This window comes from Streptomyces sp. rh34 (genome assembly GCF_002551245.1).
Taxonomy (GTDB): domain Bacteria; phylum Actinomycetota; class Actinomycetes; order Streptomycetales; family Streptomycetaceae; genus Streptomyces.
Genome location: NZ_NTGZ01000012.1, coordinates 1 through 56896, shown reverse-complemented (window position 1 = coordinate 56896; position 56896 = coordinate 1). Strand labels below are relative to the sequence as shown.

Annotated in this window: 50 protein-coding genes, 1 tRNA gene and 3 pseudogenes; 32 read left to right on the top strand and 22 right to left on the bottom strand. The window is 73.6% G+C overall.

What is annotated here, in order from left to right:
* Positions 1-9: 9 nt before the first annotated feature.
* Positions 10-906, top strand: coding sequence for a formyltetrahydrofolate deformylase (gene purU, locus CR470_RS04910; RefSeq protein WP_097866346.1), 897 nt, complete (start codon positions 10-12; stop codon positions 904-906).
* 60 nt (positions 907-966) lie between these two features.
* Here purU and CR470_RS04905 read toward each other — a convergent pair whose 3' ends face one another.
* Positions 967-2472 (bottom strand): zf-HC2 domain-containing protein, encoded by a 1506-nt coding sequence (locus CR470_RS04905; protein ID WP_097866345.1) that lies wholly within the window; start codon positions 2470-2472, stop codon positions 967-969.
* A complete protein-coding gene (locus CR470_RS04900; RefSeq protein ID WP_097866344.1) occupies positions 2469-3062 on the bottom strand; it encodes an RNA polymerase sigma factor in 594 nt (197 codons plus the stop codon). The genes CR470_RS04905 and CR470_RS04900 overlap by 4 nt, the downstream gene beginning before the upstream one ends.
* A 328-nt stretch (positions 3063-3390) precedes the next feature.
* Here CR470_RS04900 and CR470_RS04895 point away from each other — a divergent pair, with 328 nt between their 5' ends.
* Both CR470_RS04895 and CR470_RS04890 read left to right on the top strand, forming a co-directional pair.
* On the top strand, positions 3391-3765 hold the full coding sequence (locus tag CR470_RS04895; RefSeq protein WP_007454150.1) for an STAS domain-containing protein: 375 nt from the start codon (positions 3391-3393) through the stop codon (positions 3763-3765).
* Positions 3766-3849: 84 nt separating this feature from the next.
* Entirely contained in the window at positions 3850-4371 is a 522-nt protein-coding gene (locus CR470_RS04890) for an EF-hand domain-containing protein (protein WP_097866343.1), read from the top strand.
* Positions 4372-4439: 68 nt separating this feature from the next.
* Here the strand turns inward: CR470_RS04890 and CR470_RS04885 are convergent, their stop codons facing one another.
* Positions 4440-6011 (bottom strand): class I adenylate-forming enzyme family protein, encoded by a 1572-nt coding sequence (locus CR470_RS04885; RefSeq protein WP_097866342.1) that lies wholly within the window; start codon positions 6009-6011, stop codon positions 4440-4442.
* Between the two features lie 181 nt (positions 6012-6192).
* On the opposite strand from CR470_RS04885, the gene CR470_RS04880 reads away from it, so the two are divergent.
* The 4 genes from CR470_RS04880 (at position 6193) to CR470_RS04865 (ending at position 10464) form a co-directional block, all read left to right on the top strand.
* Positions 6193-7386 (top strand): amidohydrolase family protein, encoded by a 1194-nt coding sequence (locus CR470_RS04880; RefSeq protein ID WP_097866341.1) that lies wholly within the window; start codon positions 6193-6195, stop codon positions 7384-7386.
* Between the two features lie 12 nt (positions 7387-7398).
* Entirely contained in the window at positions 7399-8556 is a 1158-nt protein-coding gene (locus CR470_RS04875; protein ID WP_097866340.1) for an acyl-CoA dehydrogenase family protein, read from the top strand.
* 7 nt (positions 8557-8563) lie between these two features.
* Positions 8564-9559 carry an acyl-CoA dehydrogenase family protein gene (locus CR470_RS04870; protein WP_097866339.1) on the top strand — a complete coding sequence of 332 codons (996 nt, stop codon included), beginning with the start codon at positions 8564-8566 and terminating at the stop codon, positions 9557-9559.
* A gap of 407 nt (positions 9560-9966) precedes the next feature.
* Positions 9967-10464, top strand: a complete 498-nt coding sequence (locus CR470_RS04865) for an ATP-binding protein (protein WP_097866338.1) — start codon at positions 9967-9969, stop codon at positions 10462-10464.
* A 33-nt stretch (positions 10465-10497) separates the two neighbouring features.
* On the opposite strand, the gene CR470_RS04860 is transcribed toward CR470_RS04865, so the two are convergent.
* The gene (locus tag CR470_RS04860; RefSeq protein ID WP_097866337.1) at positions 10498-11424 is read right to left on the bottom strand and encodes a cyclase family protein; all 927 of its coding nucleotides are present in this window, start codon (positions 11422-11424) and stop codon (positions 10498-10500) included.
* Between the two features lie 84 nt (positions 11425-11508).
* Here CR470_RS04860 and CR470_RS04855 point away from each other — a divergent pair, with 84 nt between their 5' ends.
* From CR470_RS04855 to CR470_RS04845, 3 genes are read left to right on the top strand one after another with little or no spacing between them, the layout of a single operon-like run.
* A complete protein-coding gene (locus CR470_RS04855) occupies positions 11509-12423 on the top strand; it encodes an SDR family oxidoreductase (RefSeq protein WP_097866336.1) in 915 nt (304 codons plus the stop codon).
* 44 nt (positions 12424-12467) lie between these two features.
* On the top strand, positions 12468-13583 hold the full coding sequence (locus tag CR470_RS04850) for an acyl-CoA dehydrogenase family protein (protein WP_097866335.1): 1116 nt from the start codon (positions 12468-12470) through the stop codon (positions 13581-13583).
* Positions 13580-14629 carry a Zn-dependent alcohol dehydrogenase gene (locus CR470_RS04845; RefSeq protein WP_097866334.1) on the top strand — a complete coding sequence of 350 codons (1050 nt, stop codon included), beginning with the start codon at positions 13580-13582 and terminating at the stop codon, positions 14627-14629. Before CR470_RS04850 ends, CR470_RS04845 begins: the two co-directional genes overlap by 4 nt.
* Positions 14630-14684: 55 nt before the next feature.
* On the opposite strand, the gene CR470_RS04840 is transcribed toward CR470_RS04845, so the two are convergent.
* Entirely contained in the window at positions 14685-15713 is a 1029-nt protein-coding gene (locus CR470_RS04840) for a GlxA family transcriptional regulator (protein ID WP_097866351.1), read from the bottom strand.
* A gap of 73 nt (positions 15714-15786) precedes the next feature.
* Here CR470_RS04840 and CR470_RS04835 point away from each other — a divergent pair, with 73 nt between their 5' ends.
* From CR470_RS04835 to CR470_RS04800, 10 genes and pseudogenes are all read left to right on the top strand, one after another.
* Positions 15787-17160, top strand: coding sequence for an MFS transporter (locus tag CR470_RS04835; RefSeq protein WP_097866333.1), 1374 nt, complete (start codon positions 15787-15789; stop codon positions 17158-17160).
* Between the two features lie 83 nt (positions 17161-17243).
* Entirely contained in the window at positions 17244-17615 is a 372-nt protein-coding gene (locus CR470_RS04830) for a ribosomal maturation YjgA family protein (RefSeq protein ID WP_097866350.1), read from the top strand.
* A 13-nt stretch (positions 17616-17628) separates the two neighbouring features.
* Positions 17629-17805, top strand: a pseudogene (locus CR470_RS41450) (IS1380 family transposase); the annotation flags it as partial.
* A gap of 193 nt (positions 17806-17998) precedes the next feature.
* Positions 17999-18109 (top strand): annotated as a pseudogene (gene cutA / locus CR470_RS41095) (divalent cation tolerance protein CutA); the annotation flags it as partial.
* 47 nt (positions 18110-18156) lie between these two features.
* Complete coding sequence (locus CR470_RS39385) at positions 18157-18501, top strand: hypothetical protein (RefSeq protein ID WP_179892139.1); 345 nt, start codon at positions 18157-18159, stop codon at positions 18499-18501.
* 177 nt (positions 18502-18678) lie between these two features.
* Positions 18679-19410 carry a DUF6879 family protein gene (locus CR470_RS04820; protein ID WP_097866332.1) on the top strand — a complete coding sequence of 244 codons (732 nt, stop codon included), beginning with the start codon at positions 18679-18681 and terminating at the stop codon, positions 19408-19410.
* Between the two features lie 9 nt (positions 19411-19419).
* A complete protein-coding gene (locus tag CR470_RS04815) occupies positions 19420-20256 on the top strand; it encodes a helix-turn-helix domain-containing protein (protein ID WP_097866331.1) in 837 nt (278 codons plus the stop codon).
* 677 nt (positions 20257-20933) lie between these two features.
* Entirely contained in the window at positions 20934-21431 is a 498-nt protein-coding gene (locus CR470_RS04810) for a hypothetical protein (protein ID WP_097866330.1), read from the top strand.
* An 87-nt stretch (positions 21432-21518) separates the two neighbouring features.
* The gene (locus CR470_RS04805) at positions 21519-22172 is read left to right on the top strand and encodes a class I SAM-dependent methyltransferase (protein ID WP_097866329.1); all 654 of its coding nucleotides are present in this window, start codon (positions 21519-21521) and stop codon (positions 22170-22172) included.
* A gap of 124 nt (positions 22173-22296) precedes the next feature.
* Positions 22297-23619: an MFS transporter gene (locus CR470_RS04800; RefSeq protein WP_097866328.1), complete on the top strand. Its 1323-nt coding sequence runs from the start codon at positions 22297-22299 to the stop codon at positions 23617-23619.
* Here the strand turns inward: CR470_RS04800 and CR470_RS04795 are convergent.
* Complete coding sequence (locus CR470_RS04795; protein WP_097866349.1) at positions 23609-24220, bottom strand: flavin reductase family protein; 612 nt, start codon at positions 24218-24220, stop codon at positions 23609-23611. The two genes, CR470_RS04800 and CR470_RS04795, sit on opposite strands and share 11 nt — an antisense overlap.
* A 98-nt stretch (positions 24221-24318) precedes the next feature.
* Positions 24319-24900, bottom strand: a complete 582-nt coding sequence (locus CR470_RS04790) for a CGNR zinc finger domain-containing protein (RefSeq protein ID WP_097866327.1) — start codon at positions 24898-24900, stop codon at positions 24319-24321.
* 161 nt (positions 24901-25061) lie between these two features.
* On the opposite strand from CR470_RS04790, the gene CR470_RS04785 reads away from it, so the two are divergent.
* Together CR470_RS04785 and CR470_RS04780 are read left to right on the top strand one after the other, a co-directional pair.
* Complete coding sequence (locus tag CR470_RS04785; protein WP_097866326.1) at positions 25062-25517, top strand: VOC family protein; 456 nt, start codon at positions 25062-25064, stop codon at positions 25515-25517.
* Positions 25518-25653: 136 nt separating this feature from the next.
* Entirely contained in the window at positions 25654-26595 is a 942-nt protein-coding gene (locus CR470_RS04780; protein WP_097866325.1) for a pyridoxamine 5'-phosphate oxidase family protein, read from the top strand.
* On the opposite strand, the gene CR470_RS04775 is transcribed toward CR470_RS04780, so the two are convergent.
* Complete coding sequence (locus CR470_RS04775) at positions 26592-27452, bottom strand: enoyl-CoA hydratase/isomerase family protein (protein ID WP_097866324.1); 861 nt, start codon at positions 27450-27452, stop codon at positions 26592-26594. The two genes, CR470_RS04780 and CR470_RS04775, sit on opposite strands and share 4 nt — an antisense overlap.
* Positions 27443-29671, bottom strand: a complete 2229-nt coding sequence (locus CR470_RS04770; RefSeq protein WP_097866323.1) for an acetate--CoA ligase family protein — start codon at positions 29669-29671, stop codon at positions 27443-27445. Before CR470_RS04770 ends, CR470_RS04775 begins: the two co-directional genes overlap by 10 nt.
* Positions 29672-29873: 202 nt before the next feature.
* Between CR470_RS04770 and CR470_RS04765 the strand changes: the two genes are divergently transcribed.
* Both CR470_RS04765 and CR470_RS04760 read left to right on the top strand, forming a co-directional pair.
* A tRNA-Met gene (locus CR470_RS04765) sits at positions 29874-29947 on the top strand.
* Between the two features lie 153 nt (positions 29948-30100).
* A complete protein-coding gene (locus CR470_RS04760) occupies positions 30101-30967 on the top strand; it encodes an NAD(P)H-binding protein (protein WP_097866322.1) in 867 nt (288 codons plus the stop codon).
* A 152-nt stretch (positions 30968-31119) separates the two neighbouring features.
* Here CR470_RS04760 and CR470_RS04755 read toward each other — a convergent pair whose 3' ends face one another.
* On the bottom strand, positions 31120-32079 hold the full coding sequence (locus CR470_RS04755) for an AraC family transcriptional regulator (protein ID WP_097866321.1): 960 nt from the start codon (positions 32077-32079) through the stop codon (positions 31120-31122).
* Positions 32080-32180: 101 nt separating this feature from the next.
* On the opposite strand from CR470_RS04755, the gene CR470_RS04750 reads away from it, so the two are divergent.
* Positions 32181-33053 (top strand): NAD(P)H-binding protein, encoded by an 873-nt coding sequence (locus CR470_RS04750; RefSeq protein WP_097866320.1) that lies wholly within the window; start codon positions 32181-32183, stop codon positions 33051-33053.
* A gap of 90 nt (positions 33054-33143) precedes the next feature.
* Here CR470_RS04750 and CR470_RS04745 read toward each other — a convergent pair whose 3' ends face one another.
* Entirely contained in the window at positions 33144-33617 is a 474-nt protein-coding gene (locus CR470_RS04745; RefSeq protein ID WP_097866319.1) for a carboxymuconolactone decarboxylase family protein, read from the bottom strand.
* Between the two features lie 145 nt (positions 33618-33762).
* On the bottom strand, positions 33763-36615 hold the full coding sequence (locus tag CR470_RS04740) for a BTAD domain-containing putative transcriptional regulator (RefSeq protein WP_097866318.1): 2853 nt from the start codon (positions 36613-36615) through the stop codon (positions 33763-33765).
* A gap of 99 nt (positions 36616-36714) precedes the next feature.
* Between CR470_RS04740 and CR470_RS04735 the strand changes: the two genes are divergently transcribed.
* Positions 36715-38274 carry an MFS transporter gene (locus CR470_RS04735; RefSeq protein ID WP_097866317.1) on the top strand — a complete coding sequence of 520 codons (1560 nt, stop codon included), beginning with the start codon at positions 36715-36717 and terminating at the stop codon, positions 38272-38274.
* Positions 38275-38350: 76 nt separating this feature from the next.
* Here CR470_RS04735 and CR470_RS04730 read toward each other — a convergent pair whose 3' ends face one another.
* The 4 genes from CR470_RS04730 to CR470_RS04715 form a co-directional block, all read right to left on the bottom strand.
* Complete coding sequence (locus CR470_RS04730) at positions 38351-39544, bottom strand: flavin-containing monooxygenase (RefSeq protein WP_097866316.1); 1194 nt, start codon at positions 39542-39544, stop codon at positions 38351-38353.
* A gap of 130 nt (positions 39545-39674) precedes the next feature.
* The gene (locus tag CR470_RS04725) at positions 39675-41435 is read right to left on the bottom strand and encodes a hypothetical protein (protein WP_097866315.1); all 1761 of its coding nucleotides are present in this window, start codon (positions 41433-41435) and stop codon (positions 39675-39677) included.
* Positions 41436-41575: 140 nt separating this feature from the next.
* The gene (locus tag CR470_RS04720; protein ID WP_257138420.1) at positions 41576-42415 is read right to left on the bottom strand and encodes a class I SAM-dependent methyltransferase; all 840 of its coding nucleotides are present in this window, start codon (positions 42413-42415) and stop codon (positions 41576-41578) included.
* Positions 42412-44280: an NAD(P)/FAD-dependent oxidoreductase gene (locus CR470_RS04715; protein WP_097866314.1), complete on the bottom strand. Its 1869-nt coding sequence runs from the start codon at positions 44278-44280 to the stop codon at positions 42412-42414. The genes CR470_RS04720 and CR470_RS04715 overlap by 4 nt, the downstream gene beginning before the upstream one ends.
* Positions 44281-44608: 328 nt before the next feature.
* Here CR470_RS04715 and CR470_RS04710 point away from each other — a divergent pair, with 328 nt between their 5' ends.
* From CR470_RS04710 to CR470_RS04695, 4 genes are all read left to right on the top strand, one after another.
* Positions 44609-45061, top strand: coding sequence for a DoxX family membrane protein (locus tag CR470_RS04710; RefSeq protein WP_097866313.1), 453 nt, complete (start codon positions 44609-44611; stop codon positions 45059-45061).
* Entirely contained in the window at positions 45058-45492 is a 435-nt protein-coding gene (locus CR470_RS04705; protein ID WP_097866312.1) for a Zn-ribbon domain-containing OB-fold protein, read from the top strand. Before CR470_RS04710 ends, CR470_RS04705 begins: the two co-directional genes overlap by 4 nt.
* Before the next feature lie 131 nt (positions 45493-45623).
* Positions 45624-49175 (top strand): CHAT domain-containing protein, encoded by a 3552-nt coding sequence (locus CR470_RS04700; protein ID WP_097866311.1) that lies wholly within the window; start codon positions 45624-45626, stop codon positions 49173-49175.
* The gene (locus CR470_RS04695) at positions 49172-49843 is read left to right on the top strand and encodes a hypothetical protein (protein WP_097866310.1); all 672 of its coding nucleotides are present in this window, start codon (positions 49172-49174) and stop codon (positions 49841-49843) included. The genes CR470_RS04700 and CR470_RS04695 overlap by 4 nt, the downstream gene beginning before the upstream one ends.
* Positions 49844-49936: 93 nt before the next feature.
* On the opposite strand, the gene CR470_RS04690 is transcribed toward CR470_RS04695, so the two are convergent.
* Positions 49937-50206: a hypothetical protein gene (locus CR470_RS04690; protein WP_257138418.1), complete on the bottom strand. Its 270-nt coding sequence runs from the start codon at positions 50204-50206 to the stop codon at positions 49937-49939.
* 129 nt (positions 50207-50335) lie between these two features.
* On the opposite strand from CR470_RS04690, the pseudogene CR470_RS04685 reads away from it, so the two are divergent.
* Positions 50336-50467: pseudogene (locus CR470_RS04685) on the top strand (DUF397 domain-containing protein); the annotation flags it as partial.
* 33 nt (positions 50468-50500) lie between these two features.
* Here CR470_RS04685 and CR470_RS04680 read toward each other — a convergent pair.
* From CR470_RS04680 to CR470_RS04655, 5 genes are all read right to left on the bottom strand, one after another.
* A complete protein-coding gene (locus tag CR470_RS04680; RefSeq protein ID WP_143663767.1) occupies positions 50501-51754 on the bottom strand; it encodes a cytochrome P450 in 1254 nt (417 codons plus the stop codon).
* A 384-nt stretch (positions 51755-52138) separates the two neighbouring features.
* Positions 52139-52723 carry a PspA-associated protein PspAB gene (gene pspAB / locus CR470_RS04675; protein ID WP_097866308.1) on the bottom strand — a complete coding sequence of 195 codons (585 nt, stop codon included), beginning with the start codon at positions 52721-52723 and terminating at the stop codon, positions 52139-52141.
* A gap of 29 nt (positions 52724-52752) precedes the next feature.
* Positions 52753-53661, bottom strand: coding sequence for a zinc metalloprotease HtpX (gene htpX, locus CR470_RS04670; RefSeq protein WP_097866307.1), 909 nt, complete (start codon positions 53659-53661; stop codon positions 52753-52755).
* A gap of 101 nt (positions 53662-53762) precedes the next feature.
* A complete protein-coding gene (locus CR470_RS04665; protein WP_097866306.1) occupies positions 53763-54443 on the bottom strand; it encodes a pyridoxine/pyridoxamine 5'-phosphate oxidase in 681 nt (226 codons plus the stop codon).
* Positions 54444-54706: 263 nt separating this feature from the next.
* The gene (locus tag CR470_RS04655; protein WP_097866305.1) at positions 54707-55840 is read right to left on the bottom strand and encodes a thiolase C-terminal domain-containing protein; all 1134 of its coding nucleotides are present in this window, start codon (positions 55838-55840) and stop codon (positions 54707-54709) included.
* Positions 55841-56140: 300 nt separating this feature from the next.
* Here CR470_RS04655 and CR470_RS04650 point away from each other — a divergent pair.
* On the top strand, positions 56141-56896 hold a 756-nt coding region (locus tag CR470_RS04650; protein ID WP_179892140.1), incomplete at its 3' end, for an acyl-CoA dehydrogenase family protein.

Genomic DNA, 56896 nt, shown 5'->3' with positions numbered 1-56896 from the left:
CCTACGAGGATGACCGCGCCGCAGCCCGCCCCCTCCGCCGCCTCGGACGCCGCCGCGACCGAGCAGTACGTCCTCACGCTCTCCTGCCCCGACAAACAGGGCATCGTGCACGCCGTGTCGAGCTATCTCTTCATGACCGGCTGCAACATCGAGGACAGTCAGCAGTTCGGGGACCACGACACGGGCCTGTTCTTCATGCGCGTCCACTTCTCGGCGGACGCCACCGTGACGGTGGACAAGCTGCGCGCCAGCTTCGCCGCGATCGGGGAGGCCTTCCGGATGGAGTGGCAGATCCACCGGCCCGCGGAGCGCATGCGGATCGTGCTGATGGTCAGCAAGTTCGGCCACTGCCTCAACGACCTGCTGTTCCGCTCCCGCACCGGGGCGCTGCCGGTCGAGATCGCGGCCGTCGTCTCCAACCACACGGACTTCGCCGAGCTCGTCGCCTCGTACGGCATCCCCTTCCGGCACCTCCCGGTGACGAAGGACAACAAGGCGGAGGCCGAGGCGCGGCTGCTGGAACTGGTCCGCGAGGAGGACGTCGAGCTGGTCGTCCTGGCCCGCTACATGCAGGTCCTCTCCGACGACCTGTGCAAGCAGCTGAGCGGCCGGATCATCAACATCCACCACTCGTTCCTGCCGAGCTTCAAGGGCGCCAAGCCCTACCACCAGGCGCACGCGCGCGGGGTGAAGCTGATCGGCGCGACCGCGCACTACGTCACCGCCGACCTCGACGAGGGCCCGATCATCGAGCAGGAGGTCGAGCGCGTCGGTCACGACGCGACGCCGGACCAGCTGGTCGCCATCGGCCGGGACGTGGAGTGCCGGGCGCTGGCGCGCGCGGTGAAGTGGCACGCGGAGCGGCGCATCCTGCTCAACGGCCGCCGTACGGTGATCTTCGCGTAGGGGCGTGGCCCTGGGACCGGACCGGGCGCCGCCCGGCACGGGGCAGTTGGAGAACCGGTCCTAGAGCCGGCTGAGCGCGGCCGCCGCGAACAGCACGTCGCGGATGGCCTCGCGGTCGCCCTCCTGGCCGGCGGCCGCTTCCACCGGCGAGATGTGGCCCGCGACGAGCCGGCAGAACTCGACCCCGTCCAGCGCGACCTGCGCCACCGCGCGGTCGGGCGAGCCGACGGCGGCCGGGGAGTCCAGCGCGATGTACCAGTCGCCTCCGCCGTGGCCCTCGATCTCCAGATGGACCGAGCGGCCCGGCGCACCGGCCGTGACGAGGTCCTTCGCCGGTCCGGCCAGTCCGGCGCGGCGGCGTCCCGCCACGGCGGCCGGAAGCATCCGGGCCGCCAGGTCGATCATCCGGTGCAGATGGGCCGCCGACGGGGCCCGGTACGGGTAGTCGACGGCGTCGGCGATGTCCCCGCCGTGCACCCAGCACTCGAAGGCGCGGTCCAGAGCTGCGTCCTGGAGCGGCAGGGCGAAGGCCCCGTAGGAGACGGAGGTCTCGGCGACGTTCCGCCCGGCGAAGGACGCCGTACGGATCAGCTCGTGGCTCTGGGCCCGCCAGGGCTCGCGGACGGCCCGGGTGGGCGGCCGGTGCGCCGACGACCAGTACGTCTCGGTGCGCTCGGTGGGGTCCAGCGGCGCCCTGTCGCCGAGCGGGTCGTCGAGGCCGAGCGCGGCGGACAGCAGTCCGTCGACCGCCGTCAGGTGGCCGATCACGCCGGCGACCGTGGTCCTGCGGCTGACCTCGCGCTCCTCCTCGAACCACCGCAGGCGCACCGGCGCGTGCCACTCGGAGTCGCCGATGTCGCGGAGCAGCGCGTCGAGCCGGGCGGTCTCGGCGTCGTACGGGGCGGCCCACTCCGGCACCGGTATCCGGGCCGGGCGGCGGCCCAGGCACCCGTCCATCACCCGGGACCGCAGCGTCGGGTCGAGGTCGAGGGAGCCGTCGGTGTGCAGCAGCCCCACCGCGTCCCGCAGCCGCAGTGCTTCGTCCGCGCACGGGGCGCAGGCGGTGAGGTGGTCCTCCACGGCGGCGGTCTCCTCGGCCGAACAGGCGGACAGGGCCCAGGCGCCGAGAAGGGCCTTGAGGACCCGGTGGGGGAGATCCGGGGCGGAGGTCATGAGCGGCTCCGGGGTGGCCTGTTCCGGTCCGGCCGTCGGATCGGTCCCGAGCTCGGCCGCAGGCCCGGCCACGGGCTCGGTCCCGTGCTCGGCCACAGGCTCGGGTCCGTGCTCGACGGCGTGCTCGGCCGCGGGCCCGGCCTCGGCCACGGACTCGGTCTCCGGGGCCTCGGACGGCTCCGGCTCCGGCACGGACGGCTCCGGCACGGACGGCTCCGGTACGGCCTGTTCCGGTACGGCCTCGTCGGGGGCGGCCGGTCCGGCCGGCGGCAGGGGAGGCAGCGGCACGGACTCCAGGTCGAGGTCGTCCGCCGCCCCGCGCGGGCCCGGTATCCGGCGGGCGCCGCGCACCTCCTCCCCGCCTCCCTCGCTCTCGCGTCCGTCGTCGCTCACCGGACCCGTCCGTAACCGGGTGGCGAGGCCCCTTCGAGCGGGCGTGCGTTCGCCGTGGAGAGCAGCTGGAGCCCCAGCCGGAGCCGCCGGCGCGCCTCGTCCTCGGTGACCCCGAGGTCGGCGGCGGTCTGCCGGTAGTCCCGGCGATGGATGTACGCCAGCTCCAGGGCCTGCCGCAGCGGCGCGGGCATCGAGGAGACGATGTAGTCCGCGCGGGCGGCGGCCGTGGCACTGCGCACCCGCCGCTCCAGCTCCTCCGGGTCGGGCGCCGCGCCCTCGCCGTGCTCCGCCGCGTACGAGGAGGCCGCCGCCCGGCGCAGCCGCTGGACGGACTGGCGGTGGGCGAGGCGGGCCACCCAGGAGCGCATCGAGCCCTGCTTCGGGTCGTACGCCTCGGGGTTCTCCCAGACCTGGGCGAATACCTCGCGGGTCACCAGGTCGGCGGCGTCCTCGTCGTCGAGCATCCGGTGCGCCTGGCTGTGGACGAGGGCCGCGAACCGGTCATAGAGCTCGCCGAGCGCCGCCGCCTCGCCGCGGGCCAGCCTCTGCTGCATCCTGCGGTCCCAGCGGGGTGCTGTCTCCTTCGCCATGAACCCCCCAGCCCCCGGCCTGTCACCCAGCTCCGTGTCTGACCTGTGCCCGTGAGGACCGAATGTAGTCCGCCGGGCGGGCGGCGCACGCGCCTTTGCGGCAACTCTCATCCCGCGGCGCGTGGCCGACGACGCTAGTCGATTTTCGGCCCGGATGCCTCCCTGGCCGTTCTGATCAGCGAAAACAGCCCGAAGTGCTCCTTTCCGCCGGAAACCTCCTGGGCGTCGGTCGGCGCGTCGGTGTTTCATGGGGGTGCGGTGGGGCAGCCGCGAGAAGGAACGGAAACTTCCGGATTGCCGGGAGCCCCGGAACGAGAGGTCCAGTCGCGTGACGCTGAAGGTGGACGAGGCGGAGCAGGGCTCCTGGACCGTGCTGCGCATGAGCGGCGAACTCGATCTGGTGACCTCACCCGTCGTGCGCCAGTCCGTCCACGAGGCGGTGGCGGAGGGGCAGCACGATGTGGTGCTCGATCTGTCCGAGGTGTTCTTCTGCGACTCCAGCGGCGTCGGCGTGCTGATCGCCTCGCGTCGGCTGATGAAGTCCTGCGGCGGCCGGCTGCGGCTGATTCTCCCGGCCCGGGGCGCGGAGGACGGTTCGCACGTCAACAAGGTGCTCGGGGCGCTCGGGGTGCGCCGTCTGTTCGACGTCTACCCGGACGCGCGGTCCGCGACCGACGAGGAGTGCAGGCCGCTGAGCGCCTGAAGCGGCTGCCTCCGATGCGAGGTTGTCACACAGGAGGACCTGCTCGGTGACACGTGAGCGCTCCGGGCGTCGTACGCTCCCCGCATGGACAGCGCAGAGTACGAGCGAAAGATCGCGCACCGCTTCGCCGCCTTCGACCAGGACGGCAACGGCTACATCGACCGTGCCGATTTCAATGCCGCGGCGGCCCGTCTGCTCGCCGAGTTCGGTACGACGGCCCGCTGCGACAAGGGGCAGGCGCTCTACACCGGTGCCGAGGCCTTCTGGCAGGGCATGGCGGGGATCGCCGATGTGGACGGGGACCAGCGGGTCACCCGTGAGGAGTTCGTGGGCGGGGCCGTGAAGCGGCTCCGGGACAATCCCGGGCGGTTCGCCGAGATCGCCCGGCCGTTCCTGCGTGCGGCCATCGCGGTCGCGGACTGCGGGAACGACGGCAGGGCGGCGGTGGCGGACGTGGAGCGGGCGCTCCGGGTCCTCGGCGCCCGTGCCGAGATCGCGAGCATCGGCGCCCAGAGCCTGGACACGGACCGGGACGGGCTGGTGGCGGAGAGCGATGTGGTGGCGGCGTTCGCCGTGTACTTCACGGTGATCGAGCCCGACGCGTAGCAACCCCGGGCGTTACGGGGACGGCGCGTCGCCCCCGTAACGCCTGCCTCGCCCGGCCGACGCCCGCCTCACCCGCCGAACCGTTCCCGCAGCCGGTACTTGAGCACCTTGCGCAGCGTCTCGTTGCGCGGCAGCTCGTCCAGCACCTCCAACTGCTCGGGCACCTTGTGGACGGACAGGCCCGCTTCCCGCAGATGGGCGGAGAGCCCGGCCAGGGTCAGGGGCGGGGTGCCGGGCGGCTGTTCCACCACCGCGCAGACGCGTTCGCCGCGGTCGGCGTCGGGGAGCCCGATGACCGCCGCGTCGGCCACGGCGGGGTGCGTGTGGAGCAGGTCCTCGATCTCCTTGGCGGAGATGTTCTCGCCCTTGCGGATGATGATGTCCTTCAGCCGCCCGGTGAGCGTGAGGTGTCCGCTCTCCCGGAGCCGCCCCAGGTCCCCGGTGATCAGGAACCCCTCGGCGTCGAAGGCCGCGGCGGAGGCCTCCGCGTCCAGATACCCCCGGCAGACCGCCTCCCCGCGCAGCCGCACCTCGCCCTCGGCGCCGTACGGGAGCGGCTCGCCCCGCTCGTCGGTGATCCGGATCTCCATCCCCTCCGGCGGCCGCCCCTCGGTCAGCGCCAGGTGGTCGGGGGTGTCGTCCGGGGAGCCCATGGTGATCATCGGGACCTCGGTCATGCCGTAGCCGTGGGTGAGCTGGACCCCCATCTCCCGCACCACCGCGTGGTAGACCTCCGGCGGCTTCGGCGCCCCGCCGCCCGCCAGCAGACGGAGGGTCGGGATGAGGCGGCTGCCCGGGTCCTTGCGCTGCTCGGCCAGGAACATCGCGTAGAACGCCGTCGACCCGCCCGCCACGGTCACCCCGTGCCGCCGGTACTCCGCCAGCGCGTCCGGCAGCGCGAACTGCTCGAACATCACCGCGGGGAACCCGTACAGCAGGAGCATCACCGTGTAGTCGGGCCCGGCGACATGGGCGTACGGGAACGCCATCGAGCCCACGTCCCGCGCGGAGAGCTTCAGGGCGTGGGCGAGGCAGGAGCCGCCCGCGATCAGGGAGCGGTCGGTGTGCAGGACGCCCTTGGGGTCGGAGGTGGTGCCGGAGGTCCAGTAGATCCAGCGGACCTCCGTGCCGGAGGACGGTCCGGGCGGCGGCGGCAGCACGGCCGGGTCGCCGTCGGGGAGGGCGTCGTACGCCTCGAGGACCCGCGGCGGGTGGTCGAGTTCCCCGGCGATCCGCTCGGCCATCGCCGTGTGGTCGAAGCCGCGCCACACCCCGGGCACGGCGAAGAACGAGGCCCCCGACTCGCGCAGCGCGAACCGCACCTCGCGGTCCCGGTGGAACGGGATGACGGGGCTCTGCACGGCCCCGAGCCGGGTCAGGGCGAAGGAGAGCAGGGCCGTCTCCAGCCGGGTCGGCAGCTGCCAGGCCACCACGCTGCCCGCGCGCACGCCCATCCCGTACAGCCCGGCGGCGACCCGCTCGGCGCGGTCCCGCAACTCGCCGAAGGTCAGACTCCGGTCCTCCTGGAGCAGGACCGGGTCGTGCGGGGTGCGGGCGGCACGGCGTTCGATCAGCTCCCAGAAGGTGCGGGAGGCGCCCAGGGCGTGGGCGGATGCGGTCACGTCGTTCACGGCGGTCACAGCGGTCCCTCCGAACTGACGGCCAGTCAGACAGTGCGGAGAGCGTAGGGCTCCGTGCCTTGTCGGTCCAGGGGTGCGGGGCTAGCCTGAGTGCCGCACATCGATCTGACGGGTCATCAGAAAGCTATCGGAGACTGCCAGCGCCCGGGACCGCGCCGGGTGCGCCGGAGGGGACGACACCATGACGGAACTGCCTCGGATCGTCAGCGTCGACGACCATGTGATCGAGCCCGCGCACCTCTTCTCCACCTGGCTGCCGGCGAAGTACCGCGAGCGCGGGCCGCGGCCGCTCACCGCGGGCATCGGGGAGCTGGCGTACACGGGCGGGAAGTACGTCATCACCATGGACCCGGACGGGCCGCCCACCGACTGGTGGATCTACGAGGACCTGAAGTTCCCGTACAAGCGGAACATCGCCGCCGTCGGCTTCGACCGCGACGACATGACCCTGGAGGGCATCACCCGCGCCGAGATGCGGCCCGGCTGCTGGGACCCGGCCGAACGCCTCAAGGACATGGACCTCAACCACGTCGAGGCCTCCCTCTGCTTCCCGACCTTCCCGCGCTTCTGCGGGCAGACCTTCGCCGAGGCGCACGACAAGGAGGTCGCCCTCGCCTGCGTGCGCGCCTACAACGACTGGATGGTCGAGGAGTGGTGCGGCGACAGCGGCGGCCGGCTGATCCCGCTCTGCATCATCCCGCTCTGGGACATCGGCCTCGCCGTCGCGGAGATCAGGCGCAACGCGGCCCGGGGCGTGCGCGCGGTCACCTTCTCCGAGATCCCCACCCACCTCGGGCTGCCGTCCATCCACACCGGCTACTGGGACCCGTTCTTCGCCGTCTGCCAGGAGACCGGCACGGTCGTCAACATGCACATCGGCTCCAGTTCCCAGATGCCCGCCGCCTCCCCGGACGCGCCCCCGGCCGTGCAGGCCTCGCTCTCCTTCAACAACGCGATGGCCTCGATGATGGACTTCCTCTTCAGCGGGGTCCTGGTGAAGTTCCCGACGCTGAAACTGGCGTACAGCGAGGGCCAGATGGGGTGGATCCCGTACGCCCTGGAGCGCGCCGACGACGTCTGGGAGGAGCACCGGGCCTGGGGCGGGGTGCGCGATCTGATCCCCGAGCCGCCGTCCACGTACTACTACCGGCAGATGTTCTGCTGCTTCTTCCGCGACAAACACGGCATCGCGTCGCTGGACGTCGTCGGCCGCGACAACGCCACCTTCGAGACCGACTACCCGCACGTGGACTCGACCTTCCCGCACACCAAGGAGGTCGCCCTCGACCACGTCAAGGGACTGGACGAGGAGACCATCCACAAACTGATGCGCGGAAACGCGATCCGGATGCTCGGCCTGGACCTGGACACCTAGGCGGCGGGCGTCGTGGATCTCGCGTACACGGAGGCCGAGGAGGAGTTCCGGCGGCGGCTGCGGGAGTGGCTGGCCGGCGCCCTCCCCGGCCTGCCCCCGAAGCCCTCGCCCGACGACTGGCCCGCGCGCCGGGCGTACGACACCACCTGGCAGCGGATGCTGTACGACGCCGGGTACGCGGGCCTGCACTGGCCCGTGGACGCGGGCGGGCGGGGCGCGACCCCGACCCAGCACCTGATCTACCTGGAGGAGACGGAGAAGGCCGGCGCCCCCTACGTCGGGGCGAACTTCGTCGGACTGCTGCACGCCGGGCCGACGATCGCCGCCGAGGGCACGGCCGAACAGCGGGCCCGCTGGCTGCCCCCGGTGCTGCGCGGCGACGAGGTCTGGTGCCAGGGGTTCAGCGAGCCGGACGCGGGCTCCGACCTGGCCGCGCTGCGCACCCGCGCGGTGCGCGACGGCGACGCCTACGTGATCAGCGGAGCCAAGATCTGGACCTCGCACGCCGAGGTCGCCGACTGGTGCGAGCTGCTGGTGCGCACGGATCCGGACGCCTCCCGACACCGGGGGATCACCTGGCTCGCGATGCCGATGGACGCCCCCGGCATCACGGTCCGGCCGCTGCGGACCCTGGCCGGGTCCACGGAGTTCGCGGAGATGTTCCTCGACGAGGTCCGGGTGCCCGTCTCCTGTCGCGTGGGGGCGGAGAACGACGGCTGGCGGGTCACCATGGTCACCCTCTCCTTCGAACGCGGCACGGCCTTCGCCGGCGAGGTCGTCGCCTGCCGCCGCACCCTGGACGCCCTCGCCGACGAGGCCCGGCGCAACGGGCGGTGGGACGACGCGGTGCTGCGCCGGCGCCTCGGCAGGCTCAACGCCGAATTCCGGGCCCTGTGGCGGCTCACCCAGTGGAACGTGGCGGAGTCGGAGCGTACGGGCCCAGTCCCCGGCACCGGCGGCTCCGTCTTCAAACTGCGCTACTCCGTGGCCCGCCAGGAGCTGTACGAGGCGGCGGCGGAGGTGCTGGGGGGCGGCGACGCGTTCGACCTGGACCAGGAATGGGCGCTGGACCGGCTCTCCTCCCTCTCGTACACGATCGCCGCGGGCACCTCCCAGATCCAGCGGAACATCGTCGCCGAGCGCATCCTCGGCCTGCCGAAGGGGCGCTGAGACCACCGTGGACTTCCAGCTCTCGGACGACCAGCGGGCCCTGCGGTCCGGTATGCGCGACCTGCTCGGCGCGGTGTTCGACCGGGACCGGCTGCGGGCGGCGGTGGAGCGGGGCGGGACCCTGGACCGTTCGCTCTGGCGGGAACTGGGCGCGGCCGGCTTCTTCGCGCTCCGGCTGCCGGAGGAGGCGGGCGGGGTGGGTCTCGGACTGCCCGAGGCGGTGCTGCTCTTCGAGGAGGCGGGCCGGGCGCTGCTGCCGGGCCCGCTGGCCGCCACGCACCTGGCGGCGGGCCTGGTGGAGGGGGCCGCCGAGGGCGAGGCGGTGGTGACGGCCGTGGACGGGGACCTGCCGGTGGCCCACCTGGCGGAGGCGGACGCGGTGCTGGTGGGGTCCGACGCACTCGTCGGGGAGCCGCTGCGCGCCTTCGTCGCCGGGGCCCGGCCCGTACGGTCGATGGACCCGCTCACCCCGCTGCACCGGGTGGAGGGGCGTGCGGCAGCGCCAGAGGCGTACCCCGGCGCATTCCTTTACGAGGGGGCGCTTCTCACTGCTGCCGAACAACTCGGCAGCGCCGTCCGGACCACCGAGGCGGCCGTTCAACACGCCGGGGACCGTGAGCAGTTCGGATCGCCCATCGGATCGTTCCAGGCGGTCAAACATCTCTGCGCCGACATGCTCGCCCGCACCGAACCGGCCCGTGCCGCCGTGTACGCGGCCGCCGTGACCGGCGACCCGGTGGAGATCGCGGCGGCGAAACTGCTCGCCGACGAGGCGGCCGTACGCAACGCGCGCGACTGCCTCCAGATCCACGGCGGGATGGGCTTCACCTGGGAGGCAGATGTTCACCTCCACCTGAAACGGGCCTGGCTCCGGTCCGCGAGCCGGCTCACCGGGGCCGCGGCGGAGGAGCTCCTGGCCGCCGGCCTGGGGGCCGCCCGGCCGCGTCCGGGCAGCCCGGCGGCGCCCGGCGGAGGAGGCTCGGGAGCAGGGGGCGGAGGGTGACGCAGCGCAGCCGTGCGATGCCGATGCCGACGTGCGGCCTTTGCGTGATTCGTCACCGGGTGGAGTCGGTGTCCGGCTCGGGTACGCTCCGTGGGATGCGAGTGGTTCTGGAACCGGGCGATCCGGGAGCGGCCTGTGCGGCGGCTCCGGTCCGGGGCGAGGGCTCTCGCCGGAGATGTGCCGGGCCTGCCCGAAGAGCGTTTCTCGCAGTCCCTGCGCGCTCCTGTTCGACTCCCCGCAACGTGCGTCGCACAGTATGCACCACGCGTACTCCTTCGCGCTGGAATATGCCCGAAGCGCTTGTTGCGGTGACTGTACGTCAACCATGCTGTCGCGTAGGGGAATCACGTTCCGTGATCCTGAGGAGGCGCGAGGCGATGTGTCCGCCGGTTCGGATGGTGTGAGCGGTGCAGGTGCTTCAGGTTCAGCTGGAGGTCGGTCCGGATCCCGCGGAGGTGGGGCGGGCCCGCAGGTGGGCGCGGTCGCGTCTGGTCGGTTCCGGGATAGGGGATGACGAGCCGCTCGCCGAGACGCTCATCCTGCTGATCTCGGAGCTGGTCACCAACGCCGTCGTCCACACGGGCTGTCCCGCTGTGCTGCGGATGCTCTTCGGCGGGGCCGGGGCGTCCGGCGCGGCCGGGACCGTCCGGGTCGAGGTCGCGGACGCCAGCGAGTGCCCCCCGCGCCGGCGGCACGCGGAGGGCGACGACACGGGCGGCAGGGGCCTGGAGCTGGTGGACGGCCTCGCGGACCGCTGGGGCTGGCTGCCGGAGGGCGGCGGGAAGCAGATCTGGTGCGAGGTCGACCGGTGCGGCCCGGTGCGGCCCCCGGAGGCGCCCTCGGTCGTCGGCCGGGGCGGCGAGGCGTGCGAACCGCCCTCCTGCCTCTTCACCAACCTGACCTGAGCTTTTGGCCCCTCCCCTCCTCGGGGAGGCCGTTCACAGGACCGCCACCGGGGCGACCGGCGAGCCCGTCGCCCCGGCGAACGGCTCCGGCGACGCGGTGAGCAGGAAGGCGTACCGGCGCTCCTGCGCGCAGGCCTCGGACAGCGCCTCCAGGTTCCAGTTCTGGCCCTGGAGCATGCCCATCTCGACCAGGTGCAGCGCGTGCACCGGCATCCACAGGTCCTCGATCTCCGGCGGGAAGATCTCGAAGGTCAGGGTGTCGTTGGCGACCGCCGCGGCATCCCGGGCGTGGAACCACTCGGGCGTGCGCACCGAAAGCCCGGGCGACGGATAGCCGTACGCCTGCCGGTCCCCGGCCAGCGCCACCCGCACCTGCCCGGTCCGTACGAGCACGACGTCCCCGGCCCGTACGCATACGTCCCCGAAGTCCTCCGCCGCGGCCAGGTCCTCCGGTGTCACGGCGTGGTCGCCGGGCAGCCGGTCCACCCCCCGGGCGCGGGCCACGTCCAGCAGCACCCCGCGCGAGACGAGGTGCCCCACGGTGGCGATCGAGGAGAACCGGGCCCCGCCGTGGGCGGTGATCGTGTCCGCCGGGCGGCCGTTGTAGATCTTCCCGCTGTGCGAGACATGGGGCAGGGCGTCCCAGTGGGTCGAGGCCTGGAGCCCCATCGTGACGGCGTCGTCGCTGGTGGCGACCGTGCCGGGGCCGAAGATCTCCTGGTTGATCTGGACCATCGTGTGCAGCGGATTGACCCGGCCCGGGATGAGCCCGCTCTGCACCCCGTCCTGCTGGAGCGGCAGCGCGAGCGGTATCCGGCGGCCGGTGCGCACGGTGGCCACGGCCTCCCGCACGACGGCGTCGGTGATCAGGTTGAGCGTCCCGGTCTCGTCGGCCTCGCCCCAGCGGCCCCAGTTGTTCACGCGCTTCGCGATCTCGTGGAACTCGGCCGGCAGGGACATGGGGACCTCCTGGGTCTTGTGCCGGGGTATCCGCCTGCCCGTAAAATCTAACGGTCCGTCAGAAACCGCGGGAAGGGGCCGGACATGGGGAACTTCTTGGCAGGCAGGGTGGTCGCCGTGACCGGGGCCGGCCGCGGCATCGGGCGGGCGGTCGCGCTGGCCGCGGCGGCGGAGGGGGCGCGGGTCGTCGTCAACGACTACGGCGTCTCCGTCGAGGGCTCCGAACCGACCAGCGAGATCGCCCGGTCCGTCGTGAAGGAGATCGGGGCGGCGGGCGGCGAGGCGGTCGCGGTCGCCGACGACATCTCCACGATGGCGGGCGGGCAGCGGATCGTGGACACCGCGCTGGCGGAGTACGGCCGGCTCGACGGGGTGGTCTGCGTGGCCGGGATCCTCCGCGAGCGGATGCTGTTCAACATGGCCGAGGAGGAGTGGGACCCGGTCCTGGCCACCCACCTCAAGGGCACGTTCACGGTCTTCCGGGCCGCCTCGGCGGTGATGCGGAAGCAGGAGGGCGGGGGCACGCTGATCGGCTTCACCAGCGGCAACCACCAGGGCAGCGTCTCCCAGGCCAACTACAGCGCGGCGAAGGGCGGGATCATCTCGCTGGTGCGCAGCGCGGCGCTGGGCCTGCACAGGTACGGCGTCACGGCCAACGCGGTCGCACCCGTCGCCCGGACCCGGATGTCGGCCGGGGTGCCGATGGAACTGAAGGAGATCGGGGAGCCGGAGGACGTGGCGGCCCTGGTGGTCTACCTGCTCAGCGAGCGGGCGCGGGCGGAGCGGATCACCGGGCAGGTGTACACGATCGCGGGCCCGAAGATCGCGGTCTGGGCCCAGCCGAGGGAGCTGCGGGCGGCATACGGGGAGGGGCCCTGGACCCCGGAACGGATCGCGGACTTCCTGCCCGGGACGGTGGGGGCGGACCCGATGCCGATGCTGGCGCGGCTGGAGGAGATGGCGGCGGCGGCGAGGGCGGGGGACCGGCCGAACCGGTGACCGCCCTCGGGGGCGGAGCCCCGGGGAGGACGACAGGAGGCAGCATGGACTTCCGTACCGAGGCTCGCAGCTGGCTGGAGAGCCATCTCGCCGACACCCCCGCCCCCGGCCCCCGCGCCTGGGAACGCGAGCTCGGGCGCGCCGGGTGGATCGGGATCGGCTGGCCCGGCGAGAGTTACGGCAACCGCCGCGCCACCCTCACCCAGCAGGTCGTCTGGGCCGAGGAGTACGCCCGCTCCGCGGCCCCCGCCCGGATGGGCCACATCGGGGAGAACCTCCTCGCCCCGACCCTGATCACGTACGGCACCGAGGCACAGAAGCGGCGCCATCTGCCCCCCGTGGCCCGGGGCGAGACGCTGTGGTGCCAGGGGTACAGCGAACCGGGCGCGGGCTCCGACCTCGCCGGGCTGCGCACCGCCGCCGTACCGGACGGGACCGGCGGTTACGCCGTGACCGGGCAGAAGATCTGGACCTCGCTCGCCCTGGACGCCGACTGGTGCTTCGTCCTCGCCCGCACCGACCCCGGCTCCACCCGCCACCACGGGCTGTCGTTCCTGCTGCTGGAGATGGACCAGCCGGGCCGGATCGAGGTGCGGCCGATCCGGCAGCTGACCGGGACCAGCGAGTTCAACGAGGTCTTCCTCGACGGGGCGCGGGCCGCGGAGGCCGTCGGCGGCGAGGGCAACGGCTGGCAGGTCGCCCTGGGCCTCCTCGCCCTGGAGCGTGGGGTGTCCACCCTCGCCCAGCAGATCGGGTTCGCCGAGGAGCTGGACCGGGTGGTCGCCGCCGCCGTGGCGAGCGGGGCCGCCGAGGACCCGGTCATCAGGGCCCGGCTCGTCCGGCAGTGGGCGGAGCTGGACACCATGCGCCGGCACGCCCTGCGCACCCTGGGCTCCACCGGCGACCCGGGCGCGCCCAGTGTGGCGAAGCTGCTGTGGGGCGGCTGGCACCAGCGGCTCGGCGAACTGGCCGTGCAGGTCGCGGGCGAGGCGGGGGCCGTCGGCCCGGAGCCGTGGACGGTGGAGCGGCCGTACGAACTCGACGAGGCACAGCACCTGTTCCTCTTCAGCCGGGCCGACACCATCTACGGCGGCTCCGACGAGATCCAGCGGAACATCATCGCCGAGCGGGTGCTCGGCCTACCGAGGGAGCCGAGATGAGAGGCGTCGTCTTCGACGGCACACGGACCGAGGTCGTGGACGACCTGGAGATACGGGACCCGGGGCCCGGGGAGGTGCTGGTGGCGGTCGCCGCCGCCGGGCTCTGCCACAGCGATCTGTCGGTGATCGACGGCACGATCCCCTTCCCGGTCCCCGTCGTGCTCGGCCACGAGGGGGCGGGCGTGGTGGAAGCGGTCGGGCCGGGGGTCGGCCACGTACGGCCAGGTGATCACGTGGCGCTGTCCACCCTCGCCAACTGCGGGGCCTGCGCCCAGTGCGACCGGGGCAGACCGACCATGTGCCGCAAGGCGATCGGGCGTCCGGGGCGGCCGTTCTCGCGCGGCGGTGAGCCGCTGTTCCAGTTCGCCTCCAACTCCGCTTTCGCGGAACGTACGGTGGTGCGCGCCGTCCAGGCCGTCAAGATCCCCGCCGACCTGCCCCTCACCTCGGCGGCGCTGATCGGCTGCGGGGTCCTGACCGGCGTCGGGGCCGTCCTCAACCGGGCGAAGGTCGACCGGGGCGACACCGTCGTGGTCATCGGCACCGGCGGCATCGGGCTCAACGTGCTCCAGGGGGCCCGGCTGGCCGGCGCGCTCACCGTCGTCGCCGTCGACAGCAACCCGGCGAAGGAGGCGGTGGCCCGGCGGTTCGGCGCCACGCACTTCCTGACGAGCGCGGAGGGCGTGCGCGACATCCTGCCCGACGGGGCCGACCACGCCTTCGAGTGCGTCGGCCGCACCGAGCTGATCCGCCAGGCGGTCGACCTCCTCGACCGGCACGGGCAGGCCGTGCTGCTGGGCGTACCGGCGGCGAGCGCCGAGGCGTCGTTCCTGGTCTCCTCGATGTACCTGGACAAGTCGATCCTCGGCTGCCGCTACGGCTCCTCGCGGCCCCAGCGCGACATCGCCCTGTACGCGGACCTCTACCGGGAGGGCCGGCTGCTGCTGGACGAACTGGTCACCGAGACCTACCCGGTGGAGGACTTCGCCGAGGCGGCCGACGACGCGCACCACGGGCGGGTGGCCCGGGGGGTCCTGGTCTTCTGAACCGCGTCTTCCACGAGCGCCCCCCGGGCCGAGGCGAGAAGGCATCGCGAGGGCCTCAGGACGCGGTGGGCGCCGAGGACCGGAACGTACGCCGGTAGGCCGTCGGCGGCACACCCAGGGCCGCCTGCAGGTGCTGGCGCAGCGAGGTCGCCGTGCCGAAGCCCGCGTCCCGGGCCACCTGGTCGATGGACAGGTCCGTCGACTCCAGCAGATGCCGGGCCCGCTCCACCCGCTGCTGGGTGAGCCACTGGCCGGGGCTGATCCCGACCTCCTCGCGGAAGCGGCGCGTGAACGTCCGTACGCTCATCGCCTCCTGCTCCGCCATGTCCCGCAGCAGGATCGGCCGGTCGAGACGGGCCAGCGCCCAGGCCCGGGCCCCGGTGGTGGTCGCGAACTGCGGCTCGGGGAGGGGTCGGTGGATGTACTGGGCCTGCCCGCCGTCCCGGTGTGGCGGCACGACGGTGCGGCGCGCGATCTCGTTCGCGACGGCCGTCCCGTGGTCGCGCCGCACCAGGTGGAGGCAGAGGTCGATCCCGGCGGCGACCCCGGCGGAGGTGAGGACGTCGCCGTCGTCGATGAACAGGACGTCCGGGTCGACGCGGACCTGCGGGAAGGTCCGCTGGAAGTGGTCGGCCGATGACCAGTGCGTGGTGGCGGGGCGGCCGTCGAGATAGCCGGCCGCCGCCAGGACGTAACTGCCGGTGCAGATGGAGACCATCCGGGTGCCGGGCCGGACCAGGGCGAGCGCGGCGGCCAGCTCCTCGGTCAGCCGGCCCTCCTCGAAGACCGGGCCCAGCTCGTAGGAGGCGGGGATGACCACCGTGTCGGCGGTGGCGAGCGCCTCCGGGCCGTGCTCCACGAGGACGGAGAAGTCCGCGTCGGTCCGGACCGGGCCCGGCGGGCGGACCGAGCAGGTCACCACGTCGTACAGCTTCCCGCCCTTCCTGCTTTTTTCACCCTTTCCGACCTTTCTGTCCTTTCCGCCCGGTTCCGTGCCGAGGCTGCGGCCGAAGATCCGCTGCGGAATGCCCAGTTCGAAGGGGAGCAGCCCGTCGAGGGCCAGGACGACGACGCGGTGCGGCACGACGGCCTCCTCGAAGATCACAGGAAATTCGCGTAGTGGTATAGACCACAAGCTGATACAGGTTAGCGACGTGATGGAGAAGCCGACAGAGCGCGCGTCCATTCCCGACGCCGCGCGCGACACCCGAACGACCGCCACCCCGACGTCGGACCCGTTCCCGGCCCTGCCCCCGCTCGATCCCGGCGGGCCGGGCGGCCCCGCCGGAACGGGTCGGGGCGCAGGGTCCTCCTTCGGTTCCGCCCCCGGCCCCGCGCGGCTCTGGAACCGTAACTTCCGCTACTTCTTCGTGGCCCGTACGGTCGCGCTCTTCGGCGACGGCATGATCCCGGTGGCCCTGACCGCCGGGCTGCTGGGCGCGGGGCGGCCCGCGTCCTCGGTCGGCTTCGCGCTCGCCGCCTGGATGGGGCCGCTGGCGGTGTTCGTCCTGTTCGGCGGGGTGCTCGCCGACCGGTTCACCCCGCGCCGCATGATGATCATCGCCGACGCCCTGCGGCTGATCGGCGCCTCCGTGCTGGCCGTGACCTTCGCGACGGGCAACCCGCCGCTGTGGGCGGTGTACGTCCTCAGCTCGGTGGCCGGCGTCGGCGCGGCGCTCTTCCAGCCCGGGGTCGCCTCGACCGTGCCGCGCGTCTCCACCGACGTCCAACGCGCCAACGCCGTCCTGCGGGTCGCCGAGGCGCTGATGACCATGGCCGGGCCCGCCTTCGCCGGGGCTCTCGTCGGCCTCGCCAGCGCCGGGGCCGTCTACGCGGCGAACGCGGCGACCTTCGCGGTCTCCGGGGTCTGCCTCTTCCTGATGCGGCTGGCCCCGGCCCCGCACGACGACACGGCGCGCGGCACCTTCGCCGCCGAACTGGTCGGCGGGTGGCGGGAGTTCCGGGCACGGTCCTGGCTGTGGGGCGTGATCGCGGTCTGGACGGTGTACGGCTTCGCGGTCCTCGGCCCGATGCTCCCGCTGACCGCCGTCCTGGTCACCGAGGCGCACGGTTCGGGGGCGTACGGGATGCTGATGGCGGTGAACGGGGCGGGCAGCGTCGTCGGCGGTCTCCTGGCCCTGCGGCTGCGCCCGTCGCATCCGCTGGCGGCGGGGGCGGTGGCGCTGCCGCTGGTGGCGGTGAGCCTGCTGGTGCTGGCGCTCGGGATGCCGGTGCCGGTGCTGGCGGCGGGACAGCTGCTGGCGGGCGGATCGGCCGCGTTCTGGCTGGTGATGTGGTCCACGACGGTCCAGACGCACGTCCCGCCGGAGGCCCTGAACCGGCTGCACGCCTACGATGTGGCGGGCTCGCTCCTGATGGTCGCGGCGGGCCGCGCCCTGGCGGGCCCGGTGGCCGAGGCGGTCGGGGCGCCGGAGCTGCTGGTGGCGGCGGCCGTGGTCAACCTGGGAGTGGTGGCGGTGCTGTTGGCGGTCCGGCCGATTCGGCAGCTCAAGAGGATCGGGCTCGCATGAGGGCCCCGGCCCGGCCCTCGCGGCCCACCGGCGACTCCACGACCCGCGGGCCCGGGGCCCGTCCGCTCACGGCCCGTCCGCTCATGGTCCGCGCGCTCGCGGCGGTGGCGGCCGTGGTCACCGTCGCCGCGGGCCTCGCCGTGCGCGCCGGGGCGGACGGCGCCTTCGCCAAGTACGCGGGGAGCGCGCTCTACACGGTGCTGCTCTGCACCCTCGTCGCCTTCTGCGCGCCCCGCGCACGGCCGGTGGTGGTGGCCTCCACGGCGCTCGGCCTGAGCTGGGCGGTGGAGTTCGCGCAGCTCACCGGCGTACCGGCGGAGCTGTCGGCGCACAGCACGGCGGCCCGGCTGGTGCTCGGCTCGACCTTCAACGCACCGGACCTGCTGTGGTACGCGGTGGGCGCGGCGGCGGCCTGGTCCGTCCACGCGGGAGCCCGGCGGCTCGCTCCGCGTTGACTTCGGGCGTGCACGACATGTCCGTGTCGAGGGCGGCGGCCGGGCGGGGGCGCCCCAGGGCAGAGGCGTGCTGCTGGTCGAGACCGTCCGCAAGTCCGGCTTCGACACCGCGATATCGGCGGCGCCGGCGCCGTGGCGGAAAGCTCGGGCGGTGCACGATGCAGGCAAAAGCGTGCTGGATGTGGCCCTACCCAATGATTCTGCGGCCGACCGCCACCGGCTGACGCGGGTCGATACGCTCGGGACCATAACTGAACGTGTGCGGGTGTCGACGGCAACACCGGCTCGAAAGCAGTCAGTTGCCCTTGCGGGCCCCGCAGTCCAGCAGCGGCCGGCGGCCGGGGCCCAGATCATCCGTCCTGTGACGAGCGTGTTCTGAGCACCTGGAGGAGTTCGGCACCGGAGAGGAGCGGCAGCTGCTGCTGAAGACGACTGCCGACCGGTACCAGGAGCTGGAGGCGTACCTCCTGGAGGCGCATCCGTGGGACAACCCGGAGGTCTGCGCCGTGCCCGTCACGGCCGGCGCCGACCGGTGCCCGACGTGGATCCGGAAGTCGGTAGCACGTTACTGGGCGGCTGCGCCCTCCAAGAGTTCACGAACTGCGGGGAGGTCGGCCTCCTCTTCCCTCAGGTCGACGCCGATGCGGCACCGGACATCGTCGACGGCGGCCGGACGCTCGCCGATGCGGACTTCATGTCAGGGAAGACGGAGGACCGGTACCCGGGCGTCTTTGAACTGGCTCAGGTTGTGGACGGTGGAGGCCGGGCGAGCGCTCGTGCGGAGGCCGCGCCCCGACTTGCCGCGTTGCCGCACCGGGTCGTCCGGCTGAGCCACGACGTCTCGGCGAGCGCCGCGGTGGTGGGCAAGGTCACCGCGTCGATCTGATGCGGCCTCAGCGTGTCGACGGCGCGGAGTCGAGCGGCGGGGACCGGAGAACACCGGCGTGCTCGATCCGGAGCCATCACAGACGGGACGAGTCCGCACATCCAGCCCACTACGGCGCACTGTTGACCGTGGCAGCGGCCTCGGTACGGTGCGCGTCACATCTCACAGGAGGATCCGATGACCCGATACCTGCGCAGAGTCGGCACCAACTCCGGCAACGATGGGTGCCCGACCTTGTACCAGGTTGACGCGGACCGGTACGTCGTCCAGGGCGACCGCGTCACCGACCCCGGCGAGCTTGCCCAGCTCGACAACCTCAGCGAGGGCGAAGGCGCGGTGACCGTCCCTCGGGAGCTGCTCGCCAACTTCGGCCCGAAGGGGCCCGTCCATGTGCCGCAGATGATCGGCTTCGAGGACTTCGGCGGCATGTTCGCCGAGGTCAGGCACTCCGCGTGGAGGCTGGAGTCCCGCCTCCGGTACGCGTCCGACGAGGACACGGAGACCTACGCCCAGTTCGTGGCCGGTGAGCCCGTGACGTGGGACCTCACCGACCCGTGGTGCACCAACCGGCGCGAGCAGACCGCACGGGGCGTGCGGTTCGAGCGGGTGCGGATTCTGGACGAGCCGCCGACGCCGGGGCAGCTGTACCTCCTGGACAACGCCCACCGGAACACGGCGGTCGGCGAGGACATCCGCATTCTGCCCCGATCGCAGGCCGAGGAACTGCGTCTGCCCGTCGAGGACTTCTGGATCTTCGACAGCCGCGTCGTCGCGCTGCTGCTCCACGACGGAGAGGACAACCTCCTCGGTGTCGAGCTGATCACGAACCCGGTCGAGGTGGTGCGGTACGCGCAGGTCCGGGAGGCGGCCTGGCACCATGCCGTCCCGCACGACCAGGCGCAGCGGTAGCGTCGGTGTGTGAGCACGGACTATCAGAAGGCCCGGGAATCCCTCGGAGCGCGGCTTCGTGAGCTGCGTGCCGGGGTCACGGGCCGGGAGCTGGCCGCCCGGCTGGGGTGGACGCAGTCCAAAGTCTCCAAGATCGAGACCGGACGGCAGACCGCGACCGCCGAGGACCTGAAGGCGTGGGCCGAGGCGACCGAGCACCCGGCGGTCGCCGGTGAACTCCTGTCCCGACTGGAGGGGCTGGAGTCCCACACCCGGTCATGGCGCCGACAGCTTCGGGCCGGGCACCGTCCGGTCCAGGACACGTTGCTGGTGGAGTACGAGCGCTCTACGGTGCTCCGGGCCTGGCAGAGCTCCATGGTGGTCGGCCTGCTCCAGACCCCCGACTACGCCCGCTCCGTGTTCACCCGGTTCGCCGACCTGCACCAGTCCCCTCGGGACGTAGACGATGCGGTGCGAGCGCGGATGCGTAGGCAGGAGCTGCTCTACCAACCCGACAGGGTGTTCCACATCATCATGTGGGAGGCCGCGCTGCACGCCGGGGTGTGCCCGCCCGCCGTGCTCGCCGCGCAGCTCGACCGCCTCGTCGGCATCCTCGGCCTGGACACCGTGCGCCTCGGGATCGTCCCGTACGGCGCCCAGGTCGCCGTGCCGCCCGGCAACTCCTTCTGGCTGTACGACGACCGCCTGGCGATCGTGGAGGACTGGCACGCGGAGCTGTGGCTCGACGACCCGGACAGCGTGACCGTGTACCAGCGGGTGTGGGACGCGTTCAACGCGGCCGCCGTGTACGGGTCGACGGCGCACCGGCTGATCAGCAGGGCGCGGGCGCAGGTGGACCGCCCGTGAGCATCACCACGCATCACTGACCAGGCTCGGCGAATAATCGAGAATCAGACTCTCCGCCGATTCTCGGTGCTCCCTACGGTTCAGATCATGGACCCACGAACTCGTCACGCGGGCACGGGGTGGCTTGCCACCTGCGCCCCGGGCCCCGCGTCTGCGCGCCGCCGGTGGGCAGGTGCCCACCTCACTCCGATACCTGTAGGCCGGTCCTGGCTCGTGGCGGAGACGAGCCTGACCCGGACGATGGACGCGATGCAGCGCGTCGGCTCTGACCGCCTGGGCCCCGTACTCGACCACCCGGAGGGCCGGCCTCGCGTGCTGTCGGCGTGGGTGGGCGGCGGCCTCGCGCTACTGCGGTACGAGGGATCTTCGCCGCCGTTCGTACCCCAGCAGCCGCATCGAGTGCGCCTACTTCGCGGAGGCCGGCAGATTCCTCCGGCACCAGGGCGTACGCGTCCTGGACGTAGACGCCTCCCACGCCGATGCCGCCGAGGTCGCCCGTACGGCAGTGGCCGCTATCACCCGACGTCTTCGAGCTGACCGCGCCGCCTCACCAGGCGGTTCGGTTGACCCATGACGTGCCGGGGAGTGACGCCGGTGTCAGGCCCAACAGACCCCCGCACCCCGGTCGGCCGGGGTGCGGGCTCCATCGCACCACCCGACGATCGACGGAGGACAGGATGACCATCGCAGTTCAGCCGCCCACCCTCGCCCGTACCAGAGACCCTGAGCAGATCCTTGACGCCGTGGCGCCGCACATCGAGCATCTGACGGTGAACGTCAAGGACGGCGGCACCCTGTGGGAGCGGGAGATCGCCCTGCTCCTGCGGGACAACACCATGGTCCGCAACATGGCGGGGCGGATCCTCGGCCAGGCCGTGGCGTACACCGTGTCCGCCATGGAGAACCCGGACGTGCACCTGGGTGTCGGGAAGCTCGTTGACATCGGTGTGCATCAGCTCATCCTCGACACCCCCGTCTACTGGGCGATGTGCAAGGTCCACAACGCGGGGGCGTACAAGCATCACGCGCCGTTCGTCGCGCGCCGGTCTGACGGCCTGTGCCTGCGTACCGCGGACTTCCTCGCGGCCGACGGCTGGGACGTCGACGCCGAGCTGTGGGCGATCGATGGAGCGGACTGCTCGCCGTGTGACAGCAAGGTTCCCGACAGCCACTGACCCCAGGATCCGGCCCCCTGCGCCGGCCCCTGCTCTCCTCTCGCGCGGAGGGCAGGGGCCTTCCCCGTCAACACCGAGAGAGGCACTGTGCCCGCACGACACGACATCGCAGCTGAGACGGAGCTGTGGGACACCTACGCCGGCTCCGCGTTCACGGACGCTATGGAGCCCGCCTTCTGCTGGACCCAGTATGCCGGGCACGGCCCCGGGCCGGAGGTCCTCGGCGATCCGGCGACTGCGCTGGAGATCGGTTGCGGTACCGGCCGGGCTCTCGCCCTCCTCGCCGGGCGCGGGATCAAGGCGACGGGCATCGACCTGTCTCCGGTCATGGTGAAGAAGGTGACGGACCGGTGGGCCGGCACCGGGGCCGACTTCGTCTGTGGCGAGGTGCTGGAGATACTTGCCGCTGACACCGCAACCTACGACGCCGTCTACTCGATCTTCGGTGCGGCGTGGTTCACCGACCCGGCCCGCCTGTTCCCGCTCGTAGCGGAGCGGCTCCGGCCAGGCGGGGTGTTCGCGTTCTCGCACCCGCCCGCGATCCCCGGGGCGTACGGGCCGCAGGGCATGTACAAGGGCGGGTTCGCCGGGAAAGCGATGTTCACCTACCGGTACAGCTACACGCCGCGGCGCTGGACGGGTTTCCTCGAGCGGGCGGGCTTCCGCGACGTCGACGCCCGGGTCCTCGACGCTCCTGAGGCCGGGCACATCGGGACGCTCCTGGTGACCGCACGTCGCTGACCCGTCGATCGTGCCGGGGTGGGCCGTACAACAGCCGCTCTGGAGCCGGCCGTGGCCCGATTCCTGCGAACCATGTCCCCCGGGCCACTCGTGGCGAAGGGCGCAGGCCAAGAAGCTGGTCCATGTGACCGAGACCATCGAAAACGCCGCCCGGGACGACGACCGGCGGCTGCCCCGCGCGGCGCGTCGTCGCCCCCGTCCCCGCGTCCACCGGGCGTGGATCGTCGCCGCCGTCACCTTCGTGACGATCATCGGCGGTGCGGCGTTCAACTCCCTGCCCGGGCTGCTCATCGATCCGCTCCACACCGAGTTCGGCTGGTCCCGGGGCGAGATCGGGCTCGCGGTCTCCATCGACATGGCGCTGTACGGGCTGACCGCGCCGTTCGCCGCCGCGCTCATGGACCGCTTCGGCATCCGGCGGGTCGTGGCGGTCGCGCTCACCATGGTGGCGGCCGGAGCCGTCGCCAGCGTCTGGATGACCGCTTCCTGGCAACTGATGATCTATTGGGGGCTGTTGGTCGGCCTCGGCACCGGGTCGATGGCGATGGCGTTCGCCGCGACCGTCACCAACCGCTGGTTCGTGGCCCGCCGGGGCCTGGTCACCGGCGTCCTCACCGCGGCGGGGGCCTCCGGACAGCTGGTCTTCCTTCCGCTCTGCGCGTGGATCGTCGAAGAGCACGGCTGGCGGCCCGCCTCGGTCACCGTCGCCCTGGCGGCCCTCGTCGTCGTCCCGTTCGTGTGCTTGCTGATGCGTGACCACCCGGCCGATGTGGGGCTCGCCCCGTACGGCGGGGACTTCGTGTCCAAGCCCGCGCCGGCCCGGGGCGCCGCGCGCCGGACGGTGCGGGTGTTGTTCGACGCGGCCCGCACCGGACCGTTCTGGCTGCTCGCGGGCACCTTCGCGATCTGCGGGGCCTCCACCAACGGCCTGATCCGTACCCACTTCGTCCCCTCCGCCCACGACCACGGCATGCCGATCACGGCGGCCGCCTCGCTGCTCGCGGTGATCGGGGTCTTCGACGTCATCGGTACGATCTTCTCCGGCTGGCTCACCGACCGCTTCGACGCCCGCAGGCTGCTCGCCGTCTACTACGCGCTGCGCGGGATCTCGCTGCTGTTCCTGCCGATGCTGATGGCGCCCGAGGTGCAGCCGCCGATGATCTTCTTCATCGTGTTCTACGGTCTCGACTGGGTCGCCACGGTTCCGCCGACGCTGGCGCTCTGCCGCGAGCAGTACGGCGAGGACAGCGCGATCGTCTTCGGCTGGGTGCTGGCCTCGCACCAGGTGGGTGCGGCGGTGGTGGCGTTCCTCGGCGGGGTCGCGCGGGACGTCTTCGGCAGCTACGACGTCGTCTGGTACGCGTCGGGGGCGCTGTGCGCGATGGCGGCGCTGATGTCGCTGGTGATCCGCCGTGCCCGGACCGCCGAGGCCGTACCTAGCGGCTGAACCGGCCGAACACCCCCCGGTGGAAGAGGAGGGGCTCGCCTTCCTCCGCCGCCCCCAGCGCCTCCACCCTGCCGACCACGATGAGATGGTCGCCACCGGTGTGCACGGCGTGGACACGGCAGTCGATCCAGGCGGGTACGGAGTCCAGCAGCGGCGACCCGGTCGCCGGGGCGGCCTCGTGGGCCACCCCGGCGAACTTGTCGGCTCCGCTCACCGCGAACCCCCTGCAGAGCGCGCCCTGTTCCGCGCCCAGGATGTTCACGCAGAACGCCCCGGTGCGGGCGATGCGCGGCCAGGTCGTCGACGTACGGGCGACCATGAAGGACACCAGTGGCGGGTCCAGCGAGAGCGAGGCGAAGGACTGGCAGGCGAAGCCCGTCGGCCCGTCGGCGTCGCGGGCGGTGATCACGGTGACGCCACTGGCGAAGTGGCCCAGCACGCGCCGGAATTCGGACGGCGCTACGGGCGGCCGCTCGTCGTCCCGGACGGCCCTGAGGTCCGGCCGGGGCAGCGCCTCGTGCGGTGTCCCGGCCGGTGCCCCCGGTGCGGCTGTCGTGGCGGCGCCGACGGACCTGAGGTACCGGACGGCGGTGGCGGCCATGCCTGCGTGTCCCATCACGCCACCCATTAGAGCTGACGGTTCGTCAGATGTGAACCCGTGCGGGCCGGTCGGCCAGGTCGGCCCGGGGCGGTCGGGCGTCAGGCCCCGGAGCGCCGGGCGTAGTGGCGCTGCGCCTTCGCGCGGTTGCCGCAGCCCGCCATGGAGCACCAGCGGCGCGTCCCGTTCTTGGAGACGTCGTAGAAGTGCAGGATGCAGGCGTGGTTCGCGCAGGGGCGGATGCGTTCGGGCCGGTCCGCGATCAGTCGCAGCCAGTTCTCCGCCGCGTACCAGGCGGGGGCCCAGGACGGGTCGTCCACCTCCACCGCCGACGTCGGCACCCCGTCGGGACCCAGGGTGCGGCGGATGCGTCCGTGGGAGAGGACCTCGTTCAGCCGGTCGGCGCTCTCGGGGGTGGCCGGATCCTGACGGGCGGCCGAGGCGGCCAGGGTGTCGAGCGCCGTCCGGGCGAGGAGGAGCCGGTCCCGTGTGGCGGGGTCGGCGGTCGGGGTGGGGTCGAGGTGGCCCCGTACCGGCGGGCTGTTCAGCCAGACGGCCAGACCGGCCACGGAGTCCAGCAGGTCGTGCGGGCCGCCCCCGTCGATCCAGCGGGTGTTGAGCAGATCGAGAGCGAGCGGCTCGCCGGTCAGTGGCCGGGGGTCCGCGCCGGGGGGATGCGACACGGCTGGCTCCTTCTGTCACGCGGGACGGGGGGCGACTGCTCCGTCAATCATAACCAGCCAAATGAAGATGACCGGTTGACCCGGTTCGATCTAACCCCCAAACTCGATATCAGCGGTTACGAGATCCTCTCGCGACCCTGACCGAAGGAGCGGGACCGATCATGGGCAAGGCGAAGAACCTGCAGACCGGCCACGTCGGCCTCAACGTCACCGACCTGGAACGCTCGGCCGCCTTCTACCGCGAGGTCTTCGACTTCGAGGTGCTGGCCGAGGGCAAGGACGCCGATCGCCGCTGGATCTTCCTGGGGCACGACTCCCGGCTGATGGTGACCCTGTGGCAACAGAGCGAAGGCACCTTCGCGACGGCCCTCCCCGGCCTCCACCACCTCTCGTTCCAGGTGGACTCCGTCGAGGAGGTCCGGGCCACCGAAGAGGTCCTGCGCGGGCTGGGCACGGAGTTCGCCCACGAGGGCGTCGTACCCCACGGCGAGAGCGGCACGTCGGGCGGCATCTTCTTCACCGACCCCGACGGCATCCGCCTGGAGGTCTACGCGCCGACCGGGGCCGACCCGGCGGACGCCCCTGTCGCCGGCGCTCCCACCTGCGGCTTCTTCTGAGCCAAGCGGGCTTCCAGGCAACCACGGCATCCAGGCCTGCAGGCATCCGGGCGTCCAGGCACGCAGGCCTTCAGACGTCCAGGCGTCCGGGCGTCCGGGCGTCCGGTCATCGGCAGAAGGGCAGGCGGGCGGGGTCATGAGCGGATATCACCGGGGCGAGGTCGCCGCGCAGGAGCGGGCGGGGCTCACCCGGCGGGCGGAGAGTGCGGGGCGGGCCATCCGCTCCGACATCCCCGAGGTGGCGGCGGACTTCCTCGTCCGGCAGCCCTTCCTGGTGGTGGGCGGGGCGGACGAGCGGGGGCGGATCTGGGCGACGCAGCTCACCGGCGAACCGGGGTTCCTGAGCGTGCCCGCGCCGGACACCCTGATCATCGGGGCACTGCCGTCGCCCTACGACCCGCTGGCCGGTCCGCTGTCCGGCGCCGGCACGGGTGGGGCCGCCCCCGCCCGCATCGGCATGATCGGCATCGAACCGGCCACCCGGCGCCGGATGCGGATGAACGGCCGGGCGGTCCGTCACGGGGACGGGCTCCGCGTCACCCTCGACCAGGCCGTCGCCAACTGCCCCAAGTACATCCAGGTGCGCCGGCACCGCCGGATCGCACCGGGCGAGGCGAGCGGGCAGCGGCCCGCGGTCACGGACGGCGACGCCCTGAGCCCGGCGCAGCAGGAAACGCTGCGGACCGCCGACACCTTCTTCGTCGCCACCGCGTCCGACCGGGGCGACGCCGACGCCTCGCACCGGGGTGGCAACCCGGGCTTCGTCCAGGTGCTCACACCCCGGCTGCTGCGCTGGCCCGACTACGCGGGCAACGGCATGTTCCTGACCCTGGGCAACCTCGAACTCAACCCGGTCGCCGGTCTGCTCGTGCCCGGCTGGGACACCGGGGCCTCCCTCCACCTGACCGGCTTCGCCCGCACGGTCTGGGACGGGGACGCGGTGGCGCGGATCCCGGGGGCGGAGCGCCTCGTGGAGTTCGAGGTCACCGCCGTACGGGAGATCGCCGCCGCCTCCCCGCTGCGCTGGTCGGAACCCGCCTTCCACCGCTTCAACCCCCCGGTGGCCGAAGGGTCCTAGCGCCCCCGGTACTCCGGCGACCGGCGCTCGACGAAGGACGCCACGCCCTCGTTGGCGTCGCGCGTGGTCATGTTGATCTCCTGGGCGGCGGCCTCCGCCGCGAACGCCGTGGCCCGGTCGCCGTCCAGCGAGGCGTTCACCAGCTGCTTGGTCAGGGCGAGGGCCCGGGTGGGGCCGGCCGCCAGCCGGTCCGCCCACTCCTTGGCCAGGGCCTCCAACTCCTCGCGCGGAACCGTGCGGTTGACCAGACCCAGTCGCTCCGCGTCCGCCGCCGGCAGCGCGTCCCCGAAGAACATCAGCTCCTTGGCGCGCCGCGGGCCCACCAGCCGGGGCAGCAGATACGCGCCGCCGCCGTCCGGGACGAGCCCTCGGCGTACGAAGACCTCGATGAACCTCGCCGTGTCGGCCGCCAGGACCAGATCGCACGCGAACGCCAGATGCGCGCCGATCCCGGCCGCCGTTCCGTTGACGGCGGCGATCACCGGCTTCTCGCAGTCCAGCACGGCGGCGATCAGCCGCTGTGCGCCGAGCCGGATCGTCCGGGCGACGTCCCCCGGGACTCGCTCCCGGGCCGGGGCCGGGGTGCCGCGCAGGTCGGCCCCGGCGCAGAAGCCGCGGCCGGTGCCGGTGAGCACGACGGCCCGGACGGCGGGGTCGGCGGAAGCCTCCTCCAGCAGGGCGACGATCCGCTCCCGCTGGTCCCAGGTGACGGCGTTCATGGCCTCCGGGCGGTTGAGGGTGATCCACGAGACGCCGCCGTCGAGCACGTGCAGGACGGTCTCGTCCAGGGCGGCCTGTGCCGCGCCCTCCGCCCCGTCCTGTGCCGCGGCCTGTGCCGCCTCCCCGCTCACCGGCACACCGCCAGCGCGTCCAGGGCCACCGCGCCCTGCCCGCGGCCCAGCACCACCAGCGGGTTGATGTCCAGCTCGGTCAGGTCGTCGCCCAGCTCCAGGGCCATGCGCTGCACCCGCAGCACCACCTCGACGAGGGCGTCCACATCGACGGGGGGCCCGCCGCGCACCCCCTCCAGCAGGGCCCGGCCGCGCAGCTCGCCGAGCATGTCCCGGGTCTCCTGCTCGCCGAACGGCGGCACCCGGACCGCCGAGTCGTGCAACACCTCCACCAGGACCCCGCCGAGCCCGACCGTCACCGTCGGGCCGAAGAGGGCGTCGTGGGTCACCCCGACCATCATCTCGACGCCCCGGTCGATCATCTGGCAGACCAGGACGCCGTCCAGGTCCACGGACTCGTACCGGGCGATGTCGGTCAGCTCGCGGTAGGCGTCGCGGACCTGGCTGGCCGAGGTGAGGCCGACCTTCACCAGGCCCAGCTCCGTCTTGTGGGCGAGCCGGGGCCCGGAGGCCTTCATCACCACCGGGTAGCCGACCGGGCCCGCCGCCCGGACCGCCGCCGCCGCGCTGGTCACCAGCTGCTCGCGCGGCACCCGGATCCCGTACGCGCGCAGGAGCTGCTTCGCCGCGTGCTCGCTGAGCTGCTGTCCCGGCCGCAGCAGGCCCCGCGCCTTGCGGAAGGAGGGCGACGGGGTGCGCGGGGCGTCCTCGAAGGGGGAGCGGTAGCGGTCGGTGAACCGGTGGTGGTCCACGTAGGCCTTCACGGCGGTGACGCAGTTGCCGGCCGTACGGAAGGTGGCGAGGCGGGAGGAGCCCAGCAGGGTGGTGCGGTAGGCGTCCTCGGTGCCGACGGGGGAGCCCCAGATGACGCAGACCAGCTTGTCGGTGGCTTCCGCCGCGTCCGCCAGGTCCTGGGCGAGCCGGTCGCTCATCGGGGGGAAGGGGCCGGTGATCGGGCAGATCAGCACCCCGACCGACGGGTCCGCGAGGATCGCGTCGATGATCTTCCGGCCGCGCCAGTCGCCGACCGGGTGGCCGCCGTTGTCGATGGGGTTGGCGACGTTCAGGTAGTCGGGTATCCAGGTGTGCAGTTCGTCCTGCTTCGCGGAGGAGAGGGCGGGCAGTGAGAGCCCCGCCGCCGTCGCCAGGTCCGCGAAGTGCGCGCCGGTGCCGCCGGAGATCGAGTACACGGCGACCCCCTCGGCCTGCGGCGGCCGGGCACGGGCCAGCAGGGCGGCGGTGTCCTGGAGTTCGTCCAGGCCGTTCACCCGGATCACCCCGAACTGCCGCATCGCCGCGTCCACCACCTGGTCCGCCCCGGTCAGCTTGCCGGTGTGCGAGGCGGCGGTCCTGGCCCCGGCCTCCGTGCGGCCCACCTTGACGGCGACGACGGGGACCTTGGCGCGGGCGGCCCGGTCGGCGGCGAGCAGGAAGGAGCGGCCGTCCTTGAGCCCCTCGACGTAACAGGCGATGGCCCCGACCTCGGGGAGCTGGGCGAAGTACGCGAGGAAGTCGGCGGTCTCCAGGTCGGCCTCGTTGCCCGTGGGGGCCCAGTGGGAGAGCCGGATGCCCAGCTCCTGGAGGGCGTGGAGCGGGCGGCCCTGGTGTCCGGACTGGGTGATCAGGGCGATGGCGGGGCCCTCCAGGTCCTCGCGGAACCTCTCGAAGGCGTTCAGGTTGGTGTTCGGGCCGAGCAGGCGCAGCCCGGAGCGCTCCACGGCCGCCGCCAGCCGGTCCTGGGCCTCCGCGCCCGCCTCCCCGGTCTCGGCGAACCCGGAGGCGAAGGCGACGGCGAAGGGCACCTCGGCCTCGCCCAGCTCCTCGATCACCGGGAGCGGGTCCGCGACCAGCAGGACCGCGAGGTCGACCTGCTCGGGCGCGTCGGCGACCGAGGGGAAGCAGTCCCGGCCGAACACGGTCCGCCGGGTCGGGTGCACCGGGTGCAGCCGGGCCCCGACCCGGTCGGCCCAGGCGATGAGCTGCCGGGTGATGCCGGTGTTGGGGCGGCCCTCGGCGTCCGATGCCCCGACGACGGCCACGGACCGGGGCCGGAAGAAGCGGTCCAGGTCGGGCACGGTCAGGTGCAGCGGTCGCCCGCTGACGTCGAGGCCGCCCCGGGCCGAGGCCGTCGGCAGGCTGACGACGGCGGCGTGCGGCTCCTCGCCGCAGGCCACCACCCGGGCACGGAAGTCGGTGGTGAGGGTGCCGTGAGTCGATCCAAGCATCGTTCCGCCCACTCCTGCTCGATGGCCCACCGGTGAACCGGCGGGGCCGGCCGGTTAGCTGACAGACTGTCAGGTTACTGAACTGACGCTGCGTCAGGAATGGGTGTGCAGGCAAAGGCTCGCGCGATCACCGGCCGGCCGTGCGGGCGAAACTCCCGTGGTCACGGAGAGGCAATCCGTGGCGTAGAGTGGTGTTTACCGACGCGGGGTGGAGCAGCTCGGTAGCTCGCTGGGCTCATAACCCAGAGGTCGCAGGTTCAAATCCTGTCCCCGCTACTGAAGAACACGACCGAGGCCCGGATCCCTGGATCCGGGCCTCGGTCGTTTCCCCGATGGGAGGCCGGCGTGCCGCCTCCGCCGGACGCTCGGACATGCCTCCCGGTCACTGAGCCATGGGCGGGGGCCACCCCGCCGGGCGAGGCTGGTGCCATGAATCGGACAGACACGACCTCCGCGCAGGAACCCGTACTCGTGATCGGCGGCACCGGCAAGACCGGCCGCCGGGTGGTGGCCCGGCTCCGCGAGCGGGGAGTGGAGACCCGGGCGGCCTCGCGGACCGGCGACACCCCGTTCGACTGGGCGGACCCCACCACCTGGGCCGCCGCCCTGGACGGGGCCGCCGCCGCCTACATCACCCCGCTCGACGCCTCACCCTCCCCGACGCCCGCCTTCGTCGAACAGGCCGTCGCGAGCGGGGTGCGGCGGCTGGTGCTGCTCTCGGCCCGGGGCACGGACGAGCCCGGCTACTTCGGCCCCGGTTACGAGGACGGCGGCCCGCACGGAGAGGGGGAGCGGGCCGTACGTGCCTCCGGGGTGACCTGGACGATCCTGCGGCCCGGCTGGTTCGCGCAGAACTTCAGCGAGGGCGTCTTCCTCGACGGCGTACGCGATGGCGAGCTGGCGCTGCCCACCGGGGACGGGAGGGCGGCGTTCGTCGACGCGGACGACATCGCGGCGGTGGCCGTCGCCGCGCTCACCGAGGACGGTCACGGGGGCCAGGAGTACGGGCTCTCGGGCCCGCGCGCGCTCGGCATCGACGACGTCCTGGACGAGATCGCGAAGGTGACCGGCAAGCGCGCCGCGTACGTCCCCGTCGACACGTCCGCCTTCCGTGCCGGGCTCGTCGCCCAGGGCTTCCCGGACGAGGAGGCCGGTCTCTGGACGGACGCGCTGAAGCCGATCACCACCAGCCGGGAGGCGCCCGTCCTGGACGGGGTGCGCCGGGCGCTCGGCCGGGAGCCGCGCGACTTCGCCGTGTTCGTCCGGGACGCGGCGGCGCGGGGCGTCTGGGGCTGAGCCCTCTGCCGGTGCCGGGGGCGGAGGCCGGAACCGGGCCCCGGGGCGGCGGGCCGGGCCGAGGGTCGGAGGCGGGCCGGGCTCCGGGCTCCAGGAGAGGCAGCCGCCCCAGCGCCCGGGGGCGGCTCACCCCTTCGGGCCCGTGGGGCGGTTCAACCCGCCGGGGCGGCCGTCTCCACGGCGTCGGCGGCCGAAGCCGCGCGCCGGAACGCGGTCGGGCTCTCGCCGCGCAGCCGCTTGAACGCCGCGCTGAAACCGAACGCGTCCGCGTAGCCGACCCGCCGGGCCACGGCCGCCACCGTCAGCTCCGGGCGGGTCAGCAGGTCGGCCGCGAGCGTCATCCGCCATGCGGTCAGGTAGGCCACCGGGCCCTCCCCGACCAGCTCGGTGAACCGCTTCGCCAGGGTCGTCCGGGAGACCCCCGCCCGGACCGCCAGCTCCGCCGTCGTCCAGGGATGCGCCGGGTCCTCGTGCATCGCCCGCAGGGCCGGCCCCGCCACCTGGTCGCCGAGCGCCCCGTACCACCCGGGCGGATCCGCCTCGGGCCGGTCGAACCAGTCGCGCAGCGTGCACACCAGCAGCCAGTCCAACAGCCGGTCGAGCACGATCTGTTCGCCCGGCCGCCCGCCGCCGATCTGCCCCTCCAGATAGTCGCGCATCGGCGCGCAGTCCTGCTCGTCGGGCACCACGAGGGCGGGCGGGAGCGCCCGCAGGAGCCGCTGCGGCACCTGCGCCCGCACGTCGTAGGTGGCGGCCAGCAGCACGGTGGGGAAGCCGGACCCGGGTCCGGCTTCCGGCGCGGGGGCGCCGGCCGGGGCCACGCCTCCGCCCACCTCGCGTACGCCGCCGGCGAGGCCCGTCCCCGTACCGTTCGCCGGGTCGTCGGTGAAGACGAACGGGGCCGGGCCGCGGACGATCGCCGACTCGCCGACCTCCACCCGCAGCGGCTCGCCGCCCTCCGGCACGATCCACCCCCCGCCCCGCATCGGCAGGCACAGCGTCAGATACGCCCCGTCGGTGAACCGCACCGACCACGGCGCGCGCAGCACCGAACGGCCGAACACCGCGCCACTGCCCCGCACGCCCCGCAACAGCTCGTCGAACACGTCCATGACGCAACTGTAGGCAGAGCCGCCTCCGCTCCGGACGCTCCCCTATGCACGACGGACGAACGCCCATGGGTCCGGCGGGATCCCCGCGATGGACTGGGCCCATGACGACGAAGAGCACACACCGCGTTCCGTCCGGCATCCTCGTCCTCGGGGCCACCGGCAAGACCGGCCGCCGGGTCGTGGCCCGGCTGCGGGCGACCGGGACCACCACGGTCCGCCCCGCCTCCCGCTCCGGCGAGGTCCGGTTCGACTGGACCCTCCCCGACACCTGGGAGCCCGCCCTCGCCGGGGCCGACGCCCTCTACCTGGTCGCCCCCGACGACCCGTCCCCCGTGAAGGACTTCGTGACCCGCGCCGAGGCCTCCGGGGTCCGCCGCTTCGTGGTCCTGTCCGGCCACGGCATCGAGCACGCGGGCGAGGGCTTCGGCCGGGGCATGGCGGCGGCGGAGGACGCGGTCCGGGGGACCGGGGCCGAGTGGACCCTCCTGCGCCCCAACAACTTCTTCCAGAACTTCGACGAGGACCTGTGGCGGGCCCCGCTCGGCGAGGGCCGCCTCGGCCTGCCCATCGGGGACGTCCCCGAACCCTTCGTCGACGCCGACGACGTGGCGGCGGTCGCGGCGGCCGTCCTCACCGAGGACGGCCACGCGGGCCGCACGTACGAACTGTCCGGCCCCCGCGCCCTCACCTTCGCCGGGGCCACGGAGACCATCGCCCGCGCGGCCGGCCGGCCCATCCGCTACGAGGAGCTGACCCCGCAGGCGTACCGCGCCGAACTCCTCGCCCAGGGATGGCCGGAGGCCGCCGCCGACTCCCTCGGCGCGATGTTCGCCCTGCACCGCGCGGGCCACACGGCCGAGGTGACCGACGGCGTCCGCCAGGTGCTCGGCCGGGAGGCGGCGGACCTGGAACCGTGGGCGCGGCGCATCGCGGCCACCGGGGTCTGGGCCGAGGGCGCGTCCGGCGGATCGTGACCGGGTCCGCGACGCCTGGCACCCCCTACGGTCGCTCGTCCGGATCAGGCCGGGCCCGCGGGGTCCGGCCTGATCCGGACGGGACAGCTCTCAGGCGAACTGCCCGACCCGGTAGCCGCCGGCCGGCTGCTGGAGGATGACGTTCAGCCGGTTGAAGGTGTTGATCAGCGCGATCAGGGAGGCCAGGGCGAGGAGCTGCTCCTCGTCGTAGTGCTGGGCGGCGTTCGCCCAGACGTCGTCCGGGACCCCGCCCGCCGCGTCCGCGATGCGGGTGCCCTGCTCGGTCAGCTCCAGCGCGGCGCGCTCGGCGTCGGTGAAGACGGTGGACTCCCGCCAGGCGGCGATCAGGTTGAGCCGCAGCGCGGTCTCCCCGGCCGCGGCGGCTTCCTTGGTGTGCATGTCCAGGCAGCCGCCACAGCCGTTGATCTGGCTCGCGCGGATCTTCACCAGCTCCTGGGTCACCGGGGGCAGTGTCGTGTCCTCGACGACCTTGCCCGCCGAGAGCAGGTGCCGCACGACCTTTCCCGCTACCGGGCTGGCGAAGGCGTTGAGTCGGGCGTTCATGATGTGCTCCCTCTGCTGTCGTCCGTGGCTGCACACAGGACGGAACGGGCCCCGGAGGATGTGACATCCGAGGGAGTGACGGGCGTCACCCGAAGGGGCGGCGAAGAGGCGGCGAGGAGCGGCGAAGGGACCGTGAGGAGGCCGCTCAGGGCCGGGGCACGAGGTTCAGTTCCGCCAGTGCGGCCTCGGCGTGGCCGGCGTGGCCCGACGTGTGGCCCTTGGCCCGAGCCCGGTTCAGGTGGCGCCTGGCGGCATCCCGGTCGCCGCGGAGCCGTGCCGCCTGTCCCAGGCCGATCTCGGCACGGATCTCGCCCACGCTGTAGGCGCGCTCGGCCGACACGGCCAGCGCGCGCTCGTACAGTTCCGCCGCCCGCTCGGTACGGCCGCCCGCCAACGCCGTCCTGCCGAGCCAGCTCAGCGCCTCGACGACCTCGGTCCACAGGCCGAGCTCCTCGGCCATCAGGAGACCTTCCCGGTGCAGCCGTTCCGTCCGTACGAGGTCACCCCCGCGTTCGGCCGCGAGCGCCAGGGCCCGGGTGGCCCGCAGCCGGCCCCAGCGGTCGCCGGCCTCCACGAACAGTGCGGCGCCCAGCTCCGCGGACGCGTCCTGGCCCGGGGCATGGCCGGCGAGCTCGACCAGTGCCGCGGCCTCGCCCCAGCGGTCCCGGGCGGCGCGCGCGCCGGCCAGACTCGCCTCCACCAGCCGCCGGCCCTCGCGGTGGTGGCCGCCGCCGGTCAGGCCCGTGCCGACGAACCACTGCAACCGGGCTCTCAGCACAGGGTCCTCGACGCCGGCGGTGGGGTCCGCGTCCGCCGGGGCGGCTGCCGTACCGGCCCCCGACGTGCGCAGCTCGATACCGGCCAGCCAGAGCCGCGCCGCCACGCGCGCGGCCGGGGCCGCCCCGCCCCCGGCGGCCAGCGCCGTCCTGAGCGACCTGCGGGCCTCGGTGAGCCGGCCGCGCAGGAACCAGTACCACGCCTGCGCGTTCACCAGCCGTACCGCGTATCCGGCGGCGTCCTGGGTGACCGCGAGTTCCAGGGCGCGGCGCAGGTTGACGGTCTCCGCGTCAAGGCGCTCCAGGCAGCTCCGCTGGTCCGGGCCGCGCAGCCGCTCGCTCTCCCGCTCGGCCAGCTCGGTGCAGTGGCGTACGAACCGTGCGCGTACGGCGGTCTCCTCGCCCGCCTCCACCAGCCGTTCGGCGCCGTAGGCTGCCACGGATTCGAGCAGCCGGAACCGGTCTCCCTCACGGACCACGAGCGAGCGGTCCACCAGCCGGGACAACAGGTCGGGGATTCGCCCGGCGCCCAGGCCGGCGTCGGCGCAGACCGCCCGGGCGGACGCCATGACGCAGCCGTCGGCGTGGACGACCAGGCGTCGCAGCACGGTGCGCTCGTCCTCGGTCAGCAGCTGCCAGCTCCAGTCGAGCATGCCCCGCAGCGTCTGCTGGCGGTCCGGAAGTCCGCGTACCCGGACATCGGGCCGGGCGAACCGGTCGTCCAGCCGGGCGGCGAGTTCCTGCGGGCTCAGCGTCCGCAGCCGGGACGCCACGAGTTCCAGGGCGAGCGGAATACCGTCGAGGCGACGGCAGATGGTGGCGACGGCCTCCGCGTTGTCCGCGTCGAGGACGAAGCCGGGCGCCGCCGCCGCGGCCCGCTGCACGAACAGTTCGACGGCGCCGGCCCGGGCGACCGCCCGCGGGTCGGTCCGTTCCGGCAGCGTCAGCGGCGGTACCGGATGTACCACCTCGCCGGGCACGTCGAGGGGCTCCTGGCTGGTGAGCAGGAGGTGCGCCGCGGGCACGGCCGACAGCACGGCACCCGCGAGCACGGCGACCGGCTCGACGAGGTGTTCGCAGTTGTCCAGCAGGATCAGCAGCCGCTTGTCCGCCACCGCCCGGCACAGCCAGCCCACCAGGTCGTCCAGATCCGGCTCCGTCGCCGCGGTGTCGCACAACCCCAGCGTCGTGATGACCCGTTCGGCGACGTCGTCCGGGGCCGACGCGGCGCCCAGGCCCGCCAGTTCGACCAGCCACACCCCGTCGGCGAACCGCCCGGACGCGTCGCGTGCCGCGGCGACCGCCAGCCGTGACTTGCCCACTCCGCCGAGACCGGTGAGGGTGACGAGACGGGTGTTCCCGCCGGGGTCCAGCCGGGCCAGGACCCGCTCGGCTGCCTCGCGCCGGCCGATCAGCGGAGTCAGCGGGGTGGGAAGATTGGTACGGCACGACAGCGATTCGACCGTGGGTGTGGCCAGCTGCGTCTCCTGACGCAGGATCGCCTCGTGCAGCGCGGAGGCTTCCGGACCGGGTGACGCCCCCAGCTCCTCGGCGAGTCGCCGCCGCAGATCCTCGAAGCTCCGCAGGGCGTCGCCCTGCCGCCCGGCCCGGTACAGGGCACGCATATGGGTCATGCGCAGCCGCTCGCGCAGCGGGTGGCGCCCCACCGACGCCCCCAGCTCCGCCGCCAGCGCCGCGTGCTCGCCCTGTGCGAGGCGCGCCTCGGCGTGGTCCTCGACGACGTTGAGGCGCAGCTCTTCCAGCCGGGCGATCTCGCCGCGGGCGAACAGGGACTCGGCCACATCGGCGTAGGCCGGGCCCCGCCACAACGCGAGCGCTTCGGCGAACAGGTTCGCCCGCACCGCCGGTTCCCGGTGGGCGCGGGCGCGCTCGGCCAGCTCCTGGAACTCCAGGGCGTCGACCGTGCCGATCACGTCGTGCCCGTCGTCCGCGAGCAGCAGCCGGTAGCCGGCGGGCTCGCGGACCACCCGCTCCCGGCCCAGCACGCGGCGCAGCTGGGAGACCTTGGTCTGCAGCGTGTTGGCCGACCCGCCCGGCGGGCCGCTCGCCCACAGGTCCTCGATCAGGCGGTCCGCCGGCACCGGCCCGCCGCCCTGGACGAGCAGATCCGCCAGCAGGGCGCGGACCTTCGCTTCGGGGACCTTGACCGGCCGCCCCTCGGCGTCCCAGACGGCCAGCGGGCCGAGCACCCCGTAACGCATGGCCGGAGTCTATCGCCGGACGACCCTCAGGAAACCGTGCGTGGGGGTCGGCACTGTGGCGCGTGCAGGTTGCCGAGACGCGAGACGCAGGGGAGCGCCATGAGCACAACGACCGTACGCAGAGCGGGTGCCCGGGAGTGGGGAGGGCTGGCCGTCCTCTCGTTGCCCACCGTGCTGCTGGGCCTCGACGTCACCGTGCTGTACCTGGCGCTCCCCTCGCTGGCGGAGGATCTGCGTCCGTCCGGCACCCAGGAGTTGTGGATCATGGATGCCTACGGCTTCCTGATCGCCGGTTTCCTGCTCACCATGGGCACGCTGGGCGACCGGATCGGCCGTCGCAGGCTGCTGATGTCCGGGGCCGCGGCCTTCGGGATCGTCTCGGTGCTGGCGGCCTGGTCCACCAGCGCCGATCTGCTCATCGTCGCGCGGGCGGCCCTGGGGATCGCCGGAGCCACGCTGATGCCGTCCACACTGGCGCTGATCAGCAACATGTTCGCCGATCAGCGCCAGCGCTCCCTGGCCATCGGTGTCTGGGCGACGAGCTTCGCGCTCGGCATGGCGCTCGGGCCGGTGGTCGGCGGTGTGATGCTGAATCACTTCTGGTGGGGTTCGGTGTTCCTCCTCGCGGTCCCGGTCGCGATCGTGCTGCTGGTGGCCGCTCCGGCCCTGATCCCCGAGTACCGGGCACCGCGAAGCGGCGCGTTCGACTTGCTCGGCGTCGCGCTGTCGCTGATGGCGATCCTGCCGGTGGTCTACGCGGTGAAGCGGTTCGCCGAGGACGGCCCCGACGGGCCCACGGTCGCCGCCGCGCTGCTCGGAGCCTTCTTCGCGGTGCTGTTCGTCCGGCGTCAGGGCAGGCTGGCGAACCCGCTGCTGGACGTGCGCCTGTTCGCCGACCGGACGTTCAGCGCAGCGTTGAGCGTGCTGCTCGTCGGACTCGTCGGCGTCGGCGGCTCGATGCTGCTGATCACTCAGCAGCTCCAGTTCGTCGAGGGGCTGCCCCCCGTCGAGGCGGGCCTGTGGATGGGGCCGCCTGCCCTGCTGATGTTCCTGGCGGCGATCGGGTCGCCCCTGGTCGCGCGCCGGGTGCCGCCGGGGATCGTGGTGGCGGCCACCCTGGCGCTGTCCACGGTCGGGTACGCGCTGCTCGCCCTGGTGGACGCCTCGGACGGCATCGCCCCGATGGTGATCGGTTTCGGTCTCGTCTACCTCGGGCTCGGGGCGATCGCGGCCCTGGGCACCGACCTGGTGGTCGGCGCCGCGCCGGCGGAGAAGGCCGGCTCGGCCTCGGCGATGTCGGAGACCGTGCAGGAGCTGGGCCTCGCCCTGGGCGTGGCGGTCCTCGGCAGCCTGGCCACCGCGGTCTACCGCGACCGGGTCGAGATGCCCGCCGGCGTCCCGTCCGAGGTGGCCGACGTCGCGGGTGACAGCCTCGCCGGTGCGGTCTCCTCGGCGCAGCGGATGCCCGCCGGCTGGCTCGACCACGCCAAGGAAGCGGCCACCTCCGGGATGAACACCGCGATGATCACCGCCGCGGCGTGCACCCTGGTGCTCTCGCTCCTGTCCGCCGTCGTGCTGCGGCGCGTCGGCGTCATCGGCGGCGACGTGCCGCAGCACGACGGGGACGACCCGGCGGAGACGGCCCTGTCGGACGTCTGACCGGGGCCGGGCCCGCCCTCGCCCCACGGCACGCCTTGGCGTGCGGGGCTCCGGGGTACGTGGGGGCTCCAGGCCCTCAGTGCGACGCCCGCGCCACCCTCTTCGCGATCTTCTCGGCGTCCAGGGCCATTTCGCGGAGCATCCCGCTGATCGGGTTGGTGAATCCGGTGAAGTAGAGCCCCGGGGCGCCCTTCGGCGAGCATCCGCCGCGGGCGACCGGGCGGCCCCGCCCGTCCAGGACGTCCAGGTGGCCGAGCAGCGGCTCCAGGGCCCGGTCGTAGCCGGTGGCGGCGATGACGGCGTCCGGGGTGAGGCGGGTGCCGTCGGCCAGGACCACCGTGTCCTTGTCGAAGGAGGCGACCGTCGCCACCGGGGTGACCGCGCCGGACCTGACCGCGTCGACCAACCCGGCGTCCTGGACCGGGATCGCGCCCTGGCGGACCCGGGAGTACAGGCCGGTGTCGGGGCGGGGGAGGCCGTGGGCGGCCAGGTCGGGCACGGCTATCCGGCACATCACGGCCCCCGCGCGGTCGACGAGCCGCACCGGCAGGCGGCGGACCAGGATGCCGGTGGCCTGGGCCGGCCAGCCCGCGGTGGAGCGGCGGACGATGTGCGGGACCGTCCGGACCGCGATGCGCACCCGGGACGCGCCGCCCTCCGCGAGGTCCGCGGCGATCTCCGCGCCCGTGTTGCCGATGCCGACGACCAGGACGTCCCGGCCGGTGTACGGGGCCGGGGCGCGGTACGCCGCCGCGTGCAGCAGGTCGCCCGTGAACGTGTCGCGGCCCGGCCAGTCGGGGATGCGCGGGGTGTGGTTGAAGCCGGTGGCGACGACGACCGCGCGGCCCCGCAGGACCCGACCGCCCGTCGCCGTGAGCTGCCAGTCGCCGGAGCCGTCGGGGGCCCGGTCGATCCGCGTCACCTCGACGCCGGTGACCACTTCCAGCCCGTGGTGCTCGGTGTACTTCTCCAGGTACCGCACCACGTCGTCCCGGCCCACCCAGCGCCCGAATCCGCGCGGCATCCTCAGCCCCGGCAGCGCCGACCAGCGGCGGGTCGTGTGCAGGCGGAGCCGGTCGTAGTGGCCGCGCCAGGACGCGCCGACCCGGTCCGACTTCTCCAGGACCACGGCCCGTACGCCCCGGGCGCGCAGTGCGGCGGCGGCGGCCAGGCCTCCGGGGCCGCCGCCGATGACATAGACGGGACGGTCGTCCGTACGGTCGGTGAGGGCGGCGGCGTCACTGCCGGTGGGGGACGGGCTGTTGGGCATGGTTCGGAGCGTAATCGCCCGCTCTGTTGATGGGTCTCGGTCAAGAGCGAAATCGATTGCGAATTGATCACGGGCGGAGGTCGGTCGATCACGGGCAGGGGGCGGTTGATCACAGGCAGGGGCCCGTCGATCACGGGCAGGGGCCGGGGGCGGCCAGAGCCGCTGCCAGCGCCTCGGCCCGGGCGGCGGCGACGGACGGTTCGGCGCCGGTCGCGGCGACCATGGCCCACCGTCGCGGTACGCAGGCCACCGCCTCCAGCAGGGCGCCGGGCACGGCCATGGACCGGGCCGTCGCGTCCATCTGATGGAGCGTCCGGTCCGCGGGCGGCAGGAAGACGCGGGTGGAGGCGTACGGTTCGTCGATCGCCTGTTCCCGGGCGCGGTCCCGGAAGGTGCGCAGGCTCTCGGCACCGTGCGCGGAGAGGTTGAAGTCGATCGCCCCGACCAGGAGACGGTCGCCGAACGCGCCGCCGAGCCGGCCCACGGCGAAGTCGATGCCGCCGGTGACCAGCCCGCCGTAGCTGCCGTCCGCGACGCTCCCCGAGCCCCGGAAGGCCGAGCGGACGGCCTCCAGCGCGGCGCGGACGGTCCGGTACGCGTCCCGGGGCAGCCCGAGAGCGGTCCAGCCGGCCTCGTCGACGTAGTCGTTGCCCCGCCAGGAGTAGCCGTCCAGCATCTGGAGGGTCAGGCCATCGGCGACCTGCCCGTTGCGGATGTGCCCCGACGGCACGACCGGGATGCGGCGGGCCGCCGGTGGCCCGGCCTCCGGGGAGCCGGGCTCGGCTGAGGCGGGCCCCGGAGGGCCGGGCTCGGCCTCCTCGTCGCCCAGGGAGACGGTGAGGAAGGTGACCCAGGCCTCCAGGAGGTGGTCGTCCCCGACCGCGTGCGCGGTGCGGGCCTCCGCGGCCAGCCGTCCGGTGTCGGCGAGGTCCAGGTTTCCCACGATGCGCGCCCCGTCGCCCGCGTCGGCGGGCTTGAGCGCGGCCCGGTCCAGACCGTAGCGGCATCGGAGCAGGGCGGCCGCGTCGAGCACGTCGGCCACGAAGGCGTCCCGGTCGACACCGGTGCGGGCGATCGTGTAGCCGGGCAGGACCGGGACGGTCAGCCCCAGCCGCCGGTGGGCCCGCCCGAGACGCTGCTCGGCGGCGAGCAGTTCCTCGGGGGGCAGGTCCAGCGCGGACGCGGGCATCGCACGGGCGTCGGCGACCGTGGGGTGGATGTGGTTCTTCCGGTTCCATCCGGTGGCGACCGCCGGGCTGTTGGCGTCCGTGGCCAGCTCGGCCAGCCCGGTCCTGCGGAGCAGCCAGAGCAGGAAGATCTGCGTCTCCACGTCCAGCGCGTACAGCCGGATCACCGCGTCGGGGCGGTCGCGCAGCCAGTCGATGACGTGGCTCAGGGGGGTGTCCGCCCCCTCCTCGTGGGCCTCCGCCATGAGCAGCAGGGCGTGGGTCAGGTAGTAGTGGTCCAGGTCGCCGATGTCGACGGCGGGGACGCCCCGGAGCGCCGCGGCCTCGGCCCAGGGCGCGGTACGGCCCAGGGTGAGGTCGTCGGGGGTCCCCAGATACACCGACCTCGCTTCGACGTACGTGGTCACGTCGTGGGGTTCCTGGCCGCTCAGCAGAGCGGCCAGGTCCCCGTCGAACGCTTTGAGCAGGGGTGTGGTGGTGTGCAGCAGGAGCGAGGGGGCGGTGCTTCCCGGCTGGGCCCGGTACGGCCGCACCGCCTCGCCCGCGGCCCTCGCCACGGCCGCGGTGTCCATGCCGAGAAGCCGTTTGGCGCTCTCCGCGACGCGCGTCTCGTCCCAGACCCGGTGTCCGGTGAAGAAGCCTTCCCAGCGTGCCTTTCCGCCGTCTCGTGCGGAGTGGACGGACGCGGCGACGGGTGAGAGCACCGTGTTCCCTTTCGGCGATGATGTTTCCGGTTTCCGGTTTCGGTTTCCCGTGTTCCGACGTTCCGGTGTTCCGACGTTCCGGTATTTCCGGTGTTTCGGGTTTCTGGGCTGCCCGTGTTCCCGTGTTCCGGTGCGGTGCGTCAGTTGCGGACCGTGGTGAATACGACCGTTACGTAGGGTAGCTCGAAGGTGTTGCCGCTTTTCAGTTCCGGGTGCACGGTGGCGAGTTCACGTATGCGTTCCTCGATTTCCCGGCGGCGGTCCGGAGAGGACGTCAGGTAGTACGAACGTGATTTTATGAGCGTGACGAGGGACTCGATCGTCTTCGTCTCGGAGTGCGGGAAGAATCCCTGTTCGACGGCCCCGAACTCCGGCCCGAACGTGGGGTCGCGCAGCCAGCCGGTGAGCCATGAGGTGTCCTGGGTGCGCAGCGCCCTCAGCGCGCCGTGCAGCATGATCGCCGCGGGGGTGCGCGGGTCGGTCCCGGTGTCCTCGTCGGCGAGGATCCCGGACAGCGCCGCCGACCAGGGGACCTCTTCGTCGCGGAGGTTCCAGAGGGTCGCCAGGACTCCGCCGGGGCGCAGTACGCGCGCGATCTCGGCGTGGGCGGGGGCGGGGTCGAACCAGTGGTAGGCGTGGCTGACCAGCACCGCGTCCAGGCTGGCGTCGGGCAGCGGGATGTTCTCGGCGCTGCCGGCCAGGGCCACGGATCCGGGGGCGGTGGCGGTGATGCGGGCGCGCATCGCGCCGTCCGGTTCGACCGCCCGGGTCCGGTGCCCCTCGGCCGCCAGGACCCGGGTGAGCAGGCCGGTGCCCGCGCCGAGGTCCAGCACGTCCCGCGGTTCGGTTCCCAGGATCCACCGGACGCTCTCGACGGGATATCCCGGCCGGGTCGTCTCGTAGGCGTCGACCCCGTCGCCGAAGGAACTGCCTCGCTGCTGCCATGCCGTCGTGTCGGCCGTGGCTTCTTCGTCCGTCATTCCGGGAGCCTCGCATCCTTTTGTCCGTAGAACATACGGAGTCGATTCGGGTGATAGTCGAAGTGCATCGGATGGCTTTCCCCGCGCAGTGCAGCCGCCACCGCCTCGGCGGTCACGGGTGCCTGGGCGAATCCGCCCGTGTTGTGACCGCCGGTGACGAGGAGAAGCCCGCCTCCGGCGGTCCTCGTGGTCTCGAAGACCGGAAGGCTCGAAGCGGTCCAGGGTCGCACGCAATATCTTCTGCTCCGCTTCAGCAGACCGGATCTCCGGGCCTCGTCGAACGCGTCGGGGAAGAAGGAGGACGCCGTGTCGTCGACCGCCGCGTAGAGCGCTTCGAGCTGGGTCGGATCGATGTTGTCCGGGTCGGCGCCCGTCCAGCCGTAGCCCGATCCGACGGTGAGGAAGGAGCGGCCGTCCGGGCCCTCGGTGACGGTGACGTTGGCGTCGGCCGCGGTGTGCCCGCTCCGGGTGATCTTCAGGGAGTTCTTCAGTCCCCGGCCGGCGTCGGGGAGGGTGAGCCAGACGCCGACCATTCCGTGGATCAGCCCGGCGGACGCGGTGCCGCGCAGCAGCGCTTCCCCGTAGGCGCCGGGGGAGAGGACGTAGTGGTCGGCGCGGACCGTCTCGCCGTCACGACAGCTGATCCCGTCCGGCGCGCCGCCCTCGCCCGGGACGAGGGCGTCCACCGGCCGGCCCCAGTGGAAGACCGCGCCCGCCCGCTCGGCCGCGTCGGCCACGACGCCGAGGAACCGGTGCACCTGCACGGTGAACCCGTTCACCTCGATGCCGCCGACGAAGGCCCCCGCCCGGTGCGCCGCGGCCAGCGCCGGGTGCCGGGCGCTGACCCGGTCGGCGGACAGGATCTCGAAGTGCCGGTCGGTGAGGACGCGTTGACGCGCCACATGGGCTTCGAGCACGGCCTGATCGCTGTAGACCCGCAGGATGCCCTCCCGCAGGCCGACTCCGTGGAACAGCTCCGGAGCGTCGTGCCGGAGCTCCCGCCAGAGCCGGTCGGACGTCAGGTTGTAGCCCAGGACGTCCTCGGTGAGGGACCGGGCCAGCCAGCCAGGCACCCGGGCGTTGTCCTCGGTCCAGGCCGTCTCCGCCGGCCCGAGGCGGGCCAGGTCGGCCAGGCCCCAGCCCTTGTCCTTCACCGGCTGGGTGAAGGGCGGGGGCCCGCCGCCGGGGCTGCCGAAATAGCCGTCGGCCTCGGTGAGCGTGAACATCCGGGCGTCGCCGCCGCCCCTGCTGCATCCGAAGCATGTCCACGGCGCGTCGGACCGGGGGTCGGGGCCACTGTCGTAGAACGTCACACGGTGACCGGCCCGCAGCAGCCGCAGCCCGGTCAGCAGGTTCACCACCCCGGCGCCCACCAGGACGACCGAGGCCGCCTCCGGCCGGACGGCGCCGAGGTGCCCGGCGAGCACCGGGCGGACCCGCTCGGCCAGGAAGTGCCGTTCGGCCGTGGCGAGCGCCCGTGCGTAGAGGTCCGCGGGGGGCTCGGCGGCCCCGGCCGACGGGCACACGGTCACGCGTAATCGGGATGCGGCCGGTCCGGCCCCGGGTAATCGGCGGGTGCGCGGGCGGCGGACCCGCGCGGCGCCCTCTCGTGCCCCGCCCGGTCCGGCCACCCGGTCCAGGAGGACGACGACCAGGGGGCGCTCGCCCGCCGCCGCGCCCCAGGCGGCCGTCTCGGCGGCCTCGGGGGCGGACCGGGTGAGCAGGACGTCCGGCCGGTCCCGGGCCAGCGCCCGACCGCGGAGGGCGCCCGGCCGGGCCCCGAGCGTGGGGCGGTGCAGTATGTGCGCGCCTCTCAGCAGCGGCTCGACGGAGGTCGGCACTGGGTGATCCAGCAGAACCAGCAAGGGGCCTCCTCTGCAGGCTGGTTGGTCAGTTTCCAACCGGTCGGTCGGCGAAACGCCGAGGGGCCCCGGTGTCCGGATTTACGGCCTTCTACGTCTCGGAATCCCGACAGCGGGCCTTCCGTGCCGCATGTCGCGGACGGCGCCGGGCGTCGCCCCCACATGCTCCCGGCACGTGCCACGCCCGGACGCCGGGTTCGCGGGCGGTGCCGGGCATCGGTGTCCGGCTTCCGGCAGAGGCCGGATGCCGCCTCCCTCTTGCGCGAGGCCCCACCTGTCCGCTGAACTAACTGAACTGACGGCCCGTCAGAAATCGCTCTCCGGAGGCCCGATGCAGACGATCTGGCTCAGCGGCGCCGAATGGCTCGCCGTCCTGCGCATAGGCCTCGGCCTGTGGTGGCTGGAGAGCTGGCGGCACAAGGACAAGAAGGGCTGGTTCGAGCGCGGCACGGGCATCGCCTGGGCGGCCGACGTCGCGGGCAAGCATCGCTGGGGCGTGGTGCGCACGGGCTTCGGGCGGATCGTCGAACCGCGCCCCAAGGTGATGGCGTACGTCGTCGTCTACGCGGAACTGGCCCTGGGACTCGGCCTGGTGACGGGATTCCTGACCCCGGTGGCCCTGGCCGCCGGACTCCTCCTCAACCTCCTCTACCTGGTCCTGATGATCCACGACTGGGCCGAGCAGGGGCAGAACGCCATGATGGCGCTGATCTCCCTGGTGGCCCTGTTCGGCATGGCCTGGCAGACCTGGTCCCTGGACTCCGCCCTCGGACTGTTCCCGTGACCCCGGAGCGCACGGCGGCCCCGCGCTTCGACCTCCCCGAGCCCGACGCCTTCACCCGCCCCTACTGGGACGCGGCGGCGGAGGGGCACCTGCTCCTGCGCCGCTGTGGCGGATGCGGCCGGGCCCACCACTACCCGCGCGAGTTCTGCCCGTACTGCTGGAGCGAGGACGTCCGGTGGGAGCGTGCGAGCGGGGAGGCGACCCTCTACACCTGGTCCGTCGTCCACCGCAACGACCTGCCGCCCTTCGGCTCCCGCGTCCCGTACGTCGCGGCCGTCGTCGACCTCGCCGAGGGCCCCCGGATGATGACCGGGATCGTGGAGTGCGCGCACGACGGTCTCCGCGTCGGGATGCGGCTGACGGTCACCTTCCGGGGCGCCGGGGAGGGCGAGGACGGGGAGGCCGTGGCGGTGTTCCGGCCCTGCGGCTGACCGGCTCCGCGACGTCCGGGAGAGGTCGGGGCGGCCGGGCGGCCGGATCCCGCCGGAAACGGTCTGCCCGTGTTCGCCGCCTGTGGAAGGGTGGCGCGGGGGGCCATGATCCGCGGGTACGAGGGGGCGGCGTGCGACGGTCGGGGGATGTCACGGGCTGGGCGTTCGTGGCGGAGGTGGACGGAGTCCGGCACGCCGGGCTGGCGGTCGGGCAGGCGGGGCTCAGCCCGTTCACCGGGGCCGGTCCCGGCGGAAGCCTGTTCACCCGGGCCCACACGCGAGGGCTGGCCGTGCTCACCTCGCTGGACGGACTGCCGTTCGCGGACGCCGTCGACGCACGGTGGTGCGTCCACCGGGACACGGCGGGCGTCTTCGCCGTCTTCGGCCCCGGCGGCCTGGAGTTGGCGTACGACCTCGGCCTGGACCTGCCGCCCGGCTGGCTGGAGACGGCCGCCGGTGCCGGATCGCTCGTCCTGGTGGTGTCCCACGTGCTGCCGGCCGCGGGCGACATGGCCGGCGTGCTGACCGACGAGACGCGGCGGGGGATGGTCTGCGCCGGCCGGGTGCGGTTCGGCCCGCCCGGCCACGCGGCGGCCGGTCCGCCCACCGTCACCTACGTCCTCGACCCGGTGTCCGTCCTGCTGGAACTGGCGCTCCACGTCGGGGACCGGGTGCTGTCCCTCGACGCGGCCAAGGTGCGGGCCCGGGGGATGGAACGGACGCGGCGCGGACTGGAGCGGGAACTGGAGCAAGCGCACGGGCTGACCGCCGAGGCGATGCTGAACGCGCTGACCGAGGAGGCGTCCCGGAGCCGGGACGCGCCCGCCGACGTCCTCCACCTCTACTGGCGGCTGGTGGCCGAGGTCGCCGAGGAGTGCGGGGCGGAGTCCACCTGGCGGCAGGCGGCCCTGCGTACGGTCGAGAGCGCGGCGCCGGTTCTGGCGCAGCGGTGCGATCGCTCGGTCTTCGAGGAGGCCGACACGGTGGCGGGCCGCCTCGTCGCGGAGCTGGAGGGCTCCCCGGACCTGGCGGCGGCCCTCCTGGCGGCCGCCAGGCTGCGGCTGGCGGTACGGGGGCCGGAGGACCGGGGCGGCGACGGGTACGCCGGTGAGGAGTGGACCGTGCGGGCCGCCCAGCTCGCCGCCGACCTGTACCGCTCTCCGCCGCACCGGCCGTGGCCCGACGGGGAGCGGCCGATGCGGTTCGACGCGCGGCTGCGGGCGGAGGCGGCCCAACTGCTGCTGAGGGCGGCCGAGTCGGATGACCGGGAGCGCGGCCCGGGCGGCGCGCTGCGTCCGGCGATCCTGGCCGCGCTGGCCCAGGTGCTCGCGGAGGACGGAGACGTGGACCAGGAGACCGCGCGGGCCGCGTTCGCCGCGCTGTACGAGGCGCCCGGGGCCGCTCCGCCGGACCTGCTGCTCTTCCTGCTCCGGTCGGTGGCCGACGTGCCGGACACGCTCGTCGACGCCGTACGCGAGAACGTGTTCGGCTCGGACGCCGGGGCCTTCCTTGCCGCGTACGGCGGCGCCGTCGCCGCCCGCACCGTCGACCAGGGCATCAGCCTCGCCCGGGAACGCGCCGACCGGCCGCTGCTCCGTGCCGCGCTGGACTGGGCCGACAGCTCCTCCCTCCTCCGGGGCCCCGCGCACCGCCGGCAGCTGACGGAGGCCCGGCTGCACGCACTCCCCGACGACCCCACCGGCTGCCCGGCCCCCGGCGACCCCGTCCCACGGTCCTTCCCGGCGTCCTGGCCGGCGGCCCGGCGCTCCGCCGCGCTGCTGCACGCCGCCGCCCACGCCCGCGACCGGCGGCAGCCCGCGCTGGGCGCCGACCTCCTGCGGCAGGCGGGACCGGGCGACAGCGCGGCGGTCAGACTCCTGACGGCGGACCTGTACCGCCTGGCCGTGGAGCAGGGCGAGCCGGTCTCCGCCGCGGTCCCCTTCCCGTGGGGCCACTCCACGTACGCCGCTCTCTCCTACGCCTCACTGGGCCAGCAGGACCTGGCCCAGGCCTGCCTGCTGCCCGTCCTCCGGGAGATACCGCGACTGCGCGGCGACGCCCTCAGGAACGCCGTGTACGCGATCATCGTGGACGTCCCGAACTTCGACACCAGCGGAGCCCCGGCGCTCGGCGAGGTGCTGCGCGACCTCGTCCACTCCGCCGTATGGCAACTCACCGTCGAGATCGAGACCATGCCGGTGGCCCTGATGCTCGGCCTCCACCAGGCGGGCAAGGGCCCGGAGGCGGGCGCGTGGCGCCGGATCGACGGCCCGGTCACCCCGCCCCCGCACATCGGGAACTACGTCGAGAAACTCCGTGCCCTGGAGAGCCCCACCGCCCCCGGCGGCGCGACGGCGAACCTGCTCGACGTGCTGGACGCCGACCACCACCCCGGACGCGAGGGCGCCGAGGACCGTGAGAGCGGCGACGGCGACGGGGGCCGCGAGGGCAGCGCGGGCGGCGGGGCCCCCCGGGGCGGCGACGAACGCGAGCAGTTCGCCCGCAACCTGCGTCGGCGCATCTCCTCGTTCATCGACGACGAACTGCGCGGCCGCTCGGCGGCGTTCGTGGACGACGCGCACCTGTGGGCGCGTACGGCGGAACTCCTGGACGACCGCACGGTCCTGCTCACCTGGTTCCTGCCCACCGCCGTGAACGGCGCGGCCGTCCTGCTCGCCGTCACCCGCGAGGACAGCGCGATGATCGTGCAGCTCGGCGACCCCGCCGACGGCGGACCGGAACGGGCCGCGGCCTACGCCGACCGGCACCCCGTCGCCGACCTGGTCGAGGCGGTCCGCACGGAGGTCGAACGCGACCCGCTCTTCGGCGACGTGACACCGGAGGGCCGCCGGCTGCTCACGGGACACGAACTCCCGCTCGTCGCGGGCGACCGGTGGGCCGCGTGGCGCGCGCGGGGAAAGGACCGCCTCCTGCTCTGGCCGCACGGCGCACTGCACTACCTGCCGGTCGCGCTCTGCACCGCCGGGGGCCGCGTGATCGCCGACGACTGGACCGTCACCACCATCGCCGGTCTCGAAGCGCTCCTCCCCGCCGCCGGCCCCGTACGCCCCCGCCGCACCGCCGTCCTCGCCTCCGCCAACGGCGGCGTCCCCTACGGCATGCCCGCCGAACCCGCGCTGGAGGAGCACGCCAGGACGGTCGCCGCGGCGGTCGGCGCGACCGTGCTCACCGGTCCGGCCGCCACCCGCGCCGCGCTGCTCGCCGAACTCGCCACGGCCGACGTCGTCCACCTCGCCGTCCACGGCACGATGGACCAGGACGCCCCTTGGCTGCACTGCCTCTACCTCACCCCGGACGAGGACGACGACGGCCGGCTCCTCGCCCACGACTTCCTCGGGCTCGACCTGCGGGGCGTCCGCCTGGTCACGCTCGCCGCGTGCGAGTCGGCGCTGGGCCGGTTCGACCGGGCGGACAACATCCGCGGCGTCCCGGCCGCGCTGATCACCGCCGGTGTGCAGGCCGTCGTGGGCTGCCTGTGGGCCGTCCGCCCCGAACCGGCGACGTACTTCTACCACCGCCTGCACCAGCGGGCCGCTTCGGGAGAGGATCTTGAGCGCGCGTTCCGCGCAGCGCAGACCGCCACCCGGGCCCGCCACCCCCACTACCGGGACTGGGGAGCGTTCACCTTCCTACTGGGCCGGAGCAAGGGAGCCAGCACATGACCGAGGTCCAGCTGCACGATGTCGCGCTGGTGCCGGAGCGCACCCTCGGCGCCCCGGCCGAGGACGGACCGCTGCGCGGCCGGCTCACCTTCGGCTGGGACCTGCTGCCCGCCGACCACCCGAGCGCCCCCGCCGACTGGCTCGCCCAGGTCCGCGGCACGCCCGGGCGGGACTACCGCCACCTGCTGCTGGTGTGCTCCTTCCGGCCGGAGACCCCGCAGTCACCGGGCGTCTTCCGGCACGCCTCCCTGGCGGTCTCCCTCACCACCCCCGACCCCGCCGTACGGCCGGTGGCCCGGCTCATCGACCCGGGCGAACGCACCCGCCCGGCGGCGGCCGGCCCCGGTACCGGACTCAGCTTCACGGTGAGCACCGGCATCGTGGACCTGGGCGTCGAGCGGCAGCCGGACGCGGGCCCCGGCCGGGAGGAGTGGATCGTGCGCGGCCACGGGGCGTCCCAGCCGGACCCGCAGTGGGAGTTTCGCAGCCTGCGCCGCCTGCCGCTGGTCGGCGACCACCCGGTGGCCGCCCTGGTGGAGCTGGTCCCCGGCGCGGCGAACACGGCGGAGGTACTGGTCGCCGCCGAGCTGGAGCACCGCAGTTGGGGCGTCCGCCGCTACCGGGCGAGCCTGGGGCCGGCACGCCACGGCATCACGCTCAGCCCGTGAGCCCGTGAGCCCGTGAGCCCGTGAGCCGTGAGTCCGTGGGCCCCGCCCGGCCCGGTGCTCACTCCTCCGCCGCCGCCGGGGCCAACTGGGCCATCACCAGCCCGTGCAGCACTCCGCGTCCACGAACGCGTCCTCCTCCGGTGCCCCGCACCGCCAGCTCAGCGGGTAGGTGTTGCCGTCCGGGGCGGGGATGCCCACCCACTGGTCGCGCGCGGCCGGCCCGAAGCACGTCGCGCCCGGCGGCCAGTCGTACCCGTCGCTCGACCCCGGCGGGATCAGGAAGTACGTCCACCGCGCCCCCGCCATCTCCCGCACGACCGGGCCCGGTTCGCCCTCCGTCAGGGTGGCCAGATGCTGGAGCACGGCCTCGCCCCGGACGCCCCGGAGCCGGATGGCGTCGAAGTGGATACCGGAGAGGTGCAGTCGGTGCCCGGCGACGGGTTACCCGATCGGGGAGTTTCTTGCTCGTCTGGCTAGCAGCATTCCGCCGAAGCCTGCGTGGAGGTCGCCCCCTGCCCCCACACCGTCCACCTCCGCGACTCCAAGGTCACCGACGGGCCCGCCTTCGCCGTCGCCCCGGCCGCCTGGACCGCGTTCCTGGAGCACGCCACCGTCAACGGCTGACGTTCGACGGCCGAAGGCCGGTGCCGCCGCGCCTCAGCGGGGCCTCAGCCCCAGGGTGAGGCGGGCCGGGAGCAGCGTCGTCCGTACGTCCGGGAGCGGGTCCATGTGCTCCACGGTGAAGCGGAACCGGGCCACGAGCGTGGACAGGACGGTCGCCAGCTCCAGGTCCGCCAGCGCCTTGCCGACGCACCAGCGGCTGCCGATCCCGTACGGGAGGTACTCCCCGGCGGCCGGCTGGAGCGACGCCCAGCGGTGCGGGCGGAACGCCGAGGGGTCGGTGAAGACCGGTGCGGTGCGGTGCATGACGTACGGCGAGATCATGACCGCCGCGCCCGCCGGGAGGCTCCAGCCGCCGCAGGTCTGCTCGCCGTTGGCCGTGCGCAGGATCAGCCAGTTGGGCGGCCACAGGCGCAGTGACTCGGCGATCGTCCAGCGCAGGATGTCCGGGGTGGTGTCGCCGCCGCCCGGGTCCACGGCGGTGGCGCACTCCTCGGCCACGTCCGGCTCACGGGCCAGCGCCACCAGCGCCCAGGTGACGGCGGCGGCCGGGACCCGGTAGGAGGCGAGGCCGTTGGAGACGAGCATGCGGACCGTCGCCTCGCCGTCGAGCCCGGCGGCGGCCAGCGACGCGACGAGCCCGCCCTCGCCCGGCCCGTCGAGCACCCGGCGCAGCTCCTCCTCCAGCTTCTTCTGCGCGCTGACCGACCGGCGGTAGCGGGGCAGGAGGCGGCGCACGGCGGGTGGGAAGTGGAAGGGGCTGCTGATCAGCGGGGTGAGCGAGTTCAGCAGGTCGCCGGTGCGCCGGGCGGCGGCCCCGGCGTCGCGAGTGCCGAAGCAGAACCGGGCGAAGGAGCGGGCGGACAACTGCTCCAGCTCGGCGACGGGATCGATGACCGAGGAACGGGTCCGCCAGCGGTCGCACAGCCGGCCGGTCTCTTCCTCCAGCCAGGCGCGGTGGGCCTCCAGCGCCGGGGGAGACATGCCCTTCTGGGTGGCACGCCGGCCCCGCATCCACGCTTCGGTGGCCGGATCGCCGCGCTCGCCGCTGACCTCGTCGCGCCGGATGTTGCCGGTGACGAGGAAGTCGGTGTTGGTGCAGCGGAGTACGTCGTGGACGGCGGCCGGGTCGTTCACCAGGACGGTGCCCCCGGTCAGCTCCACCACCGGGCCGTGCCGCTCGACCGAGGCCAGGAGATGGCCGAGGCGGTCCTTCTCGTACTGCTCCATCAGCCCGGCCTGCGTCGCGCCCGTACGGACCGGGAGGCGGGGCATGGTCTGTTCGGTCAACGGTGATACCCCTGGGTCGGAGAACGGCCCGGCCCCGACAGGCGGGGCCGGGCCGTCATCGGGCCTGACGTGTTACGGGATCCAGGGGTAGGCCCCGGCGGCTCCCTTGGTCGTGAAGCCGAACTTGCTCGCAGCCTTGTAAAGAATGCGCTTGGCCATCGGACACCTCCTAGGACGGGGGGAACATCGACGGCGTGACCACCGTCGTCAGCGGTTGAGGCATAGCCCGATGTGGCTGTCGATAAACGGAGCGGCGGGAAGAAGCCCGGCAACTCGCCGTCATGACAGGAAGGTTGGCCGGAATGAGGGGCCGGTGCAGGACCCGGCCCCGGCGCGCTGCCGGAGTGCCGGAGGCGCCAGAGCCGCAGAGTGCCGGGGCGGAGCTCACAGCCCCGGCGCCCCCCACACCGGGAACCACCGGGACAGGTCCTTTTCCACCCGGAGGTCGTCGCCGAGGGCGCCCCTGACCTGGAGCTCCAGCTGGTTGTCCCGCTTCTCGGCGCCGCCGGGCAGCGGCGCGAAGGGATAGAACGTGCCGCGCTTGTACAGGTAGACCAGGGCGAGGGCCCGTCCCTCCGCGTCCCGGAAGCCGATCAGCGAGCAGAGCAGGTGCGGGCCGAAGCCGCCGTCCTGGAGCAGGGTGTTCACCGCGTGGAGGTCGTTGACCAGCCCCGCCGTGTCCTCGGCCGGATGGCTGGCCAGCAGCCAGGTGTAGCCGTACGCGTCCCGGCTGAACTCCACCGGGATGCCGCCGCGCTCCGTGTCCGCGTCCAGCAGTTCGCGTACGTCCTCCTGGAGGCGCGCGAAACCGCCACCCTCCACTCCTGCGAAGCAGACCGAGCCCAGACCGGTCGGGGTGAGGCCGGTGGCGGCCTGCAGGGTGAGAGCGGCCGAGGGGACGGCGAAGAGCTGGTCGAGGTCGGGACGGACCGGTTTGCTCCGGCCGAGGATCACGTCGAGCAGGCCCACGGGCGTAACTCCTTAGAACGTTGAAGCGCTCAGCGGGACAGGTCGGTGGAGATGCGCGACAGCTGGTCCAGGCGCTGTTCCAGCGTCGGGTGGGAGGAGAACAGCCGGCCCAGGCTCTCCTTCGAGGAGAACGCCGGGACGAAGTAGAACGCGTTGTACGGCTCCGCCTTCCGCAGGTCCTCGGTCGGGATGCGGGCCATCTGCCCGCTGATCTTCGTCAGGGCGGAGGCGAGCGCGGAGGGCCGTCCGGTGAGCAGGGCGGCGGCCCGGTCGGCGGACAGCTCGCGGTAGCGGGAGAGCAGCCGGGTCAGCAGGAAGCTGATCGCGTACACGACGGCGCTGATCAGCGGGATCAGCAGCAGGAGGATGCCCGCCGGGTCGTTGCCCGGCCTGCTGCGGGCGAAGCCGCCCCACAGGGCGATACGGGTGATGATGCCCGCCAGCACCCCGAGGAACGAGGCGATCGTCATGACGGCGACGTCCCGGTGCGCGACGTGCGACATCTCGTGGGCGAGGACCCCTTCCAGCTCCTGCGGCTCCAGTCGGCGCAGCAGGCCCGTCGTCGCGCAGACCAGGGCCGTCTTCTCGCTGCGGCCGGTGGCGAACGCGTTCGGTACGTCGCTCTCGGCGATGGCGACCTTGGGCTTGGGCATGTCGGCCAGCGCGCAGATGCGGTCGATGGTGCCGTGCAGCTCGGGGGCCTGTTCGGGGGTGACCTCGCGGGCCCCCATGCCGTACGCGGCGATGCGGTCGCTGAACCAGAACTGGGCGATGAACAGGCCGCCCGTGATGACCAGGATGATCGGCCAGGAGCCTTGCAGGGCCGCGAGAAGCACGCCCACGAAGACGACGTAGAGCAGGCCGATCAGGAACATGGTGGTCACCATGCGACCGGTCAGGCCCCGGTCGGGGGCGTAACGCGAGCGGGCTCGTGGCATCGGTGCCTCCCAACAGCTCCCTCTCACCTGACTCCCATAGTGCCCCTTTGCGGTCTGAACCGGGTAAAAGCGGTGCTTGCGCCGGTCGCTGTCCGCGCCGGTCAGGGCCAGAGCAGCTCGCGCGTCCAGCCACCGTCCTCCTGGCGCCGGTAACGCAGTCGGATGTGGCGGCGCCGGGCGTCACCCTGGAAGAACTCGGCCTCGGCCGGCTCGACCACGTACCGGGTCCAGGTCGGAGCCTCCGTGTCCGGTTCCGCCCGCGCCCGGTCCCAGGCCGCGTCCGCCGCCCGGTGCAGCTCCGCCACGGAGCCCACGACCTCGCTCTGCGACCCGGTCAGCGCGGCGGCGAGCGCCCCGGTGGACCGGGCGTGCAGGTCGGCGTGGCTCTCGGCGGGCGTGCAGCGGACGACGGCACCCCGGACCCGTACCTGCCGGCCCTGCGCGGGCCAGTAGAAGCCGAGCGCCGCGTGCGGGCGGACGGCGAGGTGGCGACCCTTGGCGCTGGTGGCGTGGGTGGCGAAGTGGAAGCCGCGCTCGTCGGCGTCGTGGAGGAGCAGCGTGCGTACGTCGGGGAGGCCCTCGGTGTCGGCCGTGGCCAGCGACATCGCGTGCGGCTCCGGCTGCCCCGCCGCGACGGCCTCGGCGAACCAGGTGTGGAAGAGGGGGACCGGGGCGGGCGGGGCCGACGCCGGGTCGAAGGACGGCAGCTCGGTGTCCCAGACGCGCTGGGTGTGCAGGAGGTCGCGGAAGGCGTGCGGTGTGTGGTCGCTCATGGAGGCCATTGGACCGCACAGGGCTCCGTCCGCAGGGCGTAGCACGCTGAGACACAGCGGGCTGCAGTGAGGTCCCGTCGCGACCCTCGGCCGCGACACCTCGACCTGATGATCGCGTCCATCGCGTCGGTCCGGGACCTGCCGCTCTACACGCGGAACGCCGATGACTTCAAAGAGCTGGAGAGCGTGCTGACTGTCGTCGGGCTGTGAGCCGGGCGGGGCAGTCGGGCCGTGAGTCGGGCGGGCAGCCGGGACGCACGGGGCGGACCCCGTCACCCCCGCCCCAGCAACACCGTCCCCGACGAGCAGAACCAGCCGCCCGTCCCCGAGGCCACCGCCAACTCCGGGAGACGGCCGCCGGCCTTGCGGACCTGTCGTTCGCCGGCCTCGCCGCGCAGTTGCCGTACCGCCTCCACCAGCAGGAACAGCCCCCGCATCCCGGGATGGCAGGCGGACAGGCCGCCGCCGTCCGTGTTCACCGGGAGTTCGCCGCGCAGCCCGGTGCGGCCGTTCTCGACGAACGCGCCGCCCTCGCCCTTCGCGCAGAATCCCAGGTCCTCCAGCGTCACCAGCGTCATGTACGTGAACGCGTCGTAGATCTCGGCCAGGTCGACGTCGGCGGGCCGTACCCCGGCCCGTTCGAAGGCCAGGCGGCCGGAGACGGCGGCGGGCGAAACCGTGAAGTCCTCCCACTCGGACATCGTGGAGTGCGAGACGTGCTCCCCGGTGCCCAGGATCCAGACGGGCTCCTTCGCCGTGTCGGGGACGTACTCCTCGGCGGCCAGCAGCACCGCGCAGCCCCCGTCGCTGCGGATGCAGCAGTGCAGCTTGGTGAACGGGTCCGCGATCATCGGGCCGGAGAGGACGTCGTCGACCGTGATCGGCTCCCGGAACATCGCCTCCGGGTTCGCCGCCGCGTTCGCCCGCGCCGTCACCGCCACCTCGGCGAGCTGCGCCGGCGTCGTGCCGTAGGCGTGCATGTGGCGGCGGGCGGCCATCGCGTACTTGGCGATCAGCGAGTGCCCGTACGGCACCTCGAACTGCGACGGCCCCCGCGCCCCGAACGAGAGGTTCGACGTGCGGCGGCCCGCCTTGATGTCGGCCCGGGCCGTCGACCCGTAGACGAGGAGCACCGCCCGCGCACGGCCCGCCGCGATGGCGTCCGCCGCGTGGGCGGCCATCACCTCCCAGGTGGCGCCGCCCACCGCCGTGGAGTCGACCCAGGTGGGCCGCAGTCCCAGGTACTCGGCGACCTCCACCGGGGCGAGCGTCCCGAGCCCCGCCGAGGCGAAGCCGTCGATGACCGAGCGGTCGAGGCCGGAGTCGGCGAGCGCGCGGCGGGCGGCCTGGGCGTGCAGGGCGTACGGAGTGGCGTCGTCGACACGGCCGCAGTCCGCGAGCGCCACGCCGACGACGGCGACCCTGCGCGGACGACGGGAGGCGGCAGGGGGAGCCGGGACGAGGGAAGCCTGAGCGGGGGAAGCCGGCACGGAGGAAGCCGGGGTGGGGGAGGCTGGAGTGGGGGAAGCCGGGGCCAGGGACATGAATCTGACGGTACATCAGATAGCGACCTCCGCAACCGGTTGCGCCCAACGGCTTCCTTCGCCCACGCGCGTACGCAACCCTGGGAATTCCCGCCCCCCGCACCTAATATGACGCCCCGTCAGGTCAGGGGCAGCCGGCCCCTGGGTGGAAGGAGCCCGCAGATGGACGCCGCCTTCACCGCGGAACAGCACGAGATCCGTCGCACCCTGCGCGAACTGCTCGCCAGGAGCGCCGGACCCGACGCGATCCCCGCCGCCGTGTCCACCCCCGAGGGCTACGACCCGGTCCTGTGGCGCAGGCTCGCCGGGGACCTCGGGCTGCCGGGCCTCGCGCTCGCGGAGGAGTACGGCGGAGCGGGTTGCACGGCCACCGAGCTGGCCCTCGCCTGCGAGGAGACCGGGCGCGCGCTGCTGCCCTCGCCGCTGCTCGCCACCGCCGCCCTCGCCGCACCCCTGATCGCCGCTCTCGGCACCCCGGACCAGCGGGCCGCCCTGCTGCCCCGGATCGCCGAAGGAACCCTGACCGCCGCCCTCGCCGTCCCCGGCGGCTCGCTCGCCGCCGCCCTCGGCCTCACCGGCGACAACCGCGACGGGGCCTGGGCGGGCGGCGGCCGGGCCGGTGGCATCCAGGCCCGCGGGCCCGGGGAGGCCGGCGGCCGGCGGCTCTACGGGGAGGCCTGCCGGGTCCTGGACGGGCACAGTGCGGGGCTGCTCCTCGTCGCCGCCCACGCCGGGGGTTACCCGCGCAGCCGTACGCTCCTGTTCCTGGTGGACCCCGGAGCGGCGGGGCTGGCCCGCACCCGGCTCACCGCGATCGACGAGACCCGCCCGCTGGCCCGCGTCGAGCTGCGCGACACCCCGGCCGAGCTGCTCGGCGCGGACGACACCGCCGACGCGGCCGACGCGCTCGCCTGTCTC

Coding starts and splice junctions, on each gene's coding strand:
- CR470_RS04665 (WP_097866306.1), bottom strand. CDS start 54,443: ATGGCCTCCATGAGCGACCACACACCGCACGCCTTCCGCGACCTCCTG.
- CR470_RS04760 (WP_097866322.1), top strand. CDS start 30,101: ATGAATCGGACAGACACGACCTCCGCGCAGGAACCCGTACTCGTGATC.
- CR470_RS04880 (WP_097866341.1), top strand. CDS start 6,193: ATGACGGAACTGCCTCGGATCGTCAGCGTCGACGACCATGTGATCGAG.
- CR470_RS04740 (WP_097866318.1), bottom strand. CDS start 36,615: ATGCGTTACGGGGTGCTCGGCCCGCTGGCCGTCTGGGACGCCGAGGGG.
- CR470_RS04735 (WP_097866317.1), top strand. CDS start 36,715: ATGAGCACAACGACCGTACGCAGAGCGGGTGCCCGGGAGTGGGGAGGG.
- CR470_RS04830 (WP_097866350.1), top strand. CDS start 17,244: ATGGTCCGCGCGCTCGCGGCGGTGGCGGCCGTGGTCACCGTCGCCGCG.
- CR470_RS04820 (WP_097866332.1), top strand. CDS start 18,679: ATGACCCGATACCTGCGCAGAGTCGGCACCAACTCCGGCAACGATGGG.
- CR470_RS04755 (WP_097866321.1), bottom strand. CDS start 32,079: ATGGACGTGTTCGACGAGCTGTTGCGGGGCGTGCGGGGCAGTGGCGCG.
- htpX (WP_097866307.1), bottom strand. CDS start 53,661: ATGCCACGAGCCCGCTCGCGTTACGCCCCCGACCGGGGCCTGACCGGT.
- CR470_RS04745 (WP_097866319.1), bottom strand. CDS start 33,617: ATGAACGCCCGACTCAACGCCTTCGCCAGCCCGGTAGCGGGAAAGGTC.
- CR470_RS04890 (WP_097866343.1), top strand. CDS start 3,850: ATGGACAGCGCAGAGTACGAGCGAAAGATCGCGCACCGCTTCGCCGCC.
- CR470_RS04845 (WP_097866334.1), top strand. CDS start 13,580: ATGAGAGGCGTCGTCTTCGACGGCACACGGACCGAGGTCGTGGACGAC.
- CR470_RS04810 (WP_097866330.1), top strand. CDS start 20,934: ATGACCATCGCAGTTCAGCCGCCCACCCTCGCCCGTACCAGAGACCCT.
- CR470_RS04750 (WP_097866320.1), top strand. CDS start 32,181: ATGACGACGAAGAGCACACACCGCGTTCCGTCCGGCATCCTCGTCCTC.
- CR470_RS04785 (WP_097866326.1), top strand. CDS start 25,062: ATGGGCAAGGCGAAGAACCTGCAGACCGGCCACGTCGGCCTCAACGTC.
- CR470_RS04720 (WP_257138420.1), bottom strand. CDS start 42,415: ATGACGGACGAAGAAGCCACGGCCGACACGACGGCATGGCAGCAGCGA.
- CR470_RS04835 (WP_097866333.1), top strand. CDS start 15,787: ATGGAGAAGCCGACAGAGCGCGCGTCCATTCCCGACGCCGCGCGCGAC.
- CR470_RS04770 (WP_097866323.1), bottom strand. CDS start 29,671: ATGCTTGGATCGACTCACGGCACCCTCACCACCGACTTCCGTGCCCGG.
- CR470_RS04730 (WP_097866316.1), bottom strand. CDS start 39,544: ATGCCCAACAGCCCGTCCCCCACCGGCAGTGACGCCGCCGCCCTCACC.
- purU (WP_097866346.1), top strand. CDS start 10: ATGACCGCGCCGCAGCCCGCCCCCTCCGCCGCCTCGGACGCCGCCGCG.
- CR470_RS04860 (WP_097866337.1), bottom strand. CDS start 11,424: ATGTCCCTGCCGGCCGAGTTCCACGAGATCGCGAAGCGCGTGAACAAC.
- CR470_RS04695 (WP_097866310.1), top strand. CDS start 49,172: ATGACCGAGGTCCAGCTGCACGATGTCGCGCTGGTGCCGGAGCGCACC.
- CR470_RS04900 (WP_097866344.1), bottom strand. CDS start 3,062: ATGGCGAAGGAGACAGCACCCCGCTGGGACCGCAGGATGCAGCAGAGG.
- CR470_RS04780 (WP_097866325.1), top strand. CDS start 25,654: ATGAGCGGATATCACCGGGGCGAGGTCGCCGCGCAGGAGCGGGCGGGG.
- CR470_RS04850 (WP_097866335.1), top strand. CDS start 12,468: ATGGACTTCCGTACCGAGGCTCGCAGCTGGCTGGAGAGCCATCTCGCC.
- CR470_RS04855 (WP_097866336.1), top strand. CDS start 11,509: ATGGGGAACTTCTTGGCAGGCAGGGTGGTCGCCGTGACCGGGGCCGGC.
- CR470_RS04710 (WP_097866313.1), top strand. CDS start 44,609: ATGCAGACGATCTGGCTCAGCGGCGCCGAATGGCTCGCCGTCCTGCGC.
- CR470_RS04795 (WP_097866349.1), bottom strand. CDS start 24,220: ATGGCCGCCACCGCCGTCCGGTACCTCAGGTCCGTCGGCGCCGCCACG.